A 56400-nucleotide genomic window follows, 5' to 3' on the forward strand; every position below is an offset into this window, starting at 1 on the left:
CGTGACGCTCCGCGTCACTGCCGAAGCGGACGCAGAGCGTCCAATGAGGCATTCCTTTGCTGCGCGTGGGAACGATCGGTCGGTCCGCTTTACCAATTTGTTTCAAAACTTGACTGAATTTACCCATCAATGCCATATTGATAGTTAGCAAACTAACAGTATGCGAGTTTCCTTTTGTCAAAAAATCTCGACGCTCTCCAGATGAACATCAGCATTGGCATGGTGGTCGCTTCGCGGCATTGGCGGCGGATCTGTCAGACCACGCTGGTCAACTATGGCGTCTCCGAAGCCTGTGCCGTCCCGTTGTTGATGATCGGGCGCCTGGGTGAGGGCGTGCGTCAGGTAACGGTGGCCCAGGCGGTGGGGATGGAGAGTCCGTCTCTGGTGCGTTTGCTCGATCAGCTGTGCAAGGCCGGCTACGTTTGCCGTACTGAAGATGCCCATGATCGTCGCGCCAAATGCTTGAGCCTGACCCAGAGCGGTCGCGAACTGGTGCAGGCGGTCGAGGCGCAGCTGGCGCGCTTGCGCCGTGAGGTGCTCGAAGGTATCGAGCCCGCGGATCTAGAGGCAGCGTTGCGGGTGATCCGCGCGTTTGAATCGGCCACTCATTTACCGGTGACGACGTCTTGAACGGATTTTTTGCCGGCATGCCACCTGCGCGGGACTGGTTTTATGGCGTGCGCACCTTCGCCGCGTCGATGATCGCGCTGTACATCGCCTTGTTGATGCAGATGCCGCGCCCGTATTGGGCGATGGCCACGGTTTATATCGTTTCCAGCCCCTTCGTCGGCCCCACCAGTTCCAAGGCGCTGTACCGCGCCGTCGGTACTTTTCTTGGTGCGGCGGCGGCGTTGTTTTTTGTGCCGATGTTTGTGCAGGCGCCGCTGTTACTGGCGGTGGTGATTGCGCTCTGGACCGGTATTCTGCTGTTCCTTTCCTTGCACCTGCGCACGGCCAACAGCTACGCGCTGATGCTCGCCGGTTACACCTTGCCGTTGATCGCCCTGCCGGTTGTGGATAACCCCCTGGCGGTGTGGGACGTCGCAGAAGCGCGAACCGAGGAAATTTTCCTCGGCATCGTCTGCGCTGCGGTGATCGGCAGCATGTTTTGGCCACGGCGCCTGGCGCCGGTATTCGTCGATTCGACGGGCAAGTGGTTTGCCGATGCGGCGACCTACAGCCAGCGCTTTCTGAGCCGTGCGGTGCAACCCGAGGAAGTCAGCGCCCTGCGTTCCTCGATGGTCGCAACCTTCAACAGCCTCGAACCGATGATCGGCCAATTGCCCCACGAGGGCGCGCGGCCGCAAACGGTGCGCAATACCAAAGAGTTGCGCGGGCGGATGATTCACCTGTTACCGGTGGTGGATGCGCTGGACGATGCCTTGTATGCCCTTGAGCGGCGTACGCCAGAGCTTGTGGATAAGTTCGCGGCGCTTTTGCTTGCAACGAATGAATGGCTTGAAAACACCGCCAATGACGCGTCTGTCGAGCGCTGGCAAACGTTGCGCAGTCAGCTCCAAGCCTTGCAACCGAGCCTGGATACGCTGGACGACCGCCGCCAGTTGTTGTTTTCCAACGCGTTGTATCGCCTCGGCGAGTGGATCGATTTGTGGCAAGACTGCCGCAGCTTGCAACAGGCGATTCACAGCGAAAGCCAGGATATCTGGCGCGCGGTCTATCGCCATTGGCGCCTGGGACGGTTGACGCCGTTTCTCGATCGCGGGCTGATGCTGTATTCGGTGGCGTCGACCATTACCGCAATCATCGTCGCTTCGGTGTTGTGGATGTTGCTGGGCTGGACCGACGGTGGCAGCGCGGTGATTCTGGCAGCGGTGGCCTGTAGCTTTTTCGCCTCGATGGACGACCCGGCGCCGCAGATTTACCGGTTCTTTTTCTGGACCGCGATGTCAGTGCTGTTCGCCAGCCTTTACCTGTTTTTGATCCTGCCGAACCTGCATGACTTCCCGATGCTGGTGCTGGCGTTCGCTGTGCCGTTTATCTGTGTTGGCACGCTCACGGTGCAGCCGCGTTTTTACCTCGGCATGCTGCTGACCATCGTCAACACCTCATCGTTTATCAGCATCCAGGGCGCTTACGACGCGGATTTCCTGAGCTTCGCCAATTCCAATCTGGCAGGTCCCATCGGGTTGCTGTTCGCGTTCATCTGGACCCTGATCGCCCGGCCATTTGGCTCGGAGCTGGCGGCCAAACGCCTGACCCGCTTCAACTGGCGCGAAATTGTCAGCCTGACTGAACCGGCGACCCTGGCCGAGCATCGACACATGGGCGTGCTGGTGCTCGACCGGCTGATGCAGCACTTGCCGCGTCTGGCGATGACCGGTCAGGACACCGGCGTCGCCCTGCGCGAAGTGCGGGTGGCGTTGAATCTGCTGGACTTGCTGGCCTACATGCCACGGGTATCGGGTGTGCCGCAAGCCTTGCTGCGCCAGGTGGTGGCCGAGGTCGGCGAGTACTTCAAGGCGTGCCTGAAGGCCGGTGAGCGTTTGCCGGCGCCGAGTCCGCTGTTGATGACGCTTGATCGAACACGCCGTTCTCTGAGCAGCCAAGGCTTGCCAGGCGATGGCGAAACCCGTCTGCATTTGTTGCACGCACTGAGCGGTTTGCGGCTGGCGCTGTTGCCGGGCGTGGAATTCGTTGGCGCTGGCGACCTCGAAGAACCGCTTCCCCATGGCATCGATGGAGCGCCTTTATGATCGGTGATCTGGATATCAGCGGGGTGTTCCTGCCCACGTTGCTGGTGCTGATGGGCATTACGTATGTGTTGTACCTGCTGGTGCACGGGTTGCTGACGCGCTTGCACTTTTATCGTCTGGTCTGGCACCGGGCATTGTTCAACGTTGGTCTCTACGCTTTGTTGCTCGGCGCCGTGGACTCACTCAGTCGATACCTGATGACATGAAAAAACCTTTATTGACCCTCGGTCGCGTGGTTCTGACTCTGTTAGTGGTGACCTTTGCCTGTGTCGTGGTCTGGCGCATGGTGATGTATTACATGTTTGCACCGTGGACGCGGGACGGGCATATCCGGGCCGACATCGTGCAGATTGCGCCTGACGTCTCGGGCCTGATCCAGCAAGTGCAAGTGCGCGATAACCAACTGGTGACGCGTGGTCAGGTGTTATTCAGCATCGACCAGGACCGTTTCAAACTGGCCCTGCGCCAGGCCAAGGCTGCCGTCGCCGACCGCCAGGAAACCCTGGCTCAGGCCCAGCGCGAGGCCAAACGCAACGGTGGCCTCGGCAACCTGGTGCCACGCGAGCAATTGGAAGAAAGCCAGTCTCGGGTCGCCCGTGCGCAATCGGCGCTGGCCGAGGCACAAGTGACGGTGGACAGCGCGCAGCTGAACCTCGACCGATCGGTGATCCGCAGTCCGGTGGACGGCTACATCAATGACCGCGCGCCACGAGCCCAGGAATTCGTCACGGCCGGGCGGCCGGTGTTGTCGGTGGTGGACAGCAATTCCTTCCACATCGACGGTTATTTCGAAGAGACTAAACTCGACGGCATTCATGTAGGCCAGAGCGTCGATATTCGGGTGATCGGCGACCGGGCGCGGCTGCGCGGGCATGTCGAAAGCATCGTCGCCGGTATCGAGGACCGCGACCGCAGCAGCGGCTCTAACCTGCTGCCCAACGTTAACCCGGCCTTCAGCTGGGTGCGGTTGGCGCAGCGGATCCCGGTGCGTATTGCCTTCGATGAAGTACCGGAGGATTTCCGCATGATCGCCGGGCGTACCGCTACGGTTTCGATTATCGGTGACACGCCCGAGTCGGGAGCCAGGCCATGAAATCGGCGGTGCGCTTGGCAGTGGCCGGGCTCGGCTTACTGCTCTCGGCCTGTCAGGTCGTCGGGCCGGATTATCATCTGCCGGACAATGCGGCAGTGCGCCGCGAAGACCTGCAAGGCGATCTGGCAGGGGCGGGCAGTAATGTGGTCTCTGCACCGGTACCGAGCGATTGGTGGCGGCTGTATCAGGATCCGCGTCTGGATGAACTGGTGCGTCAGGCCATGGCGTCGAATACTGACTTGCGGGTGGCGGCGGCCAACCTGTCCCGGGCTCGCGCTCAGGTCGACGAAGCTCAGTCGGCCGGTGGCTGGAGCGGTGGGGTGAAGATGGGCGCGCAGCGCTTGCAGGAGTCCGGCGAGGCGTTTTTGCTGGCCGATAAAGTGCCGGTGGCCAACGTCGGCGATATCGGGATCAGCACCTCGTATCAATTCGACTTGTTCGGCACCTTGCAGCGCGGGATCGAAGCGGCCAAGGCCAACGCCGATGCCACCCAAGCGGCAGCGGACACCGCGCGGATCACGTTGGTCGCGGACGTTGTACGGGCTTACACCCAGATCTGCGCCGCCAACGAAGAACGGGAAATCGCCGAGCATTCGCTGGACCTGCAAGCTCAAAGCACCACGCTCACTCAGCGTTTGCGTGACGCCGGACGCGGTGACGAAACCCAGGTCACCCGTTCGCAAACCCAATTCAAATCCCTGCGCGCCGAACTCCCTCGGTACGAGGCGGCACGTCAGGCCGGGCTGTTCCGGTTGTCGATGCTGCTGGCCAAACCGGTGGAGCAATTGCCTGCCGGTACAAACAGCTGCGCGGAGCTGCCGCACATTGCACAATTGTTACCAGTCGGTGACGGCGCGACACTGCTCAAGCGTCGGCCGGACGTGCGCCAGGCTGAACGTCGCCTGGCGGCTGCGACGGCCGGGATCGGCATCGCCACCGGCGAGCTGTACCCGAATATCAGCATCGGTGCGTCCATCGGCACGGTTGGTATTCTGGAAAATCTCGGCAAACCGGCGACCAACCGCTGGGGCTTCGGCCCGTTGCTGAGCTGGACCGTGCCGTCCAATGGCTCTCGTGCACGGATCCGTGAGGCCGAAGCGTCGACCCAGGGCGCCCTGGCGCATTTTGACGGCGTGGTGCTCAACGCCATCCGCGAAACCCAGACCGGTCTGGCGCAGTATTCCGCCGTCCTGCAGCGCCGCGATGCTCTGGCCGATGCCGAGCAATCGGCACAACTGGCGGCGGATCAGACTCACCGCTTCTTCCAGGCCGGCCGTGCGTCGTTTCTGGCTGACCTGCAAGCGACCCGGACTTACACCGATGTCCGCGCCCAGCTGGCCTCGGCCAACACTCAGGTTGCCATCAGCCAGATCGATTTGTTCCTGGCGCTGGGCGGTGGTTGGGAAAGCGGACGAACGCAAGGTTCTGAGCACGCGAAACCCTGAGGCCGTTGCTATGCTTTGAACAGTTGGGTTCGCACACCTCGATTGCGCGAATTCACCGATCAAGGCTTGCGATGGTCATGGGGATTTGAATGATGAAAAGCCCTTATGCTCCCGGCTTCTGGTGCGCCATCGCTGCGGTGGTGCTGCTTTCTGCTACCTATTTCTACGGCATCATGCTGGCCCATCAGATCGACAAGGCGCTGCTTTTTCTCGACAGTGTCATCGCGTTGATCGCCGTACTGTCCATCGTGATGGTCGCCTGGGCCATGTTTCAGGGCCAGCGGGTCAAGAAAAAACAGCTCGAACAAGGCAAAACCCTGGTGCTTATCTGGGATACCAAGGTTGCGTTGCGCCGGGTCGAAACGGTGTTTGACCGTTACTTCTGGGGCAGTTACTGGCAACCGGGGCGCACCTTCCAGGAGGTCATGGGTGAACTCACCGGCACACCGCTGGAAAAAAGCCTCGAGGCCCTGAAACACCAATGCCTGGTCCTGGACAAGCAAATCGCTGACGGTCGGCACTGGCTGAACAATGCCCGCGAACTCTCCGACGTCGCCACCGCCATGGCCCGGGAACGCTATCAACTGGATTTCTGCGACCCGCGCTCGGAGTCGCCCAGCGGGGCGGTAATCAATCGGGACTTTGAAGTGCTGGTGTACACCTGGACGGCGCGGCTCAAGAGCTTTGATCATCAACTGGATGAAATTGAAGTTCAGTATTCCTGAGGGAATGAGGGCCCCGAAGATCGCAACCTTCGATAGCTCCTATGGCAAACGAGTACACCCCTGTAGGCGCGGGCGTACGCAAAACCCGGAGCTGGCGTAGGTTGCGATCTTTTTGCGTTTTCAACAGAGCCTCATCACCAGCTCCCATAGGGGATGCCGAAGCGTTCGATATAGCGTTTTGAGGAGTCTTTGATCTTCCAGGCAAAGCGACCTTCGTTTTTCCCCAGATAGGGCCCTAGCGGCTCGATGCCGACCACGGCGCGGTCGGCTTTGTTGGCGTGGAAGCAGTCGTCCCAGACCCAGACCTGAATGACTCCGCCGGGGGCCAGGCCCAGGTTTAAAGATGCGCTGAATCTAGAGGTGTACTCCGGGTATTTGTGACAACGCTGTGCAGTGGAGTTGCGCATGATCTGCCGGGTTTCTTCCGAGATATCGATCCAGCCCTCGTAGACTTTTTGCTCGACAATTGACTGCCAGCGTACATAGATGCGTTTTGGCAGATCGGCGCCGATGACCGGCATACCTGAGCTGCCAACCCCTGTCCAACCTCTGGCATTCTCCGTACCATCTTCGTAGTCGCTACCTGCTGCCGTGCGTGAAGCGACATCACGAAACAGCCGACCTTGAATATCCTGTACGGATGCAATTTCAACCCACACAGTCATATGGGCCGGCTCGGTAAAACCTATGTTCCACCAGCGGGCCTTGGGGTCATTTTTTGCCGAGAGCGGGTCCGGTGTCTGGCAACCGCTCAGAGCTAACAGCGCTAGAAGCAAAAAAGGGTGTTTCATGGCTACAGCATCCATTCCGGTACATGAGGGTGTTGCACCCGCACGGCGTCCGCCGTCGGGGCGTTGACATAGATCAGCTCGAGCTTGCTGGTGCGCGGTCCGGCGAGCAGGCCCGGCGTCCAGTGGGCAGACCTATGGATGTAACGGTGCCTGAGCAGCTTCTCTTCGGCGGGCGTCGTGCTGTAGTCGCCTGAAACGAATCGATCACACAACGCTTGCAACTCGTTGGGCACGTTTTTGTCAGGCTCGGCACCGATCTCCAGAAACTGTACACCGTGCTTTTTCGCCGCCTCGTACATCACCCGCAAATACACCTTCGCCAATCCGGCGCTAACCTTACGCTGCAGCAATAAGCCGACAAAAACCCTTTTGTGTTTCGGGGCCATACGGTCCTGTGAGTCGACCGGTAGCAGTTCGGGTTCGGGGGTCACAAGCCTCAACATGTCCATCGGCCAGCCTTTGGCGTGCCAGTGGGCTTTCGCTCGTTGGGCGTCGTGGTAGATCGAGGTAGTTTTCACATCGGAATGCACAGGCACGTCCAGTGCCTGCATGGGGATGAGCATCACCCGTTCTTCGGCCTCGTCCCGGTAGCCACCGCCGAGGTCCGAATGGGCGCCGGGCAGGCTGATTTCCGTATGGTCCGGGCCCACCCGATTCAGGGCGAAGTTGGCGCGGTGTTCGTCCCGCGCCACCAGATGCAGCACATGGGGAAAGAACTTCGGTGGCAAATGCAGCTTGACCCCCGGCGCGGCCGGGCTGCGCACATAACCCAGGTTGCTCCAGCCGCCCACCGAGGCCACGGTGTCGAACAGCCCGATAAACCCGGTGTGCACGCTTTCGCCATAGATTTTGCTGAAACCATTGGCGAAGAACTTTTTGGGCAAGGACAGGGTTTCGTGCAGGGGGCTGCCGATTCTTGCCATTGTCAGGTAAGCGAAGTGCCGCGCGGCGGCGGCGCCGCGACTGAAGCCGAATACGTCGAAGATGAGGGAATGGATCTGGAGCTCGGGGTTTTCATCGTGGAAGTCGAAAAGCCTTTGTTTGACCTCACGAAAGGCTTGGAACACCCGGGCCTCGATACCCGTCTCGCCGCGACCCAAAGCCGAGCCCAGCAAGCTGTCTTGCTCACCGGCCGTGGTACCGATTCCCTCAACGTAAACTTTTTTGAAGGCCAGCTTTTGTTGAATGATTTTCTCGTGGCCAATCGATAGCTCGTACAGGTCATAAAGCCATTTGACATTCGTCACCTCATTCCCATAACTCCCGCTCGGATCCTGCATGTACGGCTTGCAACTCCCATCCAGATCCTGCGGGGCGATCGGATGATGGGCGCCGCAGCGTTGACCCAGCTCCACGTTGAACGGGTTGTTGCCCGTGCCATCGAAAAACACGCCGATGCGCAAGGTGACGGTGATTTGTCGGCGTTGTGCTTCGGCCTGTTTCTCTTCCCATCGACGATTGCATTCGTCTTCATGGGCCTGTTGCCGGGTCAGCATGGCTGCGTTCTGCTGTTGCGCCGTCTCGGCGCAGAAGGCTCTTTCCTTGGTTCGTTCCGCCCGTTGTGTTGCCAACGCCTGATCACGGCACACGGCGCAATGGTATCCATCGACTTCATTTTTCATTCGGCATCCCTTTTTCAGTCGACCCATCCTTGGGCCGGAAGCCCAATGGCAGGCTTCAAGCTAAAAATGCGCCCCAAACGGTAAGGCTGGATGCCAGTTGCGGATTGATAGTCTGTGGGAAGTGCGCTGAATTCGCTGCACCTGGAGCTGACAGAAAAAACGCGTTCTAAAACGAGATTTGGCACAAGTCCGGGCGAGAGGGACCCAGTGCCTCAGTTCTTATCGTCCGAGCGCGGCCCGAGCCTTCGGCAGTGACGACAGGGGATGTGACGGAGCGGGATTTTTCCGACAGTGTTTTGAGGTTGCGTTGATTTTGGCGCGCGGCTAACCTTCGCGGGTCGCTGCAAAATCAGCGATCGGGTCTGCAAGCCCGCCGGAATAACTAGGCGCACAGCGCCTCCATAACAGCTCGGCGCTTTTTTTGTGTCCGTGTTTTATGGTGGCTGTGCGTGGGAGACCTTCGGGTCTGCCGGGTTCCTAGTTTCCCGGTCTTGCAGACCCGCGCACAGCTGCCACCCATCATCTGCAAGTGATGCTGGTAGCTCCTTTTGAAAAACTGGGAGTTTCACCATGATCAAAGTCACCCCCAATCCCCCTGAACCCCCCTGCGTTTCCCCCTACGAATCGCTCGATTCAACCAAACTCCATGAAGCTGTCGAACGCGCCCTGGATCACCACTTTACGCTGCCATTGGACACCTCCAGACTCGCTGACGCGCGTGCGACCAACATCTTCGCCGTTGTCCCGGGCCTTCACACCGAAACGCTGTTGGCCAACGCCTGCGAGACGCTCGCCAGTGCCAACGCCATGGCCAGCGATTTGGCCTTTGAGCTCGAAGGTTCACGTCGCAGCGTGGCACTGGCGATTCAGCAGATGATCGAGTTGGGCCAGTTATTGGTGAATAAAGCCCTGGACCAGGTTGCACCGGTGGCGTAACGGGTCAAACCATAATGATCGTTCCCACGTCGAACGCGTCTGCGTGGGACCGATCGTCGAATGGTTGGTATTACCTTCAAAGGTTCGGTTGGCCCGTACGGCAAATGCTAATCTCCTATCACTTTTAGCGGAGTCGAGCCGCAACCCGTCAAGGGTTCAGGGAAGACCACCACACTTTCAACGACGGACATTGATCGGGCCAAACATGAACAAATCAGCAGGCGTACTGTTAGGAATCGTTGTCGCGATAGGTGCAATCAGCGCCGGCGGCGGCTGGTACACCGGCACCAAACTGGAAGGGGCGCTGCAAGCCTCGATTTCCGATGCCAACAAAGAGCTGCAAACCGCAATGGTCGGCGCCAACGGCACCGCGACCCTGGAATTGGTATCGCTGGATCGCCAGTTGTTCAGCAGTACCGCGCACTATCGCCTCAAAGGTCAGGGCGAAATGTTCGGCGCGGCCCCTGAAGGCGTTGAATTGCTGTTCGTCGACCATATCGAACACGGCCCGCTGCCGTTCTCGCGTCTGATGTCGCTGAAGCTGTACCCGGTCATGGCGACCAGTCGCTACGAGCTGGAGAAGACCCCGTTCACCGAAAAATGGTTCGCCGCCACCAAGGATGCTTCCCCGCTCAAGGGCGTGCTCAACATGGGTTACGACCGTTCCAGCAACGGCACCTTCGAACTGTTGCCGCTGGAGCTGGCGCTGGACGACAAATCCAGCCTGAAATTTTCCGGTATGAGTGTCGATGTTTCTGCCAGTGCCCAGGCGCAGAAGGTCAAAGCCAATGGCTACATGGACAGCCTCAACCTGTCGACGGTCGCTGAGGATCAGACTCCGGTTCAGGTCGAGCTCAACGGCCTGACGCTGGCCAGTTATCTTACCAAGAGCAGCTACGGCTTTTATCTGGGCCAGAACACCTTTGAGTTGACCAGCGCCAAGACGACCTTTGGCCAAAAGCAATCGGTGCTGACCCTTAAGAACTCCGAAGCAAAAAGCTCCTCTGACGAGTCCGGCACGAGCCTGGCGGGGCGCGCCGACTACAAAATTGGCGAAATCGCCTACAACGGCAAGGCTGTTGGCACGGCCAACATGGCCTGGAGCATGAAGAACGTCGATATTCCTTCTGCGATGTCGCTGATGCAGGTTTACCAGAATAAGCTGCGACCCTATGAGGTTGCCGCCGCCGCAGCGGCTGCCGCGGGTGAGCCGGCGCCAGAGCTGAAACTGACCGATGCCGAGCAGGCTCAGGTCCAGGCTGATCTGGATAAACTGCTGGCCGCCAAACCGCGGATTGCCCTGGAAAACCTCTCGCTCAATACCGCCAACGGCGAAGGCCGCGTGAGCCTGGTCGTCGACCTGAGCAAACCGCAATCGATGGAGCTGCCGCCAATGGAAGTGGGCAAGCAGCTTGTTTCGCTATTGGATTTCAATCTGCTGCTGTCCAAGCCGATGATCGCCGACGTGGCCAGTGTGCAAGCGCAGATGGACGGTCAGACCGATGCCAAGACGATTGCCGACCAAGGGGCCGCGACCAGTGAAATGGTCAGCAGCATGGCGGTCGGGACTGAGCTGGCAAAACTGGACGGCAACAACATCGTCTCCAAGTTGCACTACGCCAACAATCAGGTGGATTTCAACGGCCAGAAAATGACCGTCGAGCAGTTTGTCGGTTTCGTGATGAGCAAGTTCAGCGGCCCTGTCGTCGTTCAATAAGTCGTCTGTCGAGTCAGCAGCAACTGTCTTAAGCACGCAGGTTCAAGTCGAACGCCCGGTCACCGCATCAGCGGATCGACTGGGCGTTTTGCTTTGCAGGGCGAATCTGAAGAAATGTGCGGATTTGTCTTTTCCCCGTAGTCACCATGGAAGACGGCGTCGTAGGAAAGCATGGCTGGGTCATATGGCGCCGGTCGCCAGCCCTCATTCACTGACAGCGGCTGCTTTGTGCACTCAGAGAGCATCATCTCCACTGCCACCTTACCAACAGTCCAGATATAGTCGTCAGGCCGACGACGGCCCCATCAGCGTAAGGTGCTTTGGTATGACCCGATTTGCTCTCAACCCTTGGTTTGCGGCCGTTGCAGCTGCCCTCTGCCTGCAACTGCCCGCGCAAGCCCAGGAACGCTTCACCCTCAGCATTCCCGGTGTATCGGACAACCGCCTGTTCACCCACTCAGCCGCTAGTGATGCCAGAGGCTGCGGTGGACAAAACGCTTCCCCGGCCCTGAGCTGGAATGCAGGCCCTGAAGGCACCCTCAGCTATGCCTTCGTCATGTACGACCCGGACGGCCAGAAAGGCCAGGGTGTCGATCACTGGGTACATTACGGGATCAAGGCCACCACTCACCGTATTGCGCCAGGTGTCGGCGCAAAATCTGCCCTCGAGGGGGTTGGCGGAACCAACAGCAAAAACACCACCACTTACGTCGGCCCCTGCCCACCCGTCGGCGACAGCGCTCACCACTACATCATCCAGCTCTACGCCCTGGACCTGGCCCCGGACGCCTTGCCCGCCGGCCTGACCCGCGCCCAGTTGATGGAGAAGATCAAAGACCATGTGCTGAGCAACAGCAGCGTGGTGCGGCGTTATCGGCGCTGAGGGATCATTTTTCGGCGCGTTGGAGGTGAGCCATGACGCAACGATTTGACGGCATCTCCAAACTGAAAAACTGCCCGACAATGGGCGAGGACATACGCAGAGCCATTGCTGCAAGCCGTAAGGTAGTGCATCCGGTGCAAGCGCAGGATGAGGAGACTGTTGAGCCTGAGCAGGTCGACAGGACCGAAAATACGAGTGACCTGCCTGCGAAAAAGCCCCGCCTCCGCTGAAGATCAATCAGAAGGTGTAAACCTTGTTCAGGACGGGGCTGCTTGGCGATCATGCGGCTAATGCTATATAGCTCATGGTACTATGCCGGTGCGGCCACAGGCCGCAATCAGGTAACACGAACTGGCACGAAAGACCCCATCGTACGTGTCCATGCGCGGTGGCCAAACCTCGAAGGCTTCCCGTAGAGGCCGACGGGCGCGGTTTTAGTGAGCGGGTTGGATCTATCTTTCCTGCGTCCAATGACGTACCAACAGAATCAATGTCACCTAAGTAGCTGAGCCAATAATCAACAAGAAGTCAGCGCAGGAGGGACATGAAAGTGAGGTCGATAGTGTCCTGTCGGCCTTGTATCCACCCTCTATTCCTTCTGCGTGCGGGAGTCTATGGCATATGGCATTGCATGCCGTGAGCCAGGACACCTCATGATTAAGGATTGCGGGCGGATGGCGTTCTATCTTAGGGATCACCGTATGTTGAAGAAAATGAACACGGCTCTGCTGGGCCTTGCGATGTCGATGACACTCGTGCCCGCTCACGCGGCCGAGGCAAAAAAAGTGGATGTGCTACTCATTGGCGGCGGCATCATGAGTTCGACCCTGGGGGTTGGGCTCAATGAACTCGAGCCCGGCTGGTCGATGGAAATGGTTGAACGCCTCGATGGCGTCGCCCAGGAAAGCTCGAACGGCTGGAACAATGCCGGTACCGGCCATTCTGCCCTGGCTGAGTTGAACTACACGCCAGAAGACAAGAATGGCAATGTCGATATCTCCAAGGCCATTGAAATCAATGAGTTCTTCCAGATCACGCGTCAATTCTGGGCATGGCAAGTCAATAACAACGTCCTGAAGAATCCCCATTCCTTCATCAACTCCACGCCGCACATGAGCTTCTTGTGGGGCGATGACAATATCCAGTTCTTGAAGAAGCGCTACGACGCTCTCCAGACCAGTCCGCTGTTCGGGGGCATGCAGTATTCCGAAGACCCGGAACAAATCAAGAAATGGGTTCCGCTGATGATGGAAGGACGTGACCCGAAGCAAAAGGTCGCGGCTACCTGGACCCCAATCGGTACGGATGTCAATTTCGGCGAGATCACACGCCAGTTCGTCGGGTATCTGCAAACCAAGCCTAACTTCAACCTGAAGCTTTCGAGTGAAGTGCAAGACATCACGCGCAATAAAGACGGTTCCTGGCGTGTTTCCTACAAGAACCTGAAAGACGGCTCTGAAACCCAAACTGACGCCAAGTTCGTGTTTATTGGCGCGGGCGGCGGTGCACTGCATCTGCTGCAGAAGTCGGGCATTCCTGAAGCCAAGGAATATGCAGGCTTCCCGGTAGGCGGCTCCTTCCTGGTGACCGATAACCCGGCGATCGCTGAACAGCATATGGCCAAGGCTTATGGCAAGGCTTCCGTTGGCGCACCGCCCATGTCGGTCCCGCACCTGGATACCCGCGTGCTGGATGGCAAGCGCGTGATCCTGTTTGGCCCTTTCGCGACCTTCTCCACGAAGTTCCTGAAAGAAGGCTCCTACTTCGATCTGCTGACGAGCACGACCGCACACAACATCTGGCCTATGACCAAGGTCGGCATCGAGCAATATCCATTGGTTGAATACCTGGCCGGCCAGCTCATGCTGTCGGATGATGACCGCTTCAATGCCCTGAAGGAATACTTCCCCAACGCCAAGAAGGAAGACTGGCGTCTGTGGCAAGCAGGCCAGCGTGTCCAGATCATCAAGCGCGATGAGGAAAAGGGCGGCGTACTGAAACTGGGAACCCAGGTTGTCAGCTCCCAGGACGGCAGCATTGCAGGTTTGCTGGGTGCATCGCCAGGCGCGTCTACCGCGGTTCCGATCATGCTGAACGTGCTTGAGAGCGTGTTCAAGGACAAGGTCGCCACCCCTGCCTGGCAGGAGAAGCTGCATCAGATCATTCCGAGTTACGGTACCAAGCTCAACGATAGCGCCGATCGCGTTCATCAAGAGTGGGCGTATACCAGTCAAGTCCTCCAACTTAATCCCCCACCCGTGATCGATCAGGCGGGTGCTCCACAAAACCCGGCTCCAGCTCAGGCGAAACCTCAGCACGAGAGTAATCCCGTAGCTGATATGGCCCTGTAAAATAAAGCCCCACCAAACACAGTTTGGTGGGGCTTCTACACGGCTGGCACTATTCAAAGACTGGAGGGAAATATTCCTCAGGGCTTTGCGCTCCGGATCTGCGATCCAGGCTCACATTTTTCCAGTGCCGTTCAAAAATCTCACCACGACGCATAGCGGTCGATTTCGCTTTCGATCATGCGCGCGCAGGCTTGGGTGTCGGTTTTGGTTTCGAAGGTTTGGCGTCGGACTGGATAGCCCATATGGCGGATTTGCGCTTCCCGCTGATACTCGCCGCGATTCCTGATTGTTGCCACTCGACCATTCCCGCCACGTTCACGTGTGGAAAAATTCTGGCAAAAACGACTTTCAGGACCAGGACAGGTTTCTGTCAGGAGCGCTACTCCCTTGTCATGCAAGGGAAAGAAGATGGTGCACCAGGCGGGATTCGAACCCACGACCCCTGCCTTCGGAGGGCAGTACTCTATCCAGCTGAGCTACTGGTGCAGTGCGGGCGCCATGATACTCATATGCATCGCGGGCGTCCATGCCGCTGAATCGCCTGATTTTTCTGGGCCGCTATACGGCCGTTTGCTACGTTGATCAGAAAATTTAAGCAAAAGCGGCGTTTTCGTTCTTTTTTTCGAACAACCTATTGTCCTTTACCCCCTTTGATCCTAGGATTCGTTTGAGATTTCAAACGCTCTTGTCTGGGTGCTGAACCGCGCGAGTTTCATTATGTGCGCTATTTATGTGCTTCGGCCCGGTGAATGAATTTCCTGACGGCAGCCCTTGAGGCGCCTTTCTACAATCAATAATTCGCTCCGCTCCGCGCGGTGCTGTTAAGGAAAAGCCCACATGCAGCTCAAAGACACCCAGTTGTTCCGCCAGCAAGCCTATATCGATGGCGCTTGGGTCGATGCAGACAATGGTCAGACGATCAAGGTTAACAACCCGGCAACGGGCGAAATTCTGGGTACTGTGCCGAAAATGGGTGCTGCCGAAACCCGTCGTGCCATCGAAGCTGCTGACAAAGCGCTGCCGGCCTGGCGTGCACTGACCGCCAAAGAGCGTGCGAACAAGCTGCGTCGCTGGTTCGAACTGTTGATTGAAAACCAGGACGACCTCGGTCGCCTGATGACCCTCGAGCAAGGCAAGCCATTGGCCGAAGCCAAAGGCGAAATCGTTTACGCCGCGTCGTTCATCGAGTGGTTCGCCGAAGAAGCCAAGCGCATTTACGGTGACGTGATTCCTGGCCACCAGCCGGACAAGCGCCTGATCGTGATCAAGCAGCCGATTGGTGTCACCGCCGCGATCACCCCGTGGAACTTCCCGGCCGCGATGATCACCCGTAAAGCCGGCCCGGCTCTGGCCGCCGGTTGCACCATGGTGATCAAACCTGCTTCGCAAACCCCGTTCTCCGCTCTGGCGCTGGTTGAGCTGGCACACCGTGCCGGTATCCCGAAAGGCGTGCTGAGCGTGGTCACCGGCAGCGCTGGCGATATCGGCGGCGAGCTGACCAGCAACCCGATCGTACGCAAACTGTCCTTCACCGGCTCGACCGAAATCGGTCGTCAGCTGATGGCTGAATGCGCCAAGGACATCAAGAAAGTTTCCCTGGAACTGGGCGGCAACGCGCCGTTCATCGTGTTCGACGATGCCGATCTGGATAAGGCAGTCGAAGGCGCGATCATTTCCAAGTACCGCAACAATGGCCAGACCTGCGTCTGCGCTAACCGTCTGTACATTCAGGATTCGGTCTACGACGCGTTCGCCGAAAAGCTGAAAGTGGCTGTGGCCAAGCTGAAAATCGGTAACGGTCTGGAAGACGGCACCACCACCGGTCCCCTGATCGACGAAAAAGCCGTGGCCAAGGTTCAGGAGCACATTGCTGATGCCCTCAGCAAAGGCGCGACCCTGCTGGCCGGTGGCAAGGTCATGGAAGGTAACTTCTTTGAACCGACCATCCTGACTAACGTGCCGAAAAGTGCCGCTGTGGCGAAGGAAGAAACCTTCGGTCCATTGGCGCCACTGTTCCGCTTCAAAGACGAAGCCGAAGTGATCGCGATGTCCAACGACACCGAGTTCGGTCTGGCCTCGTATTTCTACGCTCGTGACCTGGGTCGTGTGTTCCGTGTGGCTGAAGCCCTGGAATACGGCATGGTCGGCGTCAATACCGGGTTGATCTCCAACGAAGTCGCGCCGTTTGGCGGCATCAAGGCCTCGGGCCTGGGCCGTGAAGGCTCCAAGTACGGCATCGAAGATTACCTGGAAATCAAATACCTCTGCCTGGGCATCTAACCCCGGCAAAGCGTTGAGCGGAGAGGGGCACGAGAGCGCTGTCCCTTTCTGGTTTCAAACGATTTTTCTCTGTGGCCGGGAACGCTGTGGCAGTCGATCATCGCATGCTGCCGTAGTTGCCTCCCCGTCACGTATTCCTTGGACCACGCCGACCGATGAGCGGCGAATGAGGACATTATGAGCAAGACGAACGCTTCCCTGATGAAACGCCGTGAAGCCGCTGTACCACGCGGTGTTGGCCAGATTCACCCGATCTTTGCCGAGTCGGCGAAGAACGCCACCGTGACCGACGTTGAAGGTCGTGAGTTCATCGACTTCGCGGGCGGCATCGCGGTACTCAATACCGGTCACCTGCACCCGAAAGTTATCGCAGCCGTGACCGCGCAGCTGAACAAGCTGACTCACACCTGCTTTCAGGTTCTGGCCTACGAGCCGTACGTGGAACTGTGCGAAAAGATTAACGCCAAAGTTCCGGGTGACTTCGCCAAGAAAACCCTGCTGGTCACCACCGGTTCCGAAGCTGTCGAAAACGCGGTGAAAATCGCTCGTGCCGCCACTGGCCGTGCTGGCGTGATTGCCTTCACCGGCGCTTACCACGGTCGCACCATGATGACCCTGGGCCTGACCGGTAAAGTCGTGCCTTACTCGGCCGGCATGGGTCTGATGCCAGGCGGCATCTTCCGCGCGTTGTACCCGAACGAACTGCATGGCGTGAGCATCGACGATTCGATCGCCAGCATCGAGCGCATCTTCAAGAACGACGCCGAGCCTCGTGACATCGCCGCGATCATCATCGAGCCAGTCCAGGGCGAAGGTGGTTTCTACGTCGCGCCGAAGGCGTTCATGGCCCGTCTGCGTGCCCTGTGCGACCAGCACGGCATTCTGTTGATCGCTGACGAAGTGCAAACCGGCGCAGGCCGTACCGGCACTTTCTTCGCCATGGAACAGATGGGCGTCGCTGCCGACCTGACCACCTTCGCCAAATCCATCGCTGGCGGCTTCCCGTTGGCCGGTGTTTGCGGCAAGGCTGAGTACATGGATGCCATCGCTCCAGGCGGCCTGGGCGGCACCTACGCGGGTAGCCCGATTGCTTGCGCTGCGGCTTTGGCCGTGATGGAAGTGTTCGAAGAAGAGCACCTGCTGGATCGTTGCAAAGCGGTCGGCGAGCGTCTGGTGACTGGCCTGAAGGCCATTCAGGCCAAATACCCGGTCATCGGCGAAGTGCGTGCACTGGGCGCGATGATCGCGGTCGAGCTGTTCGAAAACGGCGACAGCCACAAGCCGAACGCCGCTGCTGTGGCTCAGGTTGTGGCCAAGGCACGCGACAAGGGGCTGATCCTGCTGTCGTGCGGTACTTACGGCAACGTGTTGCGCGTACTGGTGCCTCTGACTTCGCCGGACGAGCAACTGGACAAAGGTCTGGCAATCATTGAAGAGTGCTTCTCTGAGCTCTGATTGCAGTCTGTGATCTGATCGACAAAAAACCCGCTTCGGCGGGTTTTTTTATGGGTTTGTCGGCGCACCCCGGTTTTTGCGCTGTATCGAAGTGCCCGCCTTGGCTAAGGTGCGGGCATTGCCTTTGGAGCGTGCAGATGACTGCGGTTGATTTACCTGCTGTACCACGAGTGTTGATTGCCGAGGCGGACCCTTGGTCTCGTGACCTGCTCAAACAGGTGTTGTTGAACGTGCGCTGCGACGCCAGGCTGGATGTGTGTGCTGACGGGCAAGAGGCGCTGGAGCTTTTGAGCGAAAACCCTTATGACCTGGTGATCGCCGATTGGGAGTTGTCGGGCGTCGATGGCCTTGGCTTGCTGCGTAGCGTGCGTCAGCGTCGGCGTAACCCAGTGCTGCCGTTTATCCTGATGAGCAGCCGCAATGACAGCGCCAGCGTGCGTGAGGTCTTGCCGTTGGCGCCTACGGCTTATTTGACCAAACCCTTGAACATGGAAAGCCTGAGCCAGCGTCTGCAGGATCTGCTGCTGAGCGCAGGTCAGTCAGTCTTGTGTGAGCCTGCGGCGTTGGCGCCTGGCATGAGCTTGTCGGTTTTTCTTGAGCACCGACGTGAAGTGTCTGATGGCGCGCCATTGCTGGCCGACGTGCCGTTGGCGATCAAACGCAGTCTCAACCCGGACGGGCTGGACCTGAAACGGCTGGAAGAGGAAGTCCGCACTGATCCGCAAATTACTGCGGTGCTGATCGCCGCTGCCAATAGTGCTGCGCAGCATCATGGCGACTCTGTGCAGACCCTGTCCCAGGCGTTGCACAGGCTGGGCACCGGACAAAGCATGAACCTGATTCTCGGCCTGGCCCTCAAGCGCGGTGCCCGGCTCAGTGACCCCGCGCTGGTCGATTACGCCGAGCGTTATTGGGAGCTGTCGCTGCGCACGGCGCAATACGGTCGTACGCTCGCGCGCTTGCTGGATCTGGATCAGGAGCGCTGCTATTGCGCCGGCATGCTGCATCGCCTGGGTGATCTGGCGTTGCTGCGGTGCTTGCAAGAATGGAAGCAGGCTGGCGGCGAGCTGGATGATCAAGAACAGATCGGCGACGCGCTCGAAGCGTTCGGCGCCGCCTACGGATCGGCACTGCGCACGCGCTGGCGTTTACCGCTGGAGCTGCGCGAGCTGATCGCGGCGGTCTACCAGCTCGGTGGCGGGGTGTATTCGCGCGAAGCGCTGGTAATGAGTATCTCAGCACAACTGGCCCGCCTGAGGCCTTCAGAGGGGCTTGAGAATATCGCCAAAAGCAAGACTGCACGCTTGCTCAAGATTGGGCTGCCGGAACTTATGCGGCTACGCAAAGGCTAAAAGATCGCAGTCTGCGGCAGCGATGCAGAACCTGTAGGACGAGCCGGGCGAAACTCACCGCGAAACAACCCGGTTCCTGCCCTGACGCTTGGCCTAATACATCGCCGGGGCGCAAGACTGCACGGCCACTTTGGATGGCGAATTATTCCTTGATATAGGGGGCAGCCAGGTTCCGCAGGGTGCGCCCGCAAACGGGGCGCACCGATCAACGGTGTCAGGCGGAGGCGGGGCGCAACGAGTAGGTTTTCAACTGGTGGGCGAAGTCGCGCAGCGATTGAATCCCGCTGGCTTCGGCTTCGTGAACCCACTCCTTGATCGCAGCCAGCATGTCATGACCATTGGAACTGGTCTTGACCCAGATCTGTTGCAAGGCAAGGCGTTTCTCGTAAATTACCTTCAGCGCCTGGCTGTGTTCGAGCATGGTCTGAATGCGCAGGTGGTGCTTGTCATCCAGCAGGCTGGTTTCTCGCGAGAGCAGACGTTTGGCCCGGTGGAACTGGTGACGGACCGAGTGATCGACCTTTTCCAGTTCTTGTTTGACCAGCGGTGCGATGACCAATTTGCGGTACTGGGCCATGATCTGGAAGCGATTGTTGAGGATCGCCATGGCAGTGTCCATGTCCAGATGGCCTTTACCTTCGACCCGGTGGGCGATCGGCGCGACCCGCTGAACCTTGGCCAGACGCAGGAAACTGAAGACCTGGATCCAGGCCCAGCCGAGGTCGAACTCCCATTTCTTCACCGACAGTTTGGCGGAGTTAGGATAGGTGTGATGGTTGTTGTGCAGTTCTTCGCCACCGACCAGGATGCCCCAGGGCACCAGATTGGTCGCCGCGTCGCGACATTCGAAGTTACGGTAGCCGACGGCGTGGCCCAGACCGTTGATGACGCCGGCGGCCCAGACCGGAATCCACATCATCTGGATCGCCCAGACGGTGATGCCGATGGTGCCGAACAGCAGCAGGTCGATGACGCCCATGATCGCCACGCCCAGCAGCGGGTAGCGGGTGTAGAGGTTGCGTTCGATCCAGTCGTCCGGGCAGTTCTTGCCGTAGATGCGCAGCGTCTCGGGGTTTTCGGCTTCAGCGCGATACAGCTCGGCGCCCTTGCGCAAAACGGTGGAGAGACCTTTGATCACCGGGCTGTGCGGGTCATCGACGGTTTCGCATTTGGCGTGGTGCTTGCGGTGGATCGCGGTCCACTCGCGGGTGTTCTGCGCCGTGGTCAGCCACAGCCAGAAGCGGAAGAAGTGTTTCAGGCCAGCATTGAGCTCCAGAGAGCGATGGGCTGAATAGCGGTGCAGATAGACCGTGACGCCGACAATGGTCACGTGGGTCATCAACAGGGTGACTGCCACCAGTTGCCAAGGCGACAAGTCGAGAAAACCGTTGTACCACATAGGCTGTATGGCCCTCGATAAAATAAAAAACAGCGAGCGCATTATCCCTCAGCGTACAGATAAAACCAGTCACCCTTTCAGATAAGAGTGGGGGAATGTTTCTTCCGCTATAATCCCTAGCCTTTTGTAGGGATATTGACTGCCTTATGTCAGCTTCTTATCGCGCCGCTCTGCGTGCGGCGCTGCTCTATCTACTGCTGTCTGTTCTCTGGCTGCAGTTCAGTGGTTATTTATTGAACAACTTCTTCGATGAGTCGACCGATCTGGCCCGTGGGCAACTGATCAACGGCTATGTATGGGCAGTGTTCAGTGCCGGACTGATCTTCATTGCCCGTGCACGATTGCTGCGTTTTCTCGGTATTGACGCAACGTTGCGCCACCGCAGTGAGGACCGCGAGCGTTTGCGTCAGGCAGCGGCGGTGTTCGATTGCACTCGCGAGGGGGTGCTGGTCAGTGACCGTCAGGGGCTGATCGTCCATGTGAACCGTGCGTTCATGGAAATTACCGGCTATCAAACTGAAGAAGTGCTTGGCCACCAGCCGAGCATGTTCAAGTCCGGCCATCATCCGCCGACGTTCTATGAGGCGATGTTCGAGTCACTGAAAAGCACCGGCGAATGGAGCGGCGAGATCTGGAACCGGCGAAAAAACGGTGATATTTACCCGCAATGGCAGACCATCCGGGCCATTCGCGATGATCACGGTGGGCTCAGCCATTACGTCGCGGTGTTCTCTGACATAAGCGCGACCAAGGACTCCGAGCATGAGCTGGCCCACCTGGCACATCACGATCCGCTGACCGACCTGCCCAACCGTTTGCTGTTTACCGACCGGGCCGAACAGGCACTGGCCTCGGCGCAGATCCACAAGCGCGGCTGCGCCTTGCTGCTGATCGATCTGGATCACTTCAAGATCATCAACGATAGTCTCGGCCACAACGTCGGCGATCAATTGCTCAAGGCCGTGGCCGAGCGCCTGCAAGGCATGTTCGGCCCCGGGATTACCCTGGCGCGGCTGGGCGGCGACGAGTTTGCCGTACTGGCCGAAAGTTGCCCGCAATTGATGCAGGCGGCAGCGTTGGCCCAGCGGATCATTGACGGTCTGAAAGAACCGTTCGGATTCAGCGGGCACCAACTCTTCATCAGCGCCAGCATCGGCATCAGCCTGTTCCCCAGCGATGCGTTGAGTGCCGGGCAATTGCTGCGCAATGCGGATTCGGCGCTGTTCAAGGCCAAAAGTTGCGGGCGTGAAGGCTATGCCTTGTACACCGAAGAACTCACCGCCCATGCCCAGCACCGGGTGGAGATCGCCGGCCAGTTGCGCCGCGCACTCGAGCAGCAGGAACTGCGGGTTTACTACCAGCCGGTGCATGACTTGCAGTCCAGTCGATTGATTGGCGTCGAGGCCCTGGTGCGCTGGGAGCACCCGGAGCGTGGGTTGGTGGCGCCGGGTGAGTTCATTCCGATTGCCGAACGCACCGGATTGATTGCCGAGATCGACGCCTGGGTTATGCAACAAGCCTGTCAGCAGATGTGCCAATGGTTGAAGGCAGGAGTGGCGTTGTCGTTCGTCGCGGTAAATGTCTCCAGTCGCCTGTTTGCCCGTCGCGAGCTGTATCAGCAGGTTGCCCAGGTGTTGCACGACACGGGCCTGGATCCGGCATTTCTGGAGCTGGAAGTCACCGAAAGCGCGGTGATGGACGATCCGGAAGTGGCGCTGGAGCAAATGCACCGGCTGCGCGAATTGGGGTTGCGCCTGGCGATCGATGATTTCGGCACCGGCTATTCATCGCTGTTGCGGCTTAAACGGTTGCCGGTGCACAAACTCAAGATCGATCAGGGCTTTGTCGCCGGATTGCCTTGGGATGACGACGATGCGGCCATCGTTCGGGTGATTATCGCCCTTGCGCAAAGCATGGGCATGCAAGTGCACGCCGAAGGCATCGAACAGATAGAGCAGGCGGGGTTTCTGCTCGATCATGCCTGTGATCTTGGCCAGGGCTACTGGTTTGGGCGGCCGGTGCCAGCTCAGGAGCTCGACTGGGCGAAGGCGCCGGTGATTCGGTAATGACGCTGGCTGAAGGAGCAGTTGATCGTTCCCATGCTCCGCGTGGGAATTCCGCCCGGGACGCTCTGCGTCCGCCGTTGATGTGACGCAGAGCGTCACTGGATGCATTCCCACGCAGGAGCGTGGGAACGATCAACTTTTAATCTTGCCCCCCAACCCCCCCCCCCGCAAAGCCGTGCCCCTTCGGCTAATTTATTTTGGTTATATAAACATTCTTAAATAGTATTTTTAAGAATATAACCGCCTGTCTACTATTGCTCTCACGCCGTAAGCAGTGCCGCCACTGCCGGGCACATCTCATTCAAGGAGCAGCACCATGAGCGCATCTCTACGTAGCGTTGACGGCCAGGACGAAGCAACCATTTTGCGCGAGATCCAAAGCGCATTGCGCGATCTGCGCTTCGGGGCGGTGGAAATCACCGTGCACAACGCTCAAGTGGTACAGATCGAACGCAAAGAAAAATTCCGTTTGCAGAACCCTGGTAACAAAGCGGGCTGAAGCGATTAACAACGTCAAAAGATCGTCCGAACGCGGCCCGATTCCAGAACCCATAAGAAAAGCCAGCACCCCCAAGAATTTCAGGAGCTTTCACTATGTCGTCGATTCGCCGTTACGCCCTGGCCGCTCTGGCCAGTGCCGTTTTCGCTGGTTCCGCGGTTGCCAAGGATTATGAGTTGCTCAACGTGTCGTACGACCCGACCCGTGAGCTGTATCAGGATTACAACGCCGAGTTCGTCAGTTTCTGGAAGAAAGATCACGCCGGTGACAACGTCAAAATCCAGCAATCCCACGGTGGCTCGGGCAAACAAGGCCGGGCGGTGATCGATGGTCTGCGTGCTGATGTGGTAACCCTGGCCCTGGCCGGTGATATCGACGAAATCGCCAAGCTCGGCAAGACCCTGCCGGCCGATTGGCAAAAACGCCTGCCGGATGCCAGCACGCCTTACACCTCGACCATCGTGTTCCTGGTGCGCAAGGGCAACCCTAAAGGGATCAAGGACTGGGGCGATCTGACCAAAAACGGCGTTGAAGTGATCACGCCCAACCCGAAAACCTCCGGCGGCGCACGCTGGAACTTCCTTGCCGCCTGGGCCTATGGCCTGAAAGCCGGCGGTAGCGAAGCCAAGGCTCAGGAATACGTCAAAGAACTCTTCAAACACGTTCCGGTGCTGGACACTGGCGCTCGTGGCTCAACCATCACCTTCGTCAACAACGGTCAGGGCGATGTGTTGCTGGCCTGGGAAAACGAAGCGTTCCTGGCGCTGAAAGAGGAGGGTGGCGCTGACAAGTTCGACATCGTCGTACCTTCGCTGTCGATCCTCGCTGAACCGCCGGTTGCCGTCGTCGACAAGAACGCCGGGAAAAAGGGCAACGAGCAGATCGCCGAAGCCTACCTGAAACACCTGTACAGCCCGGCCGGTCAGGAAATTGCGGCGAAAAACTTCTATCGTCCGCGTGACAAGGACGTGGCCGCCAGGTACGCCAAACAGTTCCCGAAACTGGATCTGGTGACTATCGACAAGGACTTTGGCGGCTGGAAGACTGCCCAACCGAAATTCTTCAATGACGGCGGTGTGTTCGACCAGATCTACACGGCTCAGTAAGGAAAAATTGTAGGAGCAGCCGGTCGACGCTCCTACAGAGCCCGCATTCGTTTGCAGGCTTTGCGTGCCCGTTCAGTCAACCAAGGACTTTTATGTCGCGTCGTATCTCCCCCGTCATACCCGGCTTCGGGCTGACGCTGGGCTACACCTTGGTGTACCTCAGCCTGATTGTGCTCATCCCACTGGCGGCGATGTTCGTGCATGCCGCTCAACTCACCTGGGATCAGTTCTGGGCAATCATCTCGGCACCACGGGTGCTGGCGGCGTTGAAGCTCAGTTTCGGTACCGCGCTGTATGCCGCGATCATCAACGGCATCATCGGCACGTTGCTGGCCTGGGTACTGGTGCGTTACACCTTTCCCGGCCGCAAGATCATCGACGCGATGATCGATCTGCCGTTCGCGCTGCCGACGGCTGTGGCCGGTATAGCGCTGACTGCGCTGTACACGCCGACCGGGCTGGTGGGCCAGTTCGCTGCCGACCTGGGTTTCAAGATTGCCTACACACCGCTCGGCATCACGCTGGCGCTGACCTTCGTTACCCTGCCGTTTGTGGTGCGTACGGTGCAGCCGGTTCTGGCCGACATTCCCCGTGAAGTCGAAGAAGCCGCCGCCTGCCTGGGCGCCAAGCCGTTGCAGGTGTTTCGCTACATCCTCGTGCCGGCCTTGTTGCCCGCCTGGCTGACCGGTTTCGCCCTGGCCTTTGCCCGGGGCGTCGGCGAATACGGATCGGTGATCTTCATTGCTGGCAACATGCCGATGAAAACCGAGATCCTGCCGCTGCTGATCATGGTCAAGCTCGACCAATACGACTACACCGGCGCCACCTCCATCGGCGTGCTGATGCTGGTGGTTTCCTTCGTCCTGTTGCTGCTGATCAACTTGTTGCAGCGGCGCGTCGAAACCCCATAGGGAGGCCCGGAATATGTCCAGTTCAACGCTTGCCAGCGCTTCCTTGGCCAACGCTGCCCGCCGTGGCAGTGCTGTTTCCCGGCGGATTCTGATCAGCCTCGGCTGGCTGATTTTTGCCCTGTTCCTGCTGCTGCCGCTGTTTATCGTGGTGTCCCAAGGCTTGAAACTTGGCCTGGGTGCATTCTTCACTGCGATCTTCGAGCCGGATGCACTGTCGGCCCTGAAACTGACGGTGATCGCCGTGCTGATTTCAGTGCCGCTCAACCTGGTGTTTGGCGTCAGCGCCGCCTGGTGCGTCAGTAAATACTCGTTTCGCGGCAAGAGCATGCTGGTGACCCTGATCGATTTGCCGTTCTCGGTCTCGCCGGTGATCGCAGGTCTGGTCTATGTGCTGATGTTCGGCGCCCAGGGAATCTTTGGCCCGTGGCTACAGGACCACGACATCCAGATTGTCTTCGCCTTGCCGGGCATCGTCCTGGCGACCATCTTCGTCACCGTACCGTTCGTGGCCCGGGAGCTGATCCCGCTGATGCAGGAGCAGGGCACCCAGGAAGAAGAAGCCGCGCGGTTGCTGGGCGCCAACGGCTGGCAGATGTTCTGGCACGTAACGGTGCCGAACATTAAATGGGGGCTGATTTACGGCGTGGTGCTCTGCACTGCGCGGGCGATGGGTGAGTTCGGGGCGGTCTCGGTGGTTTCCGGGCACATCCGCGGGGTAACCAACACCCTGCCACTGCATGTCGAGATTCTCTATAACGAATACAACCACGTCGCCGCGTTTGCCGTTGCGAGCCTGTTGCTGATCCTGGCGCTCTTCATCCTGCTGCTCAAGCAGTGGAGCGAGAACCGTATTAACCGCTTGCGCGCCAGTGCGGCGGAGGAATAAATCATGTCGATCGAAGTCCGTAATGTCAGCAAGAACTTCCACGCCTTCAAGGCCCTGAACAGCATCAATCTGGACATCCAGAGCGGTGAACTGGTAGCGCTGCTGGGCCCGTCAGGCTGCGGCAAGACCACCTTGCTGCGGATCATCGCCGGCCTCGAAACCCCGGATGAAGGCAGCATCGTCTTCCACGGCGAAGACGTCTCCGGCCACGATGTGCGTGATCGCAACGTCGGGTTCGTGTTCCAGCACTACGCCTTGTTCCGTCACATGACGGTGTTCGACAACGTCGCGTTCGGTTTGCGCATGAAGCCGAAAAACCAGCGCCCGACCGAAAGCCAGATCGCGGTCAAAGTCCACGAACTGCTGAACATGGTTCAACTGGATTGGCTCTCCGATCGCTACCCGGAACAGCTCTCCGGCGGTCAGCGTCAACGTATCGCCCTGGCTCGCGCCTTGGCGGTGGAGCCGAAAGTCCTGCTGCTGGACGAACCCTTTGGTGCGCTGGATGCCAAGGTCCGTAAAGAACTGCGCCGCTGGCTGGCGCGGTTGCACGAAGACATCAACCTGACCTCGGTGTTCGTGACCCACGACCAGGAAGAGGCGATGGAAGTCGCCGACCGCATCGTGGTGATGAACAAAGGCGTGATCGAGCAGATTGGCTCACCGGGCGACGTCTACGAAAGCCCGGCCAGCGATTTTGTTTATCACTTCCTCGGCGACTCCAACCGCCTGCACCTTGGCGAGGACAACCACGTATTGTTCCGCCCCCACGAAGTGTCGCTGTCGCGCCATGAGCTGCAAGACCACCACGCCGCTGAAGTGCGCGACATCCGCCCGCTGGGGGCGACTACCCGGGTGACCTTGAAAGTTGAAGGTCAAAGCGAGCTGATCGAAGCTGAAGTGGTGAAAGACCACGACAGCCTGATTGGTCTGGCTCGCGGCGAGACGTTGTTCTTCAAGCCGAAGGTCTGGCAGAAAGTCGCCAACCTCTAGAAAGGTCATCGGATCGTTTCCACGCTCTGCGTGGTAATGCAGCCCGTGACGCTCTGCGTCACAAGAGCGGACGCAGAGCGTCCAGTGAGGCATTCCCACGCGGGAGCGTGGGAACGATCATTCCACGGACTTGTAGGAGCGAGGCTTGCCCGCGATGGCGTCTTACGCCGCAGCGCGTTTCGGATTGATTCGTACGACCCCGGCCCGCGCTTCGATCTGTTCTTTGAGGTCATGCCCAAACCCCAGCATGAACGCCAATTCGGCCACGACAAATAGCGGCCCGACGATCAATCCCGATACGTCATCGACAAACGCCGGTTTGCGCCCTTCGTAGTGATGGCCGACAAACTGAATCGCCCAGCCGAGCACAAACATGCCGATTGCGCTGCCGAGCCAGACCCATGTGCTGTCCTGCGCGAGAATATGACCTAGCCAAACGGACAGGCCAAGCAGAGCGGTCATCAGCACCCCCAAGCGTACTTCCAGGCGTATGTAAAACCACGCCGACGCCAATGCCAGCAGCACCGCTGGAGACACCCAGAGCCCGGCCACCGGCCATTGCGGCCGTGACAGCAACACCGCAACGGCGACCACAATCAGCGGAATGCCGATAAAGTGGCTGGCGATATTGCGCGGGTCGCGGTGGTAGGCGGCGTATTGACTGAGATGGTCAACGAGGCTTTTCATTGTTGTTTCCTCCTGTAGGGAGTTCGATCATGCCCTGCGCTCAGTCTTCGCTCTGTCAGCCAGGCGACAATCACCTTGGAGTTCTCATGGATATGCAGGCCTGGCGTCCGCGTTTGTTGAGCGGTCAGTGGTTCAACCATTTGCCTGGCTTGTTCCAGGATAGTCTGCTGGCCATCGCCAGGGTGCGGCGTCTGGCGCCGGGGCAACGGCTGTTCAAGCGTGGCGATCCACCCTGTGGTTTGTACGCGGTGCTTGAAGGTGCGGTGCGCATTGGCGCAGTGAATGAGCAGGGCAAGGAGGCGCTGCTGAGCCTGGTCGAACCGCCGCACTGGTTTGGTGAAATCTGCCTGTTCGATGGCCAGCCGCGAACCCACGACGCTTATGGTGTTGGCTTGTGCGTCCTGTTGCATGTGTCTCAGGCCGCGTTGCTCGAACTGCTGGAAGAACACCCGCAATACTGGCGGCATTTGGCACTGTTGATGAGCCACAAGCTACGCCTGACGTTCATCAACCTCGAACAGCTGAGCCTGATGCCGGCGGCTGTGCGCGTGGCTCATCGCTTGCTGCTGATCGCCGAAGGTTACGGTGAGACCGAGCACTCGCGACGGGTCCTGCAATTGCCCCAGGAGCAGTTGGCGTTAATGCTCTCGCTCTCCCGGCAGACCACCAATCAGCTCCTCAAGGAGCTGCAAGGTCAGGGCATTCTCAATCTGAGTTATGGCGAGATCGAAGTTGTCGACCTGGAGAGATTACGGGCTGCGGCGCAGGGATGATTGAGTCGGCTCATCCGAAATAACCGTTAGTGATGGGCAATCACCGCCAAGGCGCCTAGCCTGTACAGATGATTAATCGAGGTGTGCCATGCGTTTGCTGTTAGTGGACGACGAGCCTGAGGTCGCGAAGCTCCTGGCTCAAGGCCTGAGCGAGGCAAGTTTTGCGGTGGATGTGGCGGTTGACGGGATGCAGGGGCGACGCTTTATCGACGAGCAGCCTGAGTATGACCTGATCGTCCTGGACGTCATGTTGCCCGGGCTCAATGCCTGGCAATTGCTGCAACAGATTCGTCGGCGCGGTGCAACGCCGGTGCTGTTTCTGACCACCAGAGACGGGATTGAGGATCGGCTGCGGGATCTTGAATTGCACGATGATGATTACTTGCTCAAGCCGTTTTCGGTGGCCGAGCTGGTGGCGCGGGTGCGTAAGTTACTCAGACGTGGGCGTAGTGCAAACCCGTAGTAGCTGGCGCAGCCTGCTACTACGGGATTGTCCTTGGCGCTTTATCGCAACCCATCCCGAAACTGCCCCGGTGTCATCCCGGTCCAGCGTTTGAAGGCGCGGCTGAAGCTGCCGGTGTCGGCGAAGCCCAGCAGGTAACTGATCTCGCTCAATGAGCACTGCGGGTCGCGCAGGTGCAGCAGCGCCAGGTTCTCCCGACACTCGTTGAGCAAGGTATCAAAACGACAGCCCTCATCGGCCAGATGCCGTTGCAGGCTGCGCAGGCTCAGGTGCAAGGTCTGGGCGATGTGTTCGGCAGAAGGTTCGCCTTCCGGCAATTGCGCTTCAATGGCCGAGCGGACCTTGCGTTCCCAAGTCAGCGGTTGCAGTTGCACCAGGGTGTGTTTGAGCATCGTTTCGTTGTGCTCGGCCAGCTCCGGGTTGGCGTCATCCAGATGACTGTCGAAATCGCTGACGGCAAACTCCAACCGGTCCTCGTCGGCGGCGAAAAAAATCGGCGCACGGAACACCGCATGCCAATGCTTCGGGTCCGCCGGTTCCGGTCGACGCAGATACACTGCTAACGGTGCGTAATCCCGGCCCAGGCGGTTGCGGCAGGTACGGACATAGATCGCCGCGAAGGCATCGATGGCCTCGAACGCCGGTCTCGGGCTGCCCTCAGGGACCCTCAAATGAAAACAATAGCGCTCGCCAACCTGGTTCAACTCCAGCTCCAGCGCATCGCTGACCACCTGGTGGTAACGCACGATCCGCTCGAAGACTTCCCGCAGGCTGCCGCTGGCCACCAGCGCATAACCCAGGGCGTGAAACGTGGTCGGGCTGACGAAGCGTGAGACCCGAAGGCCAATTGCCGGATCGCCGCTGGCCTTGACCGCCACTTCCCACAGACGCGTGGTGGCAGATAGCGGATAACGGGCGTTCGGGTCGTCCATCAGTTGCGGGTCGAGGCCGGCTTCGCGGCACAGTGCGTCGCTGTCGAGGCCAAGGGCGTCGAGTTGCTTGCGCAGGGCGCGGGTCCAGCTGGCGAGGGAGGTGGGTTCAATCATGATGATTGGCGCTTCCGGTCAACAGGTTGGCGTTCACGGCTACAGCCCTGCGCAGGTGAGCAGGGCAGGATGCGAACATCAATAACCAGAGGATGGAAGCATGTACGGTACTTCTGCAAGTCCCACGCGCCTGAATGCACAGCAACGATCAGCGCATATTCGTGAAGTGGTACTGGCCCGAGGCACAGAATTGCGTAAACGCTACCCGATTCTTAATCATCAGGACGCCCTTGGCGCGGGTATTCTGGCCTTTGCGCTGGCCGGGATGATCGGCTCGGCGACGCTCTACCTCACCGGTCTAATGGCCTGGTGGGTGTGCTTGCTGTTGAACGCATTTTTCGCCTCGTTGACCCACGAGCTGGAACACGACCTGATTCACAGCATGTATTTTCGCAAGCAGCGGCTGCCCCACAACCTGATGCTGGCGCTCGTCTGGCTGGCGCGGCCGAGCACCATCAATCCGTGGATTCGCCGGCATCTGCACCTCAACCACCACAAGGTTTCCGGCACTGAAGCCGACATGGAAGAACGCGCGATCACCAATGGCGAGCCGTGGGGCATCGCGCGGCTGCTGATGGTTGGTGACAATGTGATGTCCTCGTTGATCCGGGCCCTGCGGGCCAAGACCTGGACGCACAAGATCAGCATCCTCAAGCGCACGCTGAAAGTCTACGAATCGCCCAGGCTTGATGAGTTGTCCTCGAGGGCCTCTTCGCGGGCAAGCCACGGTTGCACATTAGATTTGTTTATATTCCTTTAAGGTCTTAACAAATAGCTTCTTATTCCTTAGAGGATATAGCTCTGGTCCCTATAATCGGCCACGAACAGACACGTAGCCGGAGGGCTCCCGATGCGCAACGAATCAATTCGCTATCTGATCGTGCCGGGCTGGCAAGGATCGCCAGAAGACCATTGGCAAAGCCATTGGCAGAACAGTTTGCCAAACAGTGCGCGCGTGGAGCAGGCCGACTGGCTGACACCGCGTCGCGAAGATTGGGTCGCGGCGTTGGCCGAGGCGATTGCCGCTGACAGTACGCCGGTGATCCTGATCGCCCACAGCCTGGGTTGCATCACCGTTGCTCATTGGGCTGCACAGGCGCCAGTGAGCTTTTTACGTCAGGTCCGCGGGGCCTTGCTGGTCGCTCCAGCCGATGTCGAACGCCCTGCCTGCGTGCCGGCCTTGCGCAACTTTGCACCAATCCCGACGCACCTGTTGCCGTTCCCCAGCCAAATCGTCAGCTCGGACAACGACAGCGCCGTGAGTGCCGCCCGTGCCCTTGAGCTGGCCCGCAACTGGGGCGCCGAAGCCGGAATTCTGGCGGGTGCCGGCCACATCAATGTGAAGTCCGGCCACCAACGCTGGGAGCAGGGCTTCGCCTACCTCTACCGTCTGCAAAATCGCATGGAACAGCATTCCCTGCGTCGCGCTTGAATCTTTTATTTTTTTACGCCCCCGTCTGCCGGCGGATTTGGGCGGGAGTCTGCCATGAGCCTGCATGAAACCTTCGGTCAGCCGTTGCTGACCTTTCCCGACGCGGAAAAAAGTCCGCTGAGCATTCGCGCCAAGGCGCTGGTATTCGTCGACCCGCGTTCGCGGCAGCTGCGCCAGGAACTGGAGCAATTGGCACCACGTTCGATCTCTGTGCTGATCCGTGGTGAAACCGGCACCGGTAAAGAACTGCTGGCGCGACATATCCACCGTGCCAGCGACCGAGGTGGTCTGTTCGTCTCGGTCAACTGCGGGGCGATCAGCCCGACGTATGCCGATGCCGAGTTATTCGGCTATGCCGCCGGCAGTTACGCAGGGTCGGCCAGCAGTCGGGCCGGCTGGTTCGGTTCCGCCAATGGCGGCACCTTGTACCTGGACGAAATCGGCGACCTGCCGTTGCCGATCCAGAACAAGTTGCTCGCGGCGCTGGAGAATCATGAAGTCACCCGCGTTGGTTCCCAGCAGCCGAGCCCGGTGGATGTGCGGTTGGTGGCGGCCACGAGCATCGACCTGGCTCAGGCGGTGAGTGCCGGGAAATTCCACGAGCGGCTCTATCACTACCTCAGCGAAGGTCAGCTGGAGCTGCCGGCGTTGCGCGAACGGGTCGGCGATATCCTGTCGCTGGCCGAGTATTTCCTTGGCATCTACAGCCAGCGCCTGGACCTGCCGGTACCGTTGATCAGCGAAGCGGCGCAGCAGCTGCTGGAACAACACAGCTGGCCGGGCAATACCCGTGAGCTGGAGAACGTCATTCACTTTGCGCTGCTGGTCAGCAGTGGCGACGAGATTTTGCCGGAGCATCTCAATCTGCCAGAAAGCCTGGCGCCGTTGCCGTTGATCGAGCAACAGGTAGGGCGAATCATCAGCGGCGGATCTGCTACGCAATTGGTCGCCCTGAAAAGCTCGCTCGAACGGCTTGTGCGGTCCCTGTAGGTTGCGGTGTAGAGCGGTCGACGTCTGTATGAATAAAATGGAATATGAAAGTGAATAAAAGATATTGTTCGGGAATAAAAAAACTCGGTATTGTCCGCTCCACGTCAGCGATAGCATTTCACTGGCACTTCACTTGAAGCCGTCGTCGATGACGACCGTGATTTCCGATAAGGACACTGCATGAAAAAGGTTCTGTTGTTCACCGCATTGGCGGCTGCCCTGACCGCAGGTTTGGCTCAGGCCAACGAGAAACTGGTGGTTGCCGCAACCCCGGTTCCACACGCCGAGATCCTCGAGCTGGTCAAGCCGGCCCTTGCCAAAGAGGGCGTGGATCTGGAAGTCAAAGTCTTCACCGACTACGTACAACCGAACGTGCAGGTCGATCAGAAGCGTCTGGACGCCAACTACTTCCAGACCCTGCCGTACCTGAAAAGCTTCAACGACGGCAAAGGCACTAACCTGGTGACCGTGATTGGCGTTCACGTCGAACCTTTCGGCGGTTACTCGAAGAAAGTCAAAACCCTGTCCGAACTGAAGGACGGCGCGACCATCGCCATCCCGAACGAAGGCAGTAACAGCGGCCGTGCGTTGATCTTGCTGCAGAAGGCCGGTCTGATCGAATTGAAAGACCCGAAAAACGCTCTTGCCACCCCGAAAGACATCGCCAGGAACCCGCACAACTTCAAGTTCAAAGAGCTTGAATCGGCCATGCTGGCGCGTGTGCTGGATCAGGTTGACCTGGACATGATCAACACCAACTACGCGCTGGAAGCTGGTCTGAACCCGGCCAAGGACGCACTGGTCATCGAAGGTGCCGACTCGCCGTATGTGAACTTCCTGGTGGCCCGTCCAGACAACAAGGACAGCGTTGCCATCCAGAAACTCGCCAAGGCGCTGACCAGCCCGGAAGTGAAAGCCTTCATCGCGAAGAAATACAGCGGCGCAGTGCTGCCGGCGTTCTGATTCAGCGCGCGTTCTAGCGCAAAAAAGCCTTCAAGGTTTCAACGTCGACGGCTGGTACAGCGTCGGCGTTTTTTATTGGGCGCGATTCTTTTAGTGCCAATGCACAGATCAAGCGGTTATTTCGATCGTTCCCACGCTCCTGCGTGGGAATGCCTCACCGGACGCTCTGCGTCTGCTCTTGTGACGCGGAGCGTCACGGGCTGCATTCCCACGCAGAGCGTGGGAACGATCCGGGGCTTGCTGTTACGCCGTGATCAAGCGGTTACCTAGCAGTTCTGCCAGGTAGTCGATGGGTTGATGCCCGTGCAATCTAAGCCTTCTTCACACGAAGGATCAGAGCATGGCGAAGCCGAAAACTCTTTTGTGCCGTTACAACTATGACCCGCTGGATCGCCTGACTCGACTTACACCTTCAGGGCAAGGGGATGTGCAGCGGTTTTATACCCTTGCACATCTGACCACTGAGCTTCAGGGCCCGGCGTCGCAGACAGTGTTCCAGCAAGGCACTCAATTGCTCGCTCTACAGCAGCGACAAGGTGATGAGGTCAATAGCCAGTTGTTGGCTACCGATCAGCAACGCTCGGTCTTGCACGCCGTCGATGGGGCTCGGCACCTACAAAAGGTCTATACGCCTTATGGCCATCGACACGCTGAAAATGGCCTGAGCAGCCTCCTCGGTTTTAACGGCGAGCGCCTCGACCCGGTGACCGGGCACTATCTGCTGGGCAACGGGCATCGGGCGTTCAACCCGGTGTTGATGCGTTTCAACAGCCCGGACAGGTTGAGCCCGTTTGGTCGGGGCGGGTTGAACCCGTATGCGTATTGTTTGGGGGACCCGGTTAACCGGAGTGATCCAAGTGGACAGGAATCAGTGGAATCTTGGTTGTTCCTGGGATTGGGAGTGATCGGGCTGGCCGCTACGGTGGTGGGTGCATTCCCCACGATCAGTTTCCTTGAGGCTGTCAAATCATTAAAGAAGGGGCAGATTACTCGCAGGGCTGTCGCCAAAGTGGTTGCAACGCCCGTAGGCATCGTCGCATCAGGGGTAAGCGTTGCCAGGCTCTCGTTGAATACTGAAAGTCCAGACTCTTCAGATTCAAAAAAAATGCTCTACGCTGGCATCGTGCTGGCTGGTTTGTCGTTTCTCGGCGCAGGAGGCGCGACCTTTTTGAGCTGGCGTGCGAGTCGCAGGGCTAAAGCTCTTGGTTTGCAGAAACCGACGTTTAGTAATGTAGCTTTGCAGACCGACGAATTAAATACCCCATTGGCTTCCAACTCGCCAGCGTCGTCGATAGCTCAACGCTCGCCGAGAAGGCCGCAGGCACCGGGACCATATACTCCTTCCGCTCCACTACGATCGCCCATCAACCAGATCGGCTTTGAAGGCGATCAACAAGGATCTGAACGGTGGCCAGTTTCCCCCAGGACGTTGAATATTAAAGAAATACGAGAAGGTTTTTGAGAAGGAGGCGAGGGATGACCTCAATCCGGCCAATGCCACGCTGGCTCATCCAGCATTCCTTGGCCAACGATTTCGGTCTGACCAAAATTCTTCTCCAGCACGATGGAATTGCACTCCGGGTCTTGCTGCAGCGCCGCAATCAAGCGGCTGGCGTGGGACACCACCCACACCTGGCATTGCTCTGACGCACGGAGGCTTCGACGGCCACTTCTCCATTTCGCATGCGTCGCGAGAGGTTTGCCGGCCCAGCCCAGAACAACGAATCCAGCCCGCCCTCACGGGCCAGCGCGTTAATCACGCCGCCTTGGGCCGTCTCGGACAACAACCGCAATGCGCGGTACAAATTGGACTTGCCGCTGCCGTTGGGGCCGGTAATCAGATTCAACCGTTCGAGTGGGATCACCAATTTATTGATCGAGCGGTAATTGGCCACCGCAAGGGTTTTGAGCATCGTGGGTTTCCGGCTGCGTGGTCCGGCAGTTTGCCTTATTACCTATCAGTTAAGGGTGACAGCGATCCAATGTGGTACAGAGGTAAAGTACACAGGTTCAACTCTGTTCTAAGCTCACAATCGTATCGTCACGTGTCCGCCCGCATCACGCAAAGGAGTCTGCATGGCTGGTCCCGGATTGAAATGGTTCGTTGGCGTGGGTCTCTTTGCCCTATTGACCGCGTGCGGCGATAAAAAACCGGTCGAGCGCGAGCACCCACGGGTGTTTGTGCAAGTTGTGCAGCCTGCCGATTTTGCGGCGTCCGTGACCCTCACCGGCGATGTCCAGGCGCGGGTTCAGACCGAGTTGTCGTTTCGTGTCGGCGGCAAGATCATCCAGCGGATGGTCGATGTCGGTGATCGCGTATCTGCCAGACAAGTATTGGCCAGACTCGATCCCAAAGACCTGCAAACCAACGTCGATTCGGCCCAGGCGCAGGTTGTCGCCGAACAGGCGCGGGTCAAGCAGACCAGCGCGGCGTTTGTGCGACAGCAGAAACTCTTGCCCAAGGGCTACACCAGTCGCAGCGAATACGACGCCGCCCAGGCCGCGTTGCGCAGCAGTCAGAGCGCCTTGAGCGCTGCTCAGGCGCAGTTGGCCAACGCCCGCGAGCAACTTGGCTACACCTCGCTGTTCGCCGATGCGCCGGGGGTGATTACTGCGCGTCAGGCCGAAGTCGGGCAGGTGGTGCAAGCTACGGTGCCGATTTTCAGCCTGGCCCGGGACGGCGAGCGAGATGCAGTATTCAACATCTATGAGTCGCTGTTGGCCGAGCCGCCGACGGACAGAACGGTGGTGGTCAGCCTGCTCGACAATCCGAAGATCAAGGCCACTGGCACGGTCCGTGAAATCACCCCGGCGGTCTCCGCACAGACCGGCACGGTGCAGGTCAAGGTGACCTTGAACGAGCTGCCGGCGGGCATGCAGTTGGGCTCGGTGGTCAGCGCCACGGCCAAGCCTCCAGGCAAATCCGCCGTCGAGCTGCCGTGGTCGGCCTTGACCAAAAAACTCAGCGATCCGGCCGTGTGGGTGGTGGCTGACGACGGCAGGGCGCAGTTGCACACGGTCACGGTCTCACGTTACCTGACGGGCAAAGTGATCATCAGCGAGGGGCTGAGCGGTGGCGAAAAAGTCGTGACGGCCGGTGGGCAATTGTTGCACCCCGGGATGTTGGTGGAGATCGTCGCAAGGTCCGGGAAGGGCCCGACCCAACCGCCGGGAGTCCAGCCATGAAGCGCCTGCTCGTGCTGATCTCCGCCAGTGTTCTGCTCGCCGCCTGCTCAAAAAAAGAGCCGCCCCCGGAGCCGGTGCGCCCGGTACTGTTCATTGAGGTCCAAGCGGAATCGCAAGAAAACCTCGGACGTTTCGCCGGGAGCATTCAGGCGCGTTTTGAAAGCAATATCGGCTTCCGCGTGCCAGGGCGCATTGCCCGGCGCAACGTCGATGTGGGTAGCGAAGTCCAGAAGGGTGCCTTGCTCGCGACTCTCGACCCCACCGATCAACAGAACCAGCTGCGCGCCAGCCAGGGCGATCTGGCGCGGATCGAGGCGCAATGGATCAACGCTCAGGCCAACGCCCGGCGACAGCAGGAACTGTTCAACCGTGGGGTCGGCGCCCAGGCGCAACTGGACGCAGCCCAGACCGACCTGAAAACCACCAGCGCATCGTTGGAACAAGCCAAGGCATCAGTCAGCCAGGCCCGCGATCAGCTCAATTACAGTGAACTGCGCGCTGACCACGCGGCCATCGTCACCGCCTGGAATGCCGAAGCCGGGCAGGTGGTCAGCGCCGGTCAGCAAGTGGTGACCCTGGCGCGGCCGGACATCAAGGAGGCGGTGATCGACCTGCCCGCGACCCTGGCCGAACGACTGCCCGCCGACGTGGTGTTCAAAGTGGCCGCGCAGCTCGACCCGGGCATCAACACCACTGCCACCGTGCGCGAGATCGAACCGCAGGCGCAAAGCGCGACTCGCACCCGGCGTGCGCGTTTGACCCTGGCCGAGACACCGCAGGGGTTTCGCTTGGGGACTGCCATCAGCGTGACCCTCAGTTCGGCCATCGAGCCGCGTATCGAATTGCCGCTCAGTGCCTTGCAGGAAGTCGACGGCAAGAGCCGGATCTGGGTCATCGACCCCCAGACGCAAACCGTTTCGCCCCGTGACGTCACACTCGTCAGCCGTGACGACAGCACGGTCGTCCTGGCAACCGGCGTCAAGGCCGGTGAGCGGGTGGTCAGCGCCGGTGTGAACAGCCTCAAGCCGGGGCAGAAAGTCAAAATCGATGAGGAAAGCCCGCGATGAAAGGGAGTTTCAACTTATCCGAATGGGCCCTCAAACATCAGTCCTTTATCTGGTACCTGATGTTCGTCGCGTTGCTGATGGGCGTCTTCTCGTACATGAACCTGGGCCGCGAGGAAGACCCCTCGTTCACCATCAAAACCATGGTGATACAGACCCGTTGGCCTGGCGCGACCCAGGAAGAAACCCTCAAGCAGGTCACTGACCGCATCGAGAAAAAACTCGAAGAACTCGACTCTCTCGACTATGTGAAGAGCTACACCCGACCCGGCGAGTCGACCGTGTTTGTGTTCCTGCGCGACACCACCAGCGGCAAGGACATCCCGGAAATCTGGTACCAGGTGCGCAAGAAGATCAACGACATTCGCGGTGATTTCCCGCAGGGGTTACAGGGGCCTGGGTTCAACGATGAGTTTGGCGATGTCTACGGCTCGGTGTACGCCTTCACCGCCGACGGTCTGACGATGCGCCAGTTGCGCGACTACGTGGAACAGGTCCGCGCCGAGATTCGTGAAGTGCCGAACCTGGGCAAAGTCCAGATGATTGGCGAGCAGGACGAAGTGCTCTACCTGAATTTCTCTACACGCAAACTCGCAGCCCTCGGTATCGATCAGCGCCAGGTGGTGCAAAGCCTGCAAGCGCAAAACGCTGTGACTCCCGCCGGGGTGATCGAGGCCGGTCCTGAACGCATTTCGGTGCGCACCTCGGGGCAGTTCGCTTCGGAGAAAGACCTGGCCAGCGTCAATCTGCGGCTCAATGACCGCTTCTATCGGTTGGCCGACGTCGCCGAGATCAGCCGCGGCTACGTTGACCCGGCGACGCCGATGTTCCGTTTCAACGGTCAGCCGGCCATCGGTCTGGCCATCGCCATGAAAAAGGGCGGCAATATTCAGGCCTTCGGCAAGGCCCTGCATCAACGTATGGACGACCTCACTGCCGACCTGCCGGTGGGCATCGGCGTACACAAGGTTTCCGATCAGGCCGAAGTGGTGGAAGAAGCGATCGGTGGCTTTACCAGCGCCTTGTTCGAAGCCGTGGTGATCGTGCTGATCGTCAGTTTCATCAGCCTCGGCGTGCGCGCCGGACTGGTCGTGGCCTGCTCTATTCCGCTGGTGCTGGCGATGGTCTTTGTCTTCATGGAATACAGCGGTATCACCATGCAGCGGATTTCCCTCGGCGCCTTGATCATCGCCCTCGGGCTGTTGGTGGACGACGCGATGATTACTGTCGAGATGATGGTTACGCGTCTGGAAAAAGGCGAGTCCAAGGAAGACGCGGCGACCTTTGCCTATACCTCGACCGCATTCCCGATGCTCACCGGCACCCTGGTGACCGTGGCCGGCTTCGTGCCCATCGGTTTGAACGCCAGCTCCGCCGGGGAATACACCTTCACCCTGTTCGCGGTCATCGCCGTGGCGATGCTGTTGTCGTGGATTGTCGCGGTATTGTTCGCCCCGGTTATTGGCCTGCACATCCTCAGCACCGAGGTCAAACCCCACTCTGCAGAACCAGGGCGCATCGGCCGCGCCTTCAACGGCGGGCTGCTGTGGTGCATGCGCAATCGCTGGTGGGCGATTAGCCTCACCGTGCTGCTGTTCGTGCTCGCGGTGTTCTCCATGCGCTTTGTGCAGAACCAGTTCTTCCCGTCTTCGGACCGGCCGGAAATTCTTGTCGACCTGAACCTGCCGCAAAACGCCTCGATCAACGAAACCCGTCTGGCGGTAGACCGCCTCGAAGCGACCTTGAAAGACGACCCGGACATCGTCCGCTGGAGCTCCTACATCGGCGAGGGCGCGATTCGTTTCTACCTGCCCCTCGACCAGCAATTGCAGAACCCCTACTACGCGCAATTGGTGATCGTCAGCAAAGGCCTGAAAGAGCGCGCTGCGCTGACGCAACGCCTGAAAAAACGCCTGCGCGAAGATTTCGTCGGTATTGGCAGTTTTGTTCAAGCGCTGGAAATGGGCCCGCCGGTGGGCCGGCCGATCCAGTATCGGGTCAGCGGCAAAGACATCGACCAGGTGCGCAAACACGCCATTGATCTGGCGACCATGCTCGACAACAACTCGCACATCGGCGAGATGATTTATGACTGGAACGAACCGGGCAAAGTCCTGCGCATCGACATCGCCCAGGACAAGGCGCGGCAGCTGGGGTTGTCGTCGGATGATGTGGCGAAGTTGATGAACAGCATCGTCAGCGGCTCGAAGGTGACTCAGGTGCATGACGACATCTACCTGATCAACGTGGTCGGTCGTGCCATAGATGCCGAACGTGGTACGCCGGAAACCCTGCAAAATCTGCAGATCGTCACTCCGGGCGGCACCTCGATTCCGCTGCTGGCGTTCGCCAGCGTGCGTTATGAGCTTGAACAGCCATTGGTCTGGCGCCGCGACCGTAAACCGACCATCACCATCAAGGCCGCAGTGCGCGACGAGATTCAGCCGACGGATCTGGTCAAACAGTTGAAACCTGATATCGACAAATTCGCCGCCGCGTTGCCAGTCGGCTATTCGGTCGCGACCGGCGGTACGGTAGAGGCAAGCAGCAAGGCCCAGGGGCCGATTGCCAAAGTCGTGCCGCTGATGCTGTTCCTGATGGCGACCTTCCTGATGATCCAGCTGCACAGCGTGCAGAAGTTGTTCCTGGTGGCCAGCGTCGCGCCGCTGGGGCTGATCGGCGTGGTCCTGGCGCTGATCCCCACGGGCACGCCCATGGGCTTTGTGGCGATCCTCGGGATCCTCGCGTTGATCGGCATCATCATCCGCAACTCGGTGATCCTGGTAACCCAGATCGAGGAGTATGAGCGTGATGGCTATGCCCCCTGGGACGCCGTGGTGCAAGCCACCGAACACCGCCGCCGACCGATTCTGCTCACCGCCGCAGCCGCCAGTATGGGGATGATCCCCATCGCCCGCGAAGTGTTCTGGGGCCCGATGGCCTACGCGATGATCGGCGGCATCATCATTGCGACACTGCTGACGTTGTTGTTCCTGCCGGCGCTGTATGTGGCCTGGTACAAGATCAAGGAGCCGAAGAAGGTGGTGGCCTGAAGAGATTTTGATCGTTCCCACGCGCAGCAAAGGAATGCCGCCATGGACGCTCTGCGTCCGATCCTGTCGAATCAGGCTTTGCGCCAGACACTCGCCAGCCACGGCTGTTGCTCGCGCGGTAGTCCCGCCGGCCGATAGTAATGCTCCAGCTCGACAAACCCTGCGTCATTCAACAACCTGCGCCACGACTCCAGATCGTGATACGCGCCATAACGCGGGCCATTCCAGCCTTCCTGGTTTTCCCCGCGTGGGTTGGAGCTGAACAGCACGCCGCCGGGTTTCAACGTCGCGTGCAGTCGCTTCAGAATCCGAGGTAATTCCTGCCCGGGAATATGAAACAGCGCTGCGTTGGCAAAGATCCCGTCGAAACGCTCGACAGGCAGGTCGAGCTTGAGAAAGTCTTGCTGCCAGACCTCGCAACCGCTGTCTTCGCGAGCCATCTGCGCAAAACGTTCCGAGCCGTCGAGGCCGATAGCAATGTGACCCATACGCTTAAACGTTTGCAGATCGCGTCCCGGGCCACAACCGAAGTCGAGAATCGTGAACGGTGCTTCGCCCTGAATATGCCGCAACAGCGCGGCGATGTTCTGGCTGACGTCGTGGTCGCGAGTGCCTTCGCGGAAGCTCTCTGCTACCTCGTTGTAGTGGCCCAGAGTGGTGGAAGTAATCTGATCGAGGTCGGTCGGGGCGAGTTTCATGGACGTCTGCGCAGGCGAGGGTGAGTTCGCCAAATATACCTCATGGTTCAGTCAACCGTTGGCGCGGTCAATCGCGAGCAATCGAGCGTCGACCGGCTGCTCCTACAGGTGATCGGGTACCCCTGTAGGAGCGAGCTTGCTCGCGATAGCGGCTGAACGGTCGCCGAAGATTTCAGATTGATGCGGCGTTACTGCGAGGTCCCAGGTGCTCGATGGATTGGTCGACCATGGCTTTGGCGATTTCGAGCAGATGCCACACGGCGAAGACCATGGCGCGTTCGGTGCCTTTGAGGTGATCCCCGCACTCGTAAGCCGTGACCGATGCACAGCGCAGCAAGTCGGCGGTGTAGAGCATCGAATCTTCGAAACTCACATCCTTGCTGACGTTGTAAAACCGCAGTTCGTCAGACGCGGATGGGTTGGCATCGGGCAGGTAGTAATCCAGGGCGCGATACAGCGCGGCACGGTCCTTGAGCAGGTCGCGGGTGAAGGCGTTGTCCATTGAAGGGGTGACGGGTGGAACGGGTGGGTCGGGGGTGATTTTGTCCATGGTGTAGCTCCTATATCGTTAATGGAGCTGCAACCCAACACTTGCACGCGAAAGGGTGGCAGCTGTGCGCAGGTGTGCAAGACCGAGGATATAGGACTCGGCAGACCCGAAGGTCTCCCACGCACAGCCACCATTGAACGATTCCACGGGCGAAAAAAATCGCCGCAAACGAAGAGTGGCTGATGCGCTATATCACTCGGACTTGCACGTCCGGTCACCGAATTGGCGATGACGGAGCGAAGGCTAGCCGCCCGATGTGATAGGCGCAAGGCCGCAGGATTTTCTAGGAAACGTCCTGCAAATGAAAGGGATTTGCCTTGCAGGCCATTGAAAACCACGAGTGCTGCGCACTCGATCGCGAGCAATCGAGCGTCGACCGGCTGCTCCTACAGGGACCGCGTTTGATCGTTCCCACGCTCCTGATTGGTGAGTTCAGCGCTTGTTCAATCTGCGCGCCAGCCGATCTCCGCCCAGTTGAATCACCGCCACCAGAATCACCAACAGTACAATTACAGTGAGCATGATCTGGCTATCAAACCGCTGATATCCATACCGATAAGCAATATCGCCCAAGCCTCCTGCACCAATCGCTCCGGCCATGGCCGATGAGTTGATCATGGTCACCAGGGTGATGGTGAAACCGCCGATGATCCCTGGCAGCGCTTCCGGCAACAGCACGTGCCAGACAATGTGCCAGCGCCGGCAACCCATGGCCTGGGCGGCCTCGATCAGGCCGTGGTCGACTTCGCGCAAACTGACTTCGGCGATGCGCGCGAAGAACGGCGTGGCGGCGATGGTCAGCGGTACCACCGCCGCCCACACGCCATACGTGGTGCCAACGATCAGTCGGGTGAAGGGAATCAGGGCGACCATCAGAATCAAAAACGGAATCGAGCGGAACAGATTGACGAAGGCACCCAGCGCCCGATTCAGCATGGGCGCTTCATAGATTTCACCTTTGGAACTGGTGACCAGAATCACTGCCAGCGGAATACCCGCCAGCAGCGCGATCAGCGACGACACGCCGACCATCAGGAACGTGTCGATGACGCCCTGAAGTAAACGATCAAACCACATAGCCCAGCACCTCGACCTGTTGTGCCCATTGCCTGGCACGTTGGCGCAACTCTGCCGCGCCGTGAGACGAGTTCGTCACCGCCAACAGCAGCTCGCCCAACGCGTGTCCTTGAATCCGCTCCACACCGCCCTGCAGCAGACGCACACGGCCGCCGAGGGCGCTGAACAAGGCCGCCAGATCCGGTTCGTCAGCCGTGCTACCGGTGAATTGCAGGCGCAGCACTACGGCGGCTTGCGATGATTGCGGTTGCGCTTGCAGGCGGCTTTTCAGTTCATCCGGCAAGCCGTGTTGCAACGGCGCGAGCAAGGTTTTACTGACCTCGTGCTGCGGGTTGCCAAAGACTTCCCAGACCGGCCCTTGCTCGACAATTCGTCCGTGTTCGAGCACCACCACTCGATCACAGATATCGCGGATGACCGCCATTTCATGGGTGATCAGAATGATGGTCAGGCCGAGCCGTTGATTGATCTCGCGCAGCAGGCCGAGGATCGATTGAGTGGTCTGCGGGTCCAGCGCCGACGTGGCTTCGTCACAGAGCAGAATCGCCGGGTCATGGACCAGCGCCCGGGCGATCCCTACGCGCTGTTTTTGCCCACCGGAAAGCTGCGCCGGATAGGCCTTGTGCTTGTCGTGCAGGCCCACCAGTTCCAGCAATTCGCGGACTTTTTGCTCGCGTTGTTCCTTGGGTACGCCTGCGACCTTGAGTGGCAACTCGATGTTCTGCCAAACAGTCTTGGCCGACATCAGATTGAAGTGCTGAAAGATCATGCCGATGCGTCGCCTCAGCGCCACCAGATGGTCTTCATCGAACTCACCGATGTCCACCTGATCGATCAGCACCCGGCCCGAACTTGGCTGCTCCAGACGGTTGATGGTGCGGATCAGCGACGACTTGCCGGCACCGCTGCGGCCAATGATGCCGAACACTTCGCCGCGCTGGATGGCCAGATCGATGCCGTGCAAAGCGTTGACCGGGCCATATTGGCCTTCGTAGGTTTTGCCCAGGCCGATAAAGCGCACGTGAGCACGGTTCAGCTCTGGGTGCAGCTCCGTTTTTTCCGCGCTGCGCGGTGGTGGGTCACCCTGTCTGCGTTGGGCGGTTGCTGTGCTCATGCTTAACCTTCCCAGCCGGCTTGGTAGAGCTTGCCGTGCGCTTTGTCCAGGGCCGCGCGCACGGCAGGCGAATGCTGGTAAATGTCGACGAACTTGATCAGCCGCGGATCGGTTTTGCTCTTGGGCTGGATCACGAACTGGATCACATATTCCTTGTGATCCAGGCCGTCAAACAGCAAGGCAGACTCGGCATTGAAGGTTTTCGCCAGGCGAATATAGGCCGGGTATCCCTGTACCAGATCGGCGTCGTCATAGGCACGCACCAGTTGCACGGCTTCGACCTGAAGGATTTTCAGTTTCTTCGGGTTGGCGATGATGTCGTCTTCGGTGGCCTTGTAGCCGACTCCGGGTTTGAGGGTGATTAGCCCGGCTTTGGCCAGCAGCTGCAAGCCGCGCCCGCTGTTGATCGGGTCGTTGGCAATGGCAACGCTGGCGCCTTGTGGCAGCTCGTCGAAGCTTTTGTATTTCTTCGAGTAGAGGCCGACGTTGTTGATGATCCCAGGGGCGAAGGGCACCAGGTCAAAGCCCGCGGCGGCTTTGGCGTTTTCCAGGAACGGGATGTGCTGGAAATAGTTCACATCGATATCGCCAGAGGCAAGGCTGACGTTGGGTGCGATCCAGTCGCTGAATTCCACCAGCTCGACTTTCAGGCCTTGCTTACCGGCCTCGAAGACGGCGGCTTCCAGTGGAATGGCGAACGCGGCGGTGGTGCCGACTTTTAGCGGCGCGTCGGTGGCAAAAGCCACCGAGCTGAAGAGTCCGAGGGCGAGGGCCAGTGCTTTGACTGGGTGAGTGAGGACTTTGTTTTTCATGATGGGTTTCCAGTCAGTGCATAAATATGGATGTTGATCGTTCCCACGCTCCGCGTGGGAATGCCTCACTGGACGCTCTGCGTCCGCTCTTGTGACGCAGAGCGTCACAGGCTGCATTCCCACGCCCAGCGTGGGAACGATCAGGCTTGTCGGTAGTAGGCGCCGGTGTGTTGCACAGGCAAATGCGCCTTCCCGTGAAACAGCTTTTCTCGCAGGCTCCCGGTGTCATAGGCAGTCTTGTACGCCCCCCTGCGCTGCAACTCGGGGATCACCAGTTCGATGAAGTCGACATAGCTTTCCGGGGTGACGATGCGGGTCAGGTTGAAGCCGTCCAGACCGGTTTCGGCGATCCAGGATTCGAGCTCGTCGGCGACCTGTTCTGGCGAGCCGACCAAGGTGATGTAGCGCCCGCCCAAGGCGTGTTGTTCAAGCAATTTGCGTCGGGTCCAGTCGTTGTTTTGCAGGGTCTTGGTGGCGGACTGGATGGCGTTGCTTTTCACGTACCGGATCGGTTCATCCAGCTCGTATTCGGCGAAGTCGATGCCCGTGGAACTGGCGAAATGCGCGACGCCGGCCTCGGCACTGGCGTAGCTCAGGTATTCGGCCTGCTTGTTCCAGGCAAGCTCGCTGGTTTCGCCGACGATCACGTTCAACCCCATGAACACCTTGATGTCTTCGGGGTTGCGGCCGGCCCGGGCGGCACTGGCGCGGACTTTATCCACTTGCACCTTGGTCGACGCCTTGTTCTGCCCGCTGATAAACACGCATTCGGCATGCCGCCCGGCGAATTGCAAGCCGCGATCCGAGCTACCGGCCTGGAACAGCACCGGCGTACGTTGCGGCGAAGGCTCGCAAAGATGATAGCCCTCGACCTGATAGAACTCGCCGTGGTGCCGGACTTTGTGGACCTTTTCCGGCTGCGCATAGATTCGTTGCTGCGGGTCATTGAGCACCGCGTCGTTTTCCCAACTGCCTTCCCAGAGTTTGTAGAGCACTTGCAGGTATTCATCGGCCTGGTTGTAACGTTGGTCATGTTCGACCTGCTCGCTCAGGCCCATGGCCTTGGCGGCGCTGTCGAGGTAGCCGGTGACGATGTTCCAGCCGACCCGACCACGGCTCAAGTGATCGAGTGTCGACATGCGTCGGGCGAACAGATACGGCGGTTCACAGGTCAGGTTGGCGGTCAGGCCGAAGCCGAGGTTTTTCGTCACTGCGGCCATGGCCGAGACCAGCAGCAATGGGTCGTTGACCGGCAATTGGATCGACTCTTTGAGCGGCACGTTCGCCGAGTTTTGATACACGTCATAGACACCGACAATATCGGCAATGAACAACCCATCGAACAATCCGCGTTCCAGTAGTTGCGCCAGTTCGGTCCAGTATTCGATGGTTTTGTATTGGGTCGAATTGTCCCGCGGATGGGTCCACAGACCGTGGTTGATGTGCCCGATGCAATTCATGTTGAAGGCATTGAGCAGGATCTTCTTCTTGCTCATCAGATGGTCCCCCGCAGCGGCGGATTTTCATCGTTGAGGTAGTAATTACCGATGGCGTGGTATTTCCAGCGTACGGGGTCGTGCAGGGTGTGTACCCGCGCGTTGCGCCAGTGGCGGTCCAGGCCGTGCTCGGCCAGGGTTGCCTGGCTGCCGGCCAGTTCGAACAAGGTGCTGCCGGCTGCCAGGGAAATTTCGGTGCTGATGGCGCGGGCTTCGGCGATGGCAATGGATGCTGTGGCGACGGTTTGGGCGTTGGTTTGGGCTTGCGCCTTATCAAGAAATTCGCCGGCGCGCTCCAGCAGTGCCTCGGCAGCGTGCAGGCGAATGCTTAAGTGGCCGAAGCTCTTGAGGGTCAGTGGGTCTTCAGTGGCTTTGTCATTGCCCGAATCAATCCACGGCCGGGTTTTGGTTCGCACAAAGTGCAGCGCGTCTTCATAAGCGGCACGGGCGATGCCGGTGTCGATGGCCGCGTGGAGAATCTGTGCCAGCGGGCCGACCGGAGTCGGGCGCTCGAAGGCGCTCTGAAACGCGATCACATCCTCGGCCGCGACATACACGTTATCGAACACCACCGAGCCGCTGCCGGTGGTGCGTTGGCCGAAGCCGCTCCAGTCGTCGATCACGGTCAGGCCCTGGCTGTCGCGCGGCACAAAGGCCAGTTGCTGGACGCCGTTTTCATCCACCACGGAGGTCGGAATTCGCTGGGCGTAAATGGCGCCGGTGGCGTAAAACTTACGCCCATTAATGCGATAACCCTCGCCGTCGCGGTTCAGGCGGGTGACGCGGTCGTGGGCGGTTTTAGTGCCCAGTTCTGCAAGCGCATTGCCAAAACGCTGGCCAGCCAGTACTTCGGCGTAGAGACGTTTTTGCTGCTCGGGACTGCCGTTTACCCGCAGCACTTCGAGGGCATAAAAATGGTTCTGCGGAATCTGCCCCAGAGACGCATCGGCTTGGGCGATCAAGGCAATGACCTTGGCCAGGGTGATATTGGATACGCCAGCGCCGCCGTAGGCTCTCGGCACGCTGATACCCCACAGACCAGAGCGCGAAAACACCTCCAGTTCCGCAAGCGGCAGCCGGCGCTCGCAATCACGCCATACGCTGTCGCGTTTGAAGTCTTCGGCCAGGTCGCTGGCGACGATCAGGGCTTGTTCGTCGCTGGTTATGACCGCGACGCGTTGAGAAAGAGTCATGTGTTTCTCCAGAGATCTGCTCAAAAGTGTTCTGGTCGTCAGATCCAGGAATGCCGGGCCGGCAATGTTCCGTTCAAGTGATAGGCGCCGACGGCGTGATATTTCCAGCGCACCGGGTCGTGAAGGGTGTGTACGCGGGCGTTGCGCCAGTGGCGGTCCAGGTTGAATTCGGCGAGGGTCGCGCGGCTGCCGGCCAGTTCGAAAAGCTTTTCGCTGGCCAGCAGCGAAATTTCGGTGGTCAGCACTTTGGCTTCGGCCACGGCGATTGAGGCGCGGGCGGCGGACTCTGCGGTGACCGGCGCGGCGCGGACCTGATCCAGCACTTGTCCGGCCTTGCGCAGCAATGCTTCGGCGGCATGCAGTTCGATTTTCAGTTTGCCGATGTCGGCGATCACGTAGAGGTCATCACTGGCGCGCTCGACCTTGGCATCGATCCACGGCCGGGCACGTTCACGGACAAAACGAATGCTGTCGTCGATCGCCCCACGGGCAATGCCGGCATCGATGGCCGCCTGAATCAATTGCGACACGGCGCCCTGAATATTCGGGACTTCGGTCAACCGCCAGTTATCCACAACCAGCTCGGCTTCGACGGGGACGTTATTGAGCAGCACGGTGCCGCTGGCGGTGGTCCGCTGGCCAAAGCCTGACCAGTCATCGACGACGCGCAGGCCCGGCGTGCCACGGCGGACAAATGCCATGACTTGCTTGCCTTCATCGTTTAGCGCTTTGACGGTAATCCAGTGGGCGAACAAGGCGCCGGTGGAGTAGAACTTCTGACCGCTGATGACGAAACCGTCACCTTCGGCGGTGATCCGCGCTTTGAGTTCAAGGGTGTTTTTGGTGCCGCGCTCAGGCCCTGCATTGCCGATTCGCCAGCCCTGGAGCACGCTTTGGAACAGCTGTTCTTTTTGCCGCTCGGTGGCGCTGTCCAATAGCACATTGAGAATGCCGAACTGGTTCTGCGGGATCTGTCCCAAGGCCGGGTCGGCCGCGGAAATGATTGCGAACACCTCAGCCAGGGTGACGAATGAAACCTGCGGGCCGCCGAACTCACGGGGAATGGAAATACTGCCCAGGCCGCTGCGGGTGAACTGCTCGATTTCCGACCACGGTAACTTGCGCTGCTGGTCGCGCCGCGAAGCTTGCAGGCGGGCGATGTCAGCGAGTTCATGGGCGGCTTTCAGCGCTTCGGCGTCGTTACGCAAGATCCGTGCGGGCAACAACAGCGGGGCGATGTCCAGATCACTCTGGAGGGATGCATCTGCCAAATTAGACATCAGTGCCGCTCCTTGGCTGCAAGCAATGCCCTGGCGATCTGCACTCGGGTGATTGTGTTCCTGACCATACCTACCTCACATCTCATGGAAATGCCGCGAAAACTGCGGCGAAATCAAAAACAAGAAGGTCCGGTGGTCCGGTTTATATACCCTAATCGCGCATAAAAAATTAATAAACTAACTTTTAGGAATATACATAGAAGATCCATCACCAGCGCCCCGCCTCTGAAGCCGCAGCCTCAGAGCGGGCGGGGGTGTGAGCTCAGCGGCGTCTGGTTTCGGCGGCTTTAAGCACCGTCCTTACCGGCACTTTGCTGTATGGGTTGGTACAACCGATTTTCAATTTGCGGGCCGGCGCCCAGCGCGAGTTATTACCTACCCGGTCGAGAATGCAGTAGGTGATTTCCAGTTGATTGTCTTCCCCTGCCTCCAGAATGACTGCCGGCGGCACCCAGACGTTGATCGGTTTGCCGACCTCGTCGGCTTTGACCTTGGGCAGGTCCATGCGCACGTCACCCCAACGCAGGGTGATCTCATCCTCGGCGGCCATGTTCAGGTAAGGCTCGATGGTCAGGGGCACGCCGCGTTTGATCTGGCTGGGGTTGACTCCCTGGCGGCGGATCGGCTTGGGGATGCCCAGCGGTTCAAGGCACTGGTTTTCCTCGCCACAGAGCTGCGACGGCTGGCCGCCCGGGCAGTCGAGTTTGACCTGGACCCTGGTTGCCGCTGATAGTGCGGGACCGCGTCCTATCTGCATGACCCGATAATGAATCGACGCCGTTCCGCTGCGGATGAAGCTTTCCGGCACTCTCAGGCTGAGGGGTTCGCTGACGTCGGCTTGCGACAGTTGGCGAGACGCCACATAGCAGCCGTCCCAGAACAATTCGATGAGGTCGCCTTCGTCCATGCCCGCGTAGGGCTGTATATCGACCAGCAGATGAGCCGCGGCGATGACGCCTATGCCGTGTGTAAGATTGTGCGCCAGAGACGGAGCGCCAAGTTCTGGTTTTGCCGAGGTACGTGTCATGTCGTGCTCCTTGAAAGCGTGCTGCGAAATCCGTTTCGGGCAAGAACACACCTTAAGTGTCAAACCTTTACCTGTATCACGCCACGCAAGTAACAAAGTGATAAATCCGTTAATTTTTAAGTTCAGAGCAGGTAATTGGACCCGATATGTTTTTTTAGCTAAGGAGGCAGAAGAGTTTGTGTCAAGTCGATGGGTAAGCAAACTTATCGATCTGTACTTATTCAGAAAATCCCTACATGCAATTGGCATTTTAGTGCGTATTCCAAATGATTTTTACCCAGAGGCTATGGTTTCAAGGCGTCGCAATGCCGGGCGATAAAGCCGGACAAACGGCAGTCATGATTGTTATGGTTTTTTGAGGAGTGTGTGCAGCTAGAGATGTGTTTGCGGGCAGCATACAATTATTAACGGTGCTGCCGAGCGGCTCATATGATTGGGGTGGGGCGTTGTTGATTAACAAGAGTTCAGTAAGCGCTGCTTTCCTTTATGCGGCGCGACTGGGCACCTGGGGCTGAAGCAACGTAACTATCTGAAAATAAAGTGGCGAGGGAAGAGGGTAAAACTTAAAAACAAACATGTTACAGCGAGATTCGCTCCATCCTTGGGGCGAGTTATTGGGTCCGATAATTAAATATCGACGGTCAGAAACTTGCTGAGAAACTGCCGGGTGCGTGCTTCTTTCGGATTGGCGAACAACGCTTTGGCTTCTCCCTGCTCGACGATCACACCTTTGTCGAAAAACACCACACGGTTGGCCACATCCCGGGCAAAGCTCATTTCGTGGGTGACGATCACCATGGTGCGTTTTTCTTCGGCCAGGCTACGGATGGTCGCCAGTACTTCGCCAACCAGTTCCGGGTCCAGGGCTGAGGTGGGCTCATCGAACAGGATCACCTCCGGCTCCATAGCCAGCGCCCGGGCAATCGCGACACGCTGTTGCTGCCCACCAGAAAGCCTGCGCGGGTAAGCGTCTTCCTTACCAGCCAGACCCACCTTGGCCAGCAACGAGCGGCCCAAAGCGATTGCTTTATCCCTGGGCATTTTTTTTACCACCAGCGGGCCTTCGATAACGTTTTCAAGCGCCGTGCGATGGGGGAACAAGTTGAAGTTCTGGAACACGAAACCTACGTGCTGGCGCAACCTGCGCACCAGGCTTTGCTGCTGGTTCAACGGACGGCTGCCATCAATTTCGATATCGCCGACCTTGATCCGGCCACTGCTGGGTTCTTCGAGAAAGTTCAGGCAGCGCAGGAAGGTCGTTTTGCCCGACCCGCTGGGCCCGATGATTGCGACTACCTCACCCTCCTCGACCCGTAGGTCGATGCCGTTGAGGACCGTCTGACCTTTGAATTGCTTCGTCAGTTTTTCAACCACAATCATGCGTTCAAGACTCCTGGTCGTGCCGATTGACCCGCTCTTCCAGACGGTTCTGCAGGTGCGCGAGCAGGCTGGCCAGAATCCAGTAAATCAGTGCGGCGGCAAGATACATGGTGAAAATTTCGAAGGTTCGGGCGGTGATCAGCTGCGCCTGACGGAACAACTCCGGTACCTGAATGGTGGCTGCCAGTGCGGTGTCCTTGACCAGCGAAATAAAGCTGTTGCCCAGCGGCGGCAGAGCGGTGCGCGCCGCTTGCGGCAGGATCGCCCGACGCAAGGTTTGCGCACGCGTCATGCCGATACTGGCGGCAGCTTCCCACTGGCCGCGTTCGATCGAGCTGATCGCGGCACGAAGGATTTCGCAGGCATAGGCGGCCATGTTCAGCGAGAAGCCGATCAACGCGGCCGGCAGCGGGTCAAGTTCGATACCCAATTGCGGCAAGCCGTAATAGATCACGAACAATTGCACCAGCAGCGGCGTGCCGCGAAAGAACGACACATAGACGCGGGCAATCCAGCTCACCAGCTTGAAGCGCGAAAGGCGCATCAAGGCCAGGCCGAACCCCAGTAACAGGCCGAAAAACATCCCGCCCAGACTGAGAAATACCGTGTAATACGCGCCCTTGATCAGAAAGGGCGCGGAGTCCAGCGCAAGCTGCAGCGCCGCCTGGAGCTGCGGGAAGTGCAGTGCTTCCATTATTGAGTGACGTCAGCGTTGAAGTATTTTTCCGAGATTTTTTTCAACGTGCCGTCTGCGCGCAGTTTCTCGATGGCTTTGTTGACGGCGGCCAGCAGTTCAGGCTCGCCTTTGCGCAACGCGATACCGGCTTCCTGACGGGAGAAGGGTTCGCCGGAGACTGCGGTGTCCTTGGCCTTGCCGACCAACTCAAGGGCTGCCAGACGGTCCACCAGAATGGCGTCGATGCGGCCTACGCGCAGGTCCTGGTACTTGGTCGGATCATCATCATAGGTTTTGATAATGGCTTGTGGAACGTTGTCCTTGAGCCATTGCTCGTAGTTGGTGCCAAGGCCCACACCGACCTTCTTGCCGGCCAGGTCGGCGGAGGTCTTGATAGTCCCTTCGTTCTTTTTCAGGGTCAGGGCCTGAATCCCGGAGATGGTGTAGGGCGTGGAGAAGTCGTACTTTTTCTTGCGCTCCTCGGAGATGGTCACCTGGTTGATCACGGCGTCCAGACGCTTGGATTCCAGTGCTGCGAGGATGCCGTCCCATTTGGTCGGCTGCAGTTTGACCTTCACGCCCAGCTCTTTGGCCAGCGCCTCGGAGAACTCTACCTCGAAGCCGGCCAGCTTGCCGTTTTCATCGACGAAGCTGAACGGAGGATAGGTGCCTTCAAGGCCGACGTTGATCACGCCGGCATCCTTGATTTTTTGCAGTTGCTCACCGGCAACCGCTTGCCCCAACAGACCGGCACCCAGTGCCAGGCCCAGCGAGCCGATAAGCAGACTTCGACGTAGTGCGGAAAAATTCATGACAAGCCCCTATGTTTTCTTATGAAGATGCATTTGGAAAAGAAGGCAGATTTCAGGATCTGGACGACTGCAGCATCCTGCCTGAAAGCAGCCTATGCGTCTTTCGGCATATTCGCCTACAGAGCGACTATATGGCGGTTTTTTTAGATTGGAAAATAATAAAAATTAATGTTGTTATTCTTTTATTTTGATTAAAAAGCTCGTATTGATCATTCCCACGCTCGTGCGTGGGAATGCCTCCATGGACGCTGCGCGTCCAGGTGACACAGAGCGTCACAGGCTGCATTCCTACGCAGAGCTTGAGGAGGAACGATCAATCCCTAGGCGAGCGTGTTCGCATACGCAAACAACGCCGGCGCCCCGCCGGTGTGCAGGAAGATGATCGGGCCGTCATCAAAACGCTGGCGGCCGATACCGTCGAGCAATCCAGCCATGGCCTTGCCGGTGTACACCGGATCCAGTAATAAACCTTCCTGGCTCGCCACCAGCTTGATCGCCGCCAGCGTGCCGGCGTTTGGCTCGCCATAGCGCGGAGCGAAATATTCGTCCCACAGCTCAACCTTGAAGCTCGCCGGCAAACTCACACCGAGCAGCTCGGCGGTGCGTTCGGCCAGGCCTTGAACCTTCGGCCGCTGGGCTTCATCGCTGCGGGAAACCGTGACGCCCACCACAGGTAAATCCGGCAGTACTTCGCTCAGCGCTAGCGCCAGGCCGCTATGAGTCCCGGCACTGCCAGAGGCTAGCACCACGGCGGCGAACTTCAGGCCGGTGTCCTCGATCTGTCCGGCCAGTTCCAGGCCGGCCCGTACATAACCCAAAGCCCCCAAGGCGTTGGAGCCGCCAATCGGCACCAGATACGGTTTTTTGCCGTTGGACCGCAAGCGGTCGGCGAGGGCGTGCAGCTGATCGTCGGCGTTGTCCAGGTTGTCCACCAACTCGACCTTGGCATCGAACAAATCCAGCAGCAGGCGATTGCCGTTAGCCAGATAGTTGCTGTCGTGGGTGCCGATAGGGTTTTCCAGCAGCGCGACGCAACCAAGACCCAGCCTGGCGGCCAGCGCGGCGGTCTGGCGCACATGGTTGGACTGGATGGCGCCGGCGGTGATCAGCGTATCGGCACCGGCGGCCAGCGCATCGGCCGCCAGGTATTCGAGCTTGCGCAGCTTGTTGCCGCCCAGTGCCAGCGGTGTGGTGTCATCGCGTTTGACATAGATATCGCGACCCAGCCAGGTCGACAGGCGTTCGAGCTTTTCGAGCGCGGTGGCATTGCGAAGGAGTTCCAGACGATTGAAACGAGCAAGCTGTTGTTTGATCATGGGTCCGCACTGGCTGTAGGAAATGTCTGGACTATAGGCAGGCCCTTTTACTCGAGCAACCGCCAATCGCTTATATCAAAAAATGCTGAGAGCAGCACAATTCGTTCTTAATTCAGGTCTGGGTGCATACCGTAAAGTGGACGTCGTTTGCACGGCCAGACAGTCCGGCCGCCAGAGTGAGGAGTCTTTACCGTGAGCGAGCGTTCCAGCCATTGGCAATTGCAGACCATCGTCGGCCAATTGCGCTGCGCCAGAGATCAGTGGCGCACTCAGAACGGTCGCATCAGCGGCGAGCAGGGCGGGCGCGAACTGCCATCGCGTGCTGCCATGGCCGAGATTCTTGAAGCGCTGTGTGGTGCGCTGTTCCCGATGCGCCTTGGCCCGGTGGATCTGCGCGAGGAGAGTGAAGATTTTTACGTCGGTCACACTCTGGACGTGGCCCTCAATGCCTTGCTGGCCCAGGCGCGACTTGAGCTGCGCTATGTCGCTCGGCAAAGCGCGCAGGTCGATAGCGAAGTCGAGATCAAGGCGATCCGGCTGATCCAGGATTTCGCGCTGGCCTTGCCAGGGTTGCGCAGCCTGCTCGATACCGACGTGTTGGCGGCCTTCCACGGTGACCCGGCGGCACGCAGCGTGGATGAAGTGCTGTTGTGCTACCCGGGGATTCTCGCAGTGATCCACCATCGCCTGGCGCATCACCTGTACCGCGCCGGGTTGCCGCTGCTGGCGCGGATCAGTTCGGAAATCGCCCACTCGGCAACGGGCATCGATATCCATCCCGGCGCGCAGATCGGCGCCAGTTTCTTTATCGATCACGGCACGGGTGTGGTGATCGGCGAGACGGCCATTATTGGCGAGCGGGTGCGCATTTATCAGGCCGTGACCCTCGGTGCGAAACGTTTTCCTGCGGACGAGGACGGCCAATTGCAGAAGGGCCATCCGCGCCACCCGATTGTCGAGGACGACGTGGTGATTTACGCCGGCGCGACCATCCTGGGGCGGATCACCATCGGCAAAGGCTCGACCATCGGCGGCAATGTCTGGCTGACCCGCAGCGTGCCGGCGGGTTGCAACCTGACCCAGGCGAATCTGCAGCATGATGACGGGACGCAGAAGTAGAGATCCACGGTGATCGTTCCCACGCTCTGCGCTCATCGTTTTGATCGTTCCCACGCTCCGCGTGGGAATGCCTCACTGGACGCTCCGCGTCCGCTTCGGAAGTGACGCGGAGCGTCACGGGCTGCATTCCCACGCTGGAGCGTGGGAACGATCGGCGCTGCTTCGCCCGAGCGCGGACCGGCCGGCGGGAGCAAGCTCCCTCGCCACAGAGATTCCCCCCACCACACCACCTCATACCCCTCCTTGAGCCAGCGTACGAAAGCTGCCGCTGAGCCTTGCGATTAGTCCTGAAACGCCTATCCATGTTTAACTTGACCGTTCGTTCAAGTTAAACCGGTGGTTCGCTGCCCGCTCACAACAGGAGGCTTACCTTTGCTGAGTCCGTTTTATTCAGCCGCATTTCACACCTTCGAGGTGCACCGTTCATGAGTGCATCGTCTACCCTTCCCAGCGGCCAGATCCGCATGAACCCGCCGGTGTTTTACTTCGCCGCAGGCTTCATTCTGTTGTTTGGCCTGGTGGTGATCGCCATGCCGGAGCAGGCCGGCGCCTGGCTTCTGGCCGCACAAAACCGGGCGGCCAATACGGTCGGCTGGTACTACATGCTGGCGATGACCCTGTATCTGGTCTTCGTGGTGGTCACCGCCTTGTCCGGCTACGGCAAGATCAAGCTCGGTGCCGACCACGACGAGCCCGAATTCAGCTACCTGTCCTGGGCCGGTATGCTGTTCGCCGCCGGGATCAGCATCACGCTGTTTTTCTTCTGCGTCTCTGAACCGCTGACGCACATGCTGCAGCCGCCCCAAGGCGAACCCGGTACCGCGGACGCCGCGCGCCAGGCCATGCAGATTCTGTTTCTGCACTGGGGCTTGCACGGCTGGGGCGTGTTCGCCTTCGTCGGCATGGCGCTGGCCTACTTCGCCTATCGGCATAACCTGCCGCTGGCCCTGCGCTCGGCGCTTTACCCGC

Annotated in this window: 52 protein-coding genes, 1 tRNA gene and 2 pseudogenes (1 of these 55 only partly in view); 32 read left to right on the forward strand and 23 right to left on the reverse strand. The window is 59.1% G+C overall.

Features of this window, described 5'->3' with window-relative positions; all coding sequences use genetic code 11:
* Positions 1-181, reverse strand: a 181-nt coding sequence (locus AC07O1_RS00005) for a hypothetical protein (protein ID WP_495087547.1), incomplete at its 3' end; no start/stop codon positions are given.
* A 20-nt stretch (positions 182-201) separates the two neighbouring features.
* Between AC07O1_RS00005 and AC07O1_RS00010 the strand changes: the two genes are divergently transcribed.
* From AC07O1_RS00010 to AC07O1_RS00035, 6 genes are all read left to right on the forward strand, one after another.
* A complete protein-coding gene (locus AC07O1_RS00010) occupies positions 202-630 on the forward strand; it encodes a MarR family winged helix-turn-helix transcriptional regulator (RefSeq protein ID WP_495087548.1) in 429 nt (142 codons plus the stop codon).
* Positions 627-2714: an FUSC family protein gene (locus tag AC07O1_RS00015; RefSeq protein WP_495087549.1), complete on the forward strand. Its 2088-nt coding sequence runs from the start codon at positions 627-629 to the stop codon at positions 2712-2714. The genes AC07O1_RS00010 and AC07O1_RS00015 overlap by 4 nt, the downstream gene beginning before the upstream one ends.
* Entirely contained in the window at positions 2711-2920 is a 210-nt protein-coding gene (locus tag AC07O1_RS00020) for a DUF1656 domain-containing protein (protein ID WP_030128598.1), read from the forward strand. The genes AC07O1_RS00015 and AC07O1_RS00020 overlap by 4 nt, the downstream gene beginning before the upstream one ends.
* Positions 2917-3807, forward strand: a complete 891-nt coding sequence (locus AC07O1_RS00025) for an efflux RND transporter periplasmic adaptor subunit (RefSeq protein ID WP_494994478.1) — start codon at positions 2917-2919, stop codon at positions 3805-3807. The genes AC07O1_RS00020 and AC07O1_RS00025 overlap by 4 nt, the downstream gene beginning before the upstream one ends.
* Positions 3804-5252 (forward strand): efflux transporter outer membrane subunit, encoded by a 1449-nt coding sequence (locus AC07O1_RS00030; protein ID WP_495087550.1) that lies wholly within the window; start codon positions 3804-3806, stop codon positions 5250-5252. Before AC07O1_RS00025 ends, AC07O1_RS00030 begins: the two co-directional genes overlap by 4 nt.
* A gap of 92 nt (positions 5253-5344) precedes the next feature.
* On the forward strand, positions 5345-5977 hold the full coding sequence (locus AC07O1_RS00035; protein ID WP_494994476.1) for an NADH:ubiquinone oxidoreductase subunit N: 633 nt from the start codon (positions 5345-5347) through the stop codon (positions 5975-5977).
* Positions 5978-6111: 134 nt separating this feature from the next.
* Here the strand turns inward: AC07O1_RS00035 and AC07O1_RS00040 are convergent, their stop codons facing one another.
* Together AC07O1_RS00040 and AC07O1_RS00045 are read right to left on the reverse strand one after the other, a co-directional pair.
* Complete coding sequence (locus AC07O1_RS00040; RefSeq protein WP_495087877.1) at positions 6112-6768, reverse strand: DUF2931 family protein; 657 nt, start codon at positions 6766-6768, stop codon at positions 6112-6114.
* Between the two features lie 2 nt (positions 6769-6770).
* Positions 6771-8390, reverse strand: a complete 1620-nt coding sequence (locus AC07O1_RS00045) for a T6SS phospholipase effector Tle1-like catalytic domain-containing protein (protein WP_495087551.1) — start codon at positions 8388-8390, stop codon at positions 6771-6773.
* Between the two features lie 570 nt (positions 8391-8960).
* Between AC07O1_RS00045 and AC07O1_RS00050 the strand changes: the two genes are divergently transcribed.
* The 5 genes from AC07O1_RS00050 to mqo all read left to right on the forward strand — a co-directional run bounded on the left by AC07O1_RS00050 (position 8961) and on the right by mqo (position 14277).
* Positions 8961-9326 (forward strand): DUF6124 family protein, encoded by a 366-nt coding sequence (locus AC07O1_RS00050; RefSeq protein ID WP_495087552.1) that lies wholly within the window; start codon positions 8961-8963, stop codon positions 9324-9326.
* Positions 9327-9531: 205 nt separating this feature from the next.
* Complete coding sequence (locus AC07O1_RS00055; RefSeq protein WP_495087553.1) at positions 9532-11043, forward strand: YdgA family protein; 1512 nt, start codon at positions 9532-9534, stop codon at positions 11041-11043.
* Between the two features lie 325 nt (positions 11044-11368).
* Positions 11369-11926 carry a YbhB/YbcL family Raf kinase inhibitor-like protein gene (locus AC07O1_RS00060; RefSeq protein ID WP_495010950.1) on the forward strand — a complete coding sequence of 186 codons (558 nt, stop codon included), beginning with the start codon at positions 11369-11371 and terminating at the stop codon, positions 11924-11926.
* 32 nt (positions 11927-11958) lie between these two features.
* Positions 11959-12156: a hypothetical protein gene (locus AC07O1_RS00065; RefSeq protein ID WP_495087554.1), complete on the forward strand. Its 198-nt coding sequence runs from the start codon at positions 11959-11961 to the stop codon at positions 12154-12156.
* Positions 12157-12627: 471 nt separating this feature from the next.
* Positions 12628-14277: a malate dehydrogenase (quinone) gene (gene mqo / locus AC07O1_RS00070; protein ID WP_495087555.1), complete on the forward strand. Its 1650-nt coding sequence runs from the start codon at positions 12628-12630 to the stop codon at positions 14275-14277.
* Positions 14278-14417: 140 nt separating this feature from the next.
* Here the strand turns inward: mqo and AC07O1_RS00075 are convergent, their stop codons facing one another.
* Both AC07O1_RS00075 and AC07O1_RS00080 read right to left on the reverse strand, forming a co-directional pair.
* Positions 14418-14714, reverse strand: a complete 297-nt coding sequence (locus tag AC07O1_RS00075) for a hypothetical protein (protein ID WP_495087556.1) — start codon at positions 14712-14714, stop codon at positions 14418-14420.
* Positions 14687-14763: transfer RNA gene (locus tag AC07O1_RS00080), tRNA-Arg, on the reverse strand. The genes AC07O1_RS00075 and AC07O1_RS00080 overlap by 28 nt, the downstream gene beginning before the upstream one ends.
* Positions 14764-15114: 351 nt before the next feature.
* Between AC07O1_RS00080 and gabD the strand changes: the two genes are divergently transcribed.
* The 3 genes from gabD (at position 15115) to AC07O1_RS00095 (ending at position 19364) form a co-directional block, all read left to right on the forward strand.
* The gene (gene gabD / locus AC07O1_RS00085; protein ID WP_495010954.1) at positions 15115-16557 is read left to right on the forward strand and encodes an NADP-dependent succinate-semialdehyde dehydrogenase; all 1443 of its coding nucleotides are present in this window, start codon (positions 15115-15117) and stop codon (positions 16555-16557) included.
* Positions 16558-16734: 177 nt separating this feature from the next.
* Positions 16735-18012, forward strand: a complete 1278-nt coding sequence (gene gabT, locus AC07O1_RS00090; RefSeq protein ID WP_494994468.1) for a 4-aminobutyrate--2-oxoglutarate transaminase — start codon at positions 16735-16737, stop codon at positions 18010-18012.
* 137 nt (positions 18013-18149) lie between these two features.
* The gene (locus AC07O1_RS00095) at positions 18150-19364 is read left to right on the forward strand and encodes an HDOD domain-containing protein (protein WP_495087557.1); all 1215 of its coding nucleotides are present in this window, start codon (positions 18150-18152) and stop codon (positions 19362-19364) included.
* 214 nt (positions 19365-19578) lie between these two features.
* On the opposite strand, the gene desA is transcribed toward AC07O1_RS00095, so the two are convergent.
* Complete coding sequence (gene desA / locus AC07O1_RS00100; RefSeq protein WP_494994466.1) at positions 19579-20763, reverse strand: delta-9 fatty acid desaturase DesA; 1185 nt, start codon at positions 20761-20763, stop codon at positions 19579-19581.
* Between the two features lie 146 nt (positions 20764-20909).
* Between desA and dibA the strand changes: the two genes are divergently transcribed.
* The 6 genes from dibA (at position 20910) to AC07O1_RS00130 (ending at position 27224) form a co-directional block, all read left to right on the forward strand.
* A complete protein-coding gene (dibA, locus tag AC07O1_RS00105) occupies positions 20910-22829 on the forward strand; it encodes a phosphodiesterase DibA (protein ID WP_495022967.1) in 1920 nt (639 codons plus the stop codon).
* 316 nt (positions 22830-23145) lie between these two features.
* Entirely contained in the window at positions 23146-23328 is a 183-nt protein-coding gene (gene oscA, locus AC07O1_RS00110) for a sulfur starvation response protein OscA (protein ID WP_495087558.1), read from the forward strand.
* Between the two features lie 95 nt (positions 23329-23423).
* Positions 23424-24434 carry a sulfate ABC transporter substrate-binding protein gene (locus tag AC07O1_RS00115; RefSeq protein ID WP_495010957.1) on the forward strand — a complete coding sequence of 337 codons (1011 nt, stop codon included), beginning with the start codon at positions 23424-23426 and terminating at the stop codon, positions 24432-24434.
* 92 nt (positions 24435-24526) lie between these two features.
* The gene (gene cysT / locus AC07O1_RS00120) at positions 24527-25345 is read left to right on the forward strand and encodes a sulfate ABC transporter permease subunit CysT (protein ID WP_495087559.1); all 819 of its coding nucleotides are present in this window, start codon (positions 24527-24529) and stop codon (positions 25343-25345) included.
* Between the two features lie 13 nt (positions 25346-25358).
* A complete protein-coding gene (gene cysW, locus AC07O1_RS00125; RefSeq protein WP_495087560.1) occupies positions 25359-26231 on the forward strand; it encodes a sulfate ABC transporter permease subunit CysW in 873 nt (290 codons plus the stop codon).
* 3 nt (positions 26232-26234) lie between these two features.
* Positions 26235-27224, forward strand: coding sequence for a sulfate/molybdate ABC transporter ATP-binding protein (locus tag AC07O1_RS00130; protein WP_495087561.1), 990 nt, complete (start codon positions 26235-26237; stop codon positions 27222-27224).
* Positions 27225-27386: 162 nt separating this feature from the next.
* On the opposite strand, the gene AC07O1_RS00135 is transcribed toward AC07O1_RS00130, so the two are convergent.
* A complete protein-coding gene (locus AC07O1_RS00135) occupies positions 27387-27911 on the reverse strand; it encodes an Mpo1 family 2-hydroxy fatty acid dioxygenase (RefSeq protein WP_495087562.1) in 525 nt (174 codons plus the stop codon).
* Between the two features lie 86 nt (positions 27912-27997).
* On the opposite strand from AC07O1_RS00135, the gene AC07O1_RS00140 reads away from it, so the two are divergent.
* Positions 27998-28684 (forward strand): Crp/Fnr family transcriptional regulator, encoded by a 687-nt coding sequence (locus tag AC07O1_RS00140; protein ID WP_495087563.1) that lies wholly within the window; start codon positions 27998-28000, stop codon positions 28682-28684.
* 88 nt (positions 28685-28772) lie between these two features.
* On the forward strand, positions 28773-29147 hold the full coding sequence (locus tag AC07O1_RS00145; protein WP_494994459.1) for a response regulator transcription factor: 375 nt from the start codon (positions 28773-28775) through the stop codon (positions 29145-29147).
* A gap of 41 nt (positions 29148-29188) precedes the next feature.
* On the opposite strand, the gene AC07O1_RS00150 is transcribed toward AC07O1_RS00145, so the two are convergent.
* On the reverse strand, positions 29189-30193 hold the full coding sequence (locus AC07O1_RS00150) for an AraC family transcriptional regulator (protein WP_495087564.1): 1005 nt from the start codon (positions 30191-30193) through the stop codon (positions 29189-29191).
* 100 nt (positions 30194-30293) lie between these two features.
* On the opposite strand from AC07O1_RS00150, the pseudogene AC07O1_RS00155 reads away from it, so the two are divergent.
* The 5 genes and pseudogenes from AC07O1_RS00155 to AC07O1_RS00175 form a co-directional block, all read left to right on the forward strand.
* Positions 30294-30866, forward strand: a pseudogene (locus tag AC07O1_RS00155) (fatty acid desaturase); the annotation flags it as partial.
* Positions 30867-31043: 177 nt separating this feature from the next.
* Complete coding sequence (locus AC07O1_RS00160) at positions 31044-31625, forward strand: alpha/beta hydrolase (RefSeq protein WP_494994456.1); 582 nt, start codon at positions 31044-31046, stop codon at positions 31623-31625.
* Positions 31626-31679: 54 nt separating this feature from the next.
* The gene (locus tag AC07O1_RS00165; RefSeq protein ID WP_495087565.1) at positions 31680-32615 is read left to right on the forward strand and encodes a sigma 54-interacting transcriptional regulator; all 936 of its coding nucleotides are present in this window, start codon (positions 31680-31682) and stop codon (positions 32613-32615) included.
* A gap of 180 nt (positions 32616-32795) precedes the next feature.
* Entirely contained in the window at positions 32796-33578 is a 783-nt protein-coding gene (locus tag AC07O1_RS00170; protein WP_495087566.1) for a MetQ/NlpA family ABC transporter substrate-binding protein, read from the forward strand.
* A 340-nt stretch (positions 33579-33918) separates the two neighbouring features.
* Positions 33919-35040, forward strand: coding sequence for an RHS repeat-associated core domain-containing protein (locus AC07O1_RS00175; RefSeq protein WP_495087567.1), 1122 nt, complete (start codon positions 33919-33921; stop codon positions 35038-35040).
* A gap of 20 nt (positions 35041-35060) precedes the next feature.
* On the opposite strand, the gene AC07O1_RS00180 is transcribed toward AC07O1_RS00175, so the two are convergent.
* Both AC07O1_RS00180 and AC07O1_RS00185 read right to left on the reverse strand, forming a co-directional pair.
* On the reverse strand, positions 35061-35201 hold the full coding sequence (locus AC07O1_RS00180; protein ID WP_495087568.1) for a hypothetical protein: 141 nt from the start codon (positions 35199-35201) through the stop codon (positions 35061-35063).
* Between the two features lie 8 nt (positions 35202-35209).
* Positions 35210-35491 (reverse strand): annotated as a pseudogene (locus AC07O1_RS00185) (AAA family ATPase); the annotation flags it as partial.
* 163 nt (positions 35492-35654) lie between these two features.
* Between AC07O1_RS00185 and AC07O1_RS00190 the strand changes: the two are divergent.
* The 3 genes from AC07O1_RS00190 to AC07O1_RS00200 are packed head-to-tail and all read left to right on the forward strand — an operon-like array spanning position 35655 to position 40881.
* A complete protein-coding gene (locus tag AC07O1_RS00190) occupies positions 35655-36764 on the forward strand; it encodes an efflux RND transporter periplasmic adaptor subunit (protein ID WP_495087569.1) in 1110 nt (369 codons plus the stop codon).
* Complete coding sequence (locus tag AC07O1_RS00195) at positions 36761-37831, forward strand: efflux RND transporter periplasmic adaptor subunit (RefSeq protein ID WP_495087570.1); 1071 nt, start codon at positions 36761-36763, stop codon at positions 37829-37831. Before AC07O1_RS00190 ends, AC07O1_RS00195 begins: the two co-directional genes overlap by 4 nt.
* Positions 37828-40881, forward strand: a complete 3054-nt coding sequence (locus AC07O1_RS00200) for an efflux RND transporter permease subunit (protein WP_495087571.1) — start codon at positions 37828-37830, stop codon at positions 40879-40881. The genes AC07O1_RS00195 and AC07O1_RS00200 overlap by 4 nt, the downstream gene beginning before the upstream one ends.
* Before the next feature lie 71 nt (positions 40882-40952).
* Here AC07O1_RS00200 and AC07O1_RS00205 read toward each other — a convergent pair whose 3' ends face one another.
* The 13 genes from AC07O1_RS00205 to AC07O1_RS00265 all read right to left on the reverse strand — a co-directional run bounded on the left by AC07O1_RS00205 (position 40953) and on the right by AC07O1_RS00265 (position 54312).
* On the reverse strand, positions 40953-41579 hold the full coding sequence (locus tag AC07O1_RS00205; RefSeq protein WP_495087572.1) for a class I SAM-dependent methyltransferase: 627 nt from the start codon (positions 41577-41579) through the stop codon (positions 40953-40955).
* A gap of 172 nt (positions 41580-41751) precedes the next feature.
* The gene (locus tag AC07O1_RS00210; protein WP_494994448.1) at positions 41752-42129 is read right to left on the reverse strand and encodes a DUF6124 family protein; all 378 of its coding nucleotides are present in this window, start codon (positions 42127-42129) and stop codon (positions 41752-41754) included.
* Positions 42130-42561: 432 nt separating this feature from the next.
* Positions 42562-43206: a methionine ABC transporter permease gene (locus AC07O1_RS00215; protein ID WP_495010967.1), complete on the reverse strand. Its 645-nt coding sequence runs from the start codon at positions 43204-43206 to the stop codon at positions 42562-42564.
* Positions 43196-44320 carry a methionine ABC transporter ATP-binding protein gene (locus tag AC07O1_RS00220; protein ID WP_495087573.1) on the reverse strand — a complete coding sequence of 375 codons (1125 nt, stop codon included), beginning with the start codon at positions 44318-44320 and terminating at the stop codon, positions 43196-43198. Before AC07O1_RS00220 ends, AC07O1_RS00215 begins: the two co-directional genes overlap by 11 nt.
* Before the next feature lie 2 nt (positions 44321-44322).
* Positions 44323-45132, reverse strand: coding sequence for a MetQ/NlpA family ABC transporter substrate-binding protein (locus AC07O1_RS00225; RefSeq protein ID WP_495087574.1), 810 nt, complete (start codon positions 45130-45132; stop codon positions 44323-44325).
* A 140-nt stretch (positions 45133-45272) separates the two neighbouring features.
* Positions 45273-46628, reverse strand: a complete 1356-nt coding sequence (locus AC07O1_RS00230) for an LLM class flavin-dependent oxidoreductase (protein WP_495087575.1) — start codon at positions 46626-46628, stop codon at positions 45273-45275.
* Positions 46628-47821 carry an SfnB family sulfur acquisition oxidoreductase gene (locus AC07O1_RS00235; protein ID WP_495087576.1) on the reverse strand — a complete coding sequence of 398 codons (1194 nt, stop codon included), beginning with the start codon at positions 47819-47821 and terminating at the stop codon, positions 46628-46630. Before AC07O1_RS00235 ends, AC07O1_RS00230 begins: the two co-directional genes overlap by 1 nt.
* Positions 47822-47859: 38 nt before the next feature.
* Positions 47860-49101, reverse strand: coding sequence for an SfnB family sulfur acquisition oxidoreductase (locus tag AC07O1_RS00240; RefSeq protein ID WP_495087577.1), 1242 nt, complete (start codon positions 49099-49101; stop codon positions 47860-47862).
* A 262-nt stretch (positions 49102-49363) separates the two neighbouring features.
* Positions 49364-50128: a hypothetical protein gene (locus AC07O1_RS00245; protein WP_495087578.1), complete on the reverse strand. Its 765-nt coding sequence runs from the start codon at positions 50126-50128 to the stop codon at positions 49364-49366.
* A 627-nt stretch (positions 50129-50755) separates the two neighbouring features.
* A complete protein-coding gene (tcyN, locus tag AC07O1_RS00250) occupies positions 50756-51508 on the reverse strand; it encodes an L-cystine ABC transporter ATP-binding protein TcyN (RefSeq protein ID WP_494994440.1) in 753 nt (250 codons plus the stop codon).
* Positions 51509-51512: 4 nt separating this feature from the next.
* The gene (gene tcyL / locus AC07O1_RS00255) at positions 51513-52202 is read right to left on the reverse strand and encodes a cystine ABC transporter permease (RefSeq protein ID WP_489073555.1); all 690 of its coding nucleotides are present in this window, start codon (positions 52200-52202) and stop codon (positions 51513-51515) included.
* Entirely contained in the window at positions 52202-52996 is a 795-nt protein-coding gene (gene tcyJ / locus AC07O1_RS00260; RefSeq protein ID WP_494994439.1) for a cystine ABC transporter substrate-binding protein, read from the reverse strand. The genes tcyL and tcyJ overlap by 1 nt, the downstream gene beginning before the upstream one ends.
* Positions 52997-53316: 320 nt before the next feature.
* Positions 53317-54312 carry a D-cysteine desulfhydrase gene (locus AC07O1_RS00265; RefSeq protein ID WP_495087579.1) on the reverse strand — a complete coding sequence of 332 codons (996 nt, stop codon included), beginning with the start codon at positions 54310-54312 and terminating at the stop codon, positions 53317-53319.
* Between the two features lie 192 nt (positions 54313-54504).
* Between AC07O1_RS00265 and epsC the strand changes: the two genes are divergently transcribed.
* Entirely contained in the window at positions 54505-55431 is a 927-nt protein-coding gene (gene epsC / locus AC07O1_RS00270; RefSeq protein WP_494994437.1) for a serine O-acetyltransferase EpsC, read from the forward strand.
* Between the two features lie 464 nt (positions 55432-55895).
* On the forward strand, positions 55896-56400 hold the 5' portion of the coding sequence (betT, locus tag AC07O1_RS00275) for a choline transporter BetT (RefSeq protein WP_495087878.1). It continues 1451 nt past the right edge of the window; the window shows 505 of its 1956 coding nt (coding positions 1-505); its start codon is at positions 55896-55898; the stop codon falls past the right edge of the window.

It is taken from the genome of Pseudomonas sp. GW821-FHT07G10, assembly GCF_059418545.1.

Excerpts from the sequence above, each read along its gene's own strand:
- oscA (WP_495087558.1), top strand. The coding sequence starts at position 23,146 with ATGAGCGCATCTCTACGTAGCGTTGACGGCCAGGACGAAGCAACCATT.
- AC07O1_RS00040 (WP_495087877.1), bottom strand. The coding sequence starts at position 6,768 with ATGAAACACCCTTTTTTGCTTCTAGCGCTGTTAGCTCTGAGCGGTTGC.
- AC07O1_RS00195 (WP_495087570.1), top strand. The coding sequence starts at position 36,761 with ATGAAGCGCCTGCTCGTGCTGATCTCCGCCAGTGTTCTGCTCGCCGCC.
- AC07O1_RS00065 (WP_495087554.1), top strand. The coding sequence starts at position 11,959 with ATGACGCAACGATTTGACGGCATCTCCAAACTGAAAAACTGCCCGACA.
- AC07O1_RS00175 (WP_495087567.1), top strand. The coding sequence starts at position 33,919 with ATGGCGAAGCCGAAAACTCTTTTGTGCCGTTACAACTATGACCCGCTG.
- AC07O1_RS00205 (WP_495087572.1), bottom strand. The coding sequence starts at position 41,579 with ATGAAACTCGCCCCGACCGACCTCGATCAGATTACTTCCACCACTCTG.
- AC07O1_RS00140 (WP_495087563.1), top strand. The coding sequence starts at position 27,998 with ATGGATATGCAGGCCTGGCGTCCGCGTTTGTTGAGCGGTCAGTGGTTC.
- AC07O1_RS00230 (WP_495087575.1), bottom strand. The coding sequence starts at position 46,628 with ATGAGCAAGAAGAAGATCCTGCTCAATGCCTTCAACATGAATTGCATC.
- desA (WP_494994466.1), bottom strand. The coding sequence starts at position 20,763 with ATGTGGTACAACGGTTTTCTCGACTTGTCGCCTTGGCAACTGGTGGCA.
- AC07O1_RS00200 (WP_495087571.1), top strand. The coding sequence starts at position 37,828 with ATGAAAGGGAGTTTCAACTTATCCGAATGGGCCCTCAAACATCAGTCC.
- AC07O1_RS00190 (WP_495087569.1), top strand. The coding sequence starts at position 35,655 with ATGGCTGGTCCCGGATTGAAATGGTTCGTTGGCGTGGGTCTCTTTGCC.
- tcyL (WP_489073555.1), bottom strand. The coding sequence starts at position 52,202 with ATGGAAGCACTGCACTTCCCGCAGCTCCAGGCGGCGCTGCAGCTTGCG.
- AC07O1_RS00235 (WP_495087576.1), bottom strand. The coding sequence starts at position 47,821 with ATGACTCTTTCTCAACGCGTCGCGGTCATAACCAGCGACGAACAAGCC.
- AC07O1_RS00020 (WP_030128598.1), top strand. The coding sequence starts at position 2,711 with ATGATCGGTGATCTGGATATCAGCGGGGTGTTCCTGCCCACGTTGCTG.
- AC07O1_RS00210 (WP_494994448.1), bottom strand. The coding sequence starts at position 42,129 with ATGGACAAAATCACCCCCGACCCACCCGTTCCACCCGTCACCCCTTCA.
- AC07O1_RS00025 (WP_494994478.1), top strand. The coding sequence starts at position 2,917 with ATGAAAAAACCTTTATTGACCCTCGGTCGCGTGGTTCTGACTCTGTTA.
- AC07O1_RS00240 (WP_495087577.1), bottom strand. The coding sequence starts at position 49,101 with ATGTCTAATTTGGCAGATGCATCCCTCCAGAGTGATCTGGACATCGCC.
- mqo (WP_495087555.1), top strand. The coding sequence starts at position 12,628 with ATGTTGAAGAAAATGAACACGGCTCTGCTGGGCCTTGCGATGTCGATG.
- gabD (WP_495010954.1), top strand. The coding sequence starts at position 15,115 with ATGCAGCTCAAAGACACCCAGTTGTTCCGCCAGCAAGCCTATATCGAT.
- cysW (WP_495087560.1), top strand. The coding sequence starts at position 25,359 with ATGTCCAGTTCAACGCTTGCCAGCGCTTCCTTGGCCAACGCTGCCCGC.
- AC07O1_RS00160 (WP_494994456.1), top strand. The coding sequence starts at position 31,044 with ATGCGCAACGAATCAATTCGCTATCTGATCGTGCCGGGCTGGCAAGGA.
- AC07O1_RS00045 (WP_495087551.1), bottom strand. The coding sequence starts at position 8,390 with ATGAAAAATGAAGTCGATGGATACCATTGCGCCGTGTGCCGTGATCAG.
- AC07O1_RS00130 (WP_495087561.1), top strand. The coding sequence starts at position 26,235 with ATGTCGATCGAAGTCCGTAATGTCAGCAAGAACTTCCACGCCTTCAAG.
- AC07O1_RS00245 (WP_495087578.1), bottom strand. The coding sequence starts at position 50,128 with ATGACACGTACCTCGGCAAAACCAGAACTTGGCGCTCCGTCTCTGGCG.
- AC07O1_RS00165 (WP_495087565.1), top strand. The coding sequence starts at position 31,680 with ATGAGCCTGCATGAAACCTTCGGTCAGCCGTTGCTGACCTTTCCCGAC.
- AC07O1_RS00035 (WP_494994476.1), top strand. The coding sequence starts at position 5,345 with ATGAAAAGCCCTTATGCTCCCGGCTTCTGGTGCGCCATCGCTGCGGTG.
- dibA (WP_495022967.1), top strand. The coding sequence starts at position 20,910 with ATGTCAGCTTCTTATCGCGCCGCTCTGCGTGCGGCGCTGCTCTATCTA.
- AC07O1_RS00050 (WP_495087552.1), top strand. The coding sequence starts at position 8,961 with ATGATCAAAGTCACCCCCAATCCCCCTGAACCCCCCTGCGTTTCCCCC.
- gabT (WP_494994468.1), top strand. The coding sequence starts at position 16,735 with ATGAGCAAGACGAACGCTTCCCTGATGAAACGCCGTGAAGCCGCTGTA.
- AC07O1_RS00170 (WP_495087566.1), top strand. The coding sequence starts at position 32,796 with ATGAAAAAGGTTCTGTTGTTCACCGCATTGGCGGCTGCCCTGACCGCA.
- AC07O1_RS00220 (WP_495087573.1), bottom strand. The coding sequence starts at position 44,320 with ATGAGCACAGCAACCGCCCAACGCAGACAGGGTGACCCACCACCGCGC.
- AC07O1_RS00010 (WP_495087548.1), top strand. The coding sequence starts at position 202 with ATGAACATCAGCATTGGCATGGTGGTCGCTTCGCGGCATTGGCGGCGG.
- AC07O1_RS00030 (WP_495087550.1), top strand. The coding sequence starts at position 3,804 with ATGAAATCGGCGGTGCGCTTGGCAGTGGCCGGGCTCGGCTTACTGCTC.
- AC07O1_RS00145 (WP_494994459.1), top strand. The coding sequence starts at position 28,773 with ATGCGTTTGCTGTTAGTGGACGACGAGCCTGAGGTCGCGAAGCTCCTG.
- AC07O1_RS00115 (WP_495010957.1), top strand. The coding sequence starts at position 23,424 with ATGTCGTCGATTCGCCGTTACGCCCTGGCCGCTCTGGCCAGTGCCGTT.
- cysT (WP_495087559.1), top strand. The coding sequence starts at position 24,527 with ATGTCGCGTCGTATCTCCCCCGTCATACCCGGCTTCGGGCTGACGCTG.
- AC07O1_RS00265 (WP_495087579.1), bottom strand. The coding sequence starts at position 54,312 with ATGATCAAACAACAGCTTGCTCGTTTCAATCGTCTGGAACTCCTTCGC.
- tcyN (WP_494994440.1), bottom strand. The coding sequence starts at position 51,508 with ATGATTGTGGTTGAAAAACTGACGAAGCAATTCAAAGGTCAGACGGTC.
- AC07O1_RS00060 (WP_495010950.1), top strand. The coding sequence starts at position 11,369 with ATGACCCGATTTGCTCTCAACCCTTGGTTTGCGGCCGTTGCAGCTGCC.
- AC07O1_RS00225 (WP_495087574.1), bottom strand. The coding sequence starts at position 45,132 with ATGAAAAACAAAGTCCTCACTCACCCAGTCAAAGCACTGGCCCTCGCC.
- AC07O1_RS00150 (WP_495087564.1), bottom strand. The coding sequence starts at position 30,193 with ATGATTGAACCCACCTCCCTCGCCAGCTGGACCCGCGCCCTGCGCAAG.
- tcyJ (WP_494994439.1), bottom strand. The coding sequence starts at position 52,996 with ATGAATTTTTCCGCACTACGTCGAAGTCTGCTTATCGGCTCGCTGGGC.
- AC07O1_RS00095 (WP_495087557.1), top strand. The coding sequence starts at position 18,150 with ATGACTGCGGTTGATTTACCTGCTGTACCACGAGTGTTGATTGCCGAG.
- AC07O1_RS00215 (WP_495010967.1), bottom strand. The coding sequence starts at position 43,206 with ATGTGGTTTGATCGTTTACTTCAGGGCGTCATCGACACGTTCCTGATG.
- AC07O1_RS00135 (WP_495087562.1), bottom strand. The coding sequence starts at position 27,911 with ATGAAAAGCCTCGTTGACCATCTCAGTCAATACGCCGCCTACCACCGC.
- AC07O1_RS00055 (WP_495087553.1), top strand. The coding sequence starts at position 9,532 with ATGAACAAATCAGCAGGCGTACTGTTAGGAATCGTTGTCGCGATAGGT.